Raw genomic sequence first — 40,442 nt, 5'->3', positions numbered from 1 at the left:
GTGATCGATTCCGACGAGCAATGCGAAGATGGTGATTTGGCAGGCCTCACCTGTGCATCGGCTGGCGATTACTGCAGCGGCGACCTGGCTTGTCTGGCCTGCTCGATAGATGCCAGCGATTGCATCATCGATGGACTCGACAGCGACGGCGATACCCTTTCGGATTGCGAAGAAACAGAGGATGGGCTCCCCTTCACAGACCCTTTTGCCTTCAATGGTTTAACCGCCATCATCGGCGAATCTCCTGGTGGATTTTTCACATCGGGCCAGTGCAACGTTTTCTTTGGCGGCAATTACGGGGCCATGTGGGAACTTTTTGATAACTCCAACCAAACCATGGATATCCATGCGGGCTGGGGATACGCCGCCGGAAGCACCAACGATTACGATAACCCTTCCCATTATGACTTTGAACCCAATTGGAGCCACTCTAACAACACTGGCATTTGGGGAAGCTTTCAAATTCTATTCACCGGACAATTCCATGCCGACGACACCGGGCTCCACTGCTTCAGTGTTGATACGGGTGCCGGAGGTATCGGGCCAGGCGATATTGCTGGTAGGCGCAACAGTTGCGGGCGAGTTTACATCAATGCCAATTCGACAAGTATCCCCCTAGCTGAAACCGGCTACGGCTCCAACGCCAGCCCCAATACGGGATGTGTTCATCTCGGCGAAGGCGCCCACGACATCGATATAGCTGCGCGCCATTACGAATCCTATTCTTATTCTCCCTTGCTGCGAATCAGGCACTGCTTTGGCGGCGGTTCAACGTGTTCTCCCAATCAACCTTTGCCGGCATCAAGCCTGCAAATCAATCCATAGGTTTCACCATGCATGATTTATTGTCTTTTGGCGTAGGTACAAATTCTCCTCAGGTACAAGAGCGAAAGGTGCTCACAATGGAATGGACAAACTGGCTGGTCGCCTTGACCATGGCTATGACGATTGGATGCAGCGGCGCGAATAGCCCATCGGGACATGAGGACACCGACAACAGCGGCCCCAACGGCCAGACGGTTTACGAGCAAACCACGCACGTGGGCAGCTTTGTGATTGAGGACCAAGAAGACGTTAACTACATCGACCATTATATCGTCATCACCGGCGACCTGACGGTGAAAACTGAAACGCTTGTTACGTTTCAACTGCCACTGCTCAAGAGAATTCATGGCCGCCTTCTGCTTACCGGTAACAACGAGGTTCTGGAACACTTCTTCATGCCGGCATTGACCACCGTGGGTATGGAGGTCAACATTTGGAACAACCGTTCGCTCAAGCACTTAGATGGCCTCTCTGCCCTGCAATCTGTAGGCGAAAACCTGAATATCTCGCACCACGAAAATCTCACAAGCATCGACGGGCTTGCCCTCTTGGAAACCATTGGCGGAGATTTCAATATCCTTCACAACGAATCTTTAAGCTTCATGGAAGACTTCAATCAACTTATCTCCATAGGAGGCAACTTCAATGTGATGGACAACGATTCGCTCACAATCATTCGCGGGTATGAAAACCTGCTCACCGTAGGCGAAGACTTCATCATTGTCACAGGGGATGAGCTACTCTCGGTGAGCGGCTTTACCTCGCTCTCGTCTATTGGCGGCTCGCTCCGCATCGCTCTGAACGCTGTGCTGAACAATATTGAAGGCATGAATGCCTTAGAAGCCGTGGGTGGGAGTTTTTTAATAGTAGACAACCCTGAGCTCTCTACCTGCATTGCATTGACCTTGCGCGATGCAGTTGGAGAAAACAGTGTAGTGGAAGAGATAGTTATTTCGGGGAATTTACCAGGATGCGACGGCGAAGAACCGGTCCCAGGTGATGGCCTGCTGGCAGGCTCGGCTTGTGAGGAAGATATTCAATGCGCCGCTCCCGGCACGCCACTGTGTCTGCGAGAATACAAGCCAGTGGCCGACCTGATTTTTCCCGATGCAGATCCAGCAAGCGCCGCACATTTTGCAGGTATCGGGCTTGAGTTTCCCGGGGGCTATTGTTCCACCGAAGGAGAATGCGTAACCGACAGCGATTGCGGGGCCGGCGGTTCGTGCTTTGTGCCCTTTGAAAACGTTACCGCCGAAACCCTGGATGAGTTGGCCCAGGGCGGGTTTCCATTCGATATTTACGGGTTTGCTGATCTCGGGCTTTGCTTGGATGCTTGCACCGAGAGCACCGAATGCCGAGACGGTTATACCTGCGATATTCCCATTGGCGATTTACTGGGGCTCGTACCCGGCGCCAGTGAGCAAACCTTTTGTATCGCTCCAGCTGCCACCGGGCCCTGCTTAGATAACCCCTGCGTCAATGGCGGCATTTGCGTCAACGACACCCCCGACACTTATACCTGCGATTGTCCTCCGGCGTTTACCGGTGAACTCTGCGAAACACCGGCAGGCGATGAACCTCAAAACCCTGACCCTGAAGAAGAGCTAAGTGCATGCGAAACAAACCCCTGCCAAAACGGAGCGACCTGCACCGAGGTTGATAACGACTATGAGTGCGCCTGCCTCCCTGGATTTATGGGCGCTACCTGCGATGCCCTCGTGGATTGCGGCGAGCCGCCGGTGGTTGGGGATGCCAGCGCGTTTCTAGCCAGCACCACCTACGCAAGCCAGGTGTATTATGAATGCGATGAAGGATTTCAAGCGTCCGATGAGCAAGCCAGTGTTCTTGTGTGCGCAGCCGATGGTCAATGGACCGGCACCGTACCCACGTGTGAGGCCATTCAATGTGATGCGCCGCAAGAGATTGCAGGCGGCAGTGTATCTTATTCTGAAACAGGCTATGAAAGCCTTGTGGTTTACCAGTGCGATGAAGGCATGCTGATGACGCCCATCGATGGCGCCATTCGTTATTGCGATGAGAATGGCAACTGGAGCAGCGTAACACCTACCTGCACCATCATCGATTGCGGAGAACCGGCCGCCCTCACCCACGGCTCTATCAACCAGGATACCACAACCTATGGCAGCGAAATCAGCTATGCATGCGACGAAGGTTATTTGATTCTGCCCGTCGGCGGCGCCACTCAGCTTTGCAGCGGTGATGGCAGCTGGCATGGACCCACTGCGGTTTGCACAGCCGTGGATTGCGGCGCGCCGCCTTCAGCTCCTAATGGCAATGTTACCTATAGCGAAACGGGTTACACAGCATCGGCGACCTACAGCTGTGATATCGGGTTTGCCATGGGCGTGAGTGATAGCGGTGAACGTATTTGCATGGCCAATGGGTATTGGAGCGGAGCAGCGCCTATCTGCGCCATTCTCGGCGACTGCAACCCCGGCTACATCCGAATCGACGGGGTTTGCACAGACATTGATGAATGCGCAACACAGACATCCAATTGCGATGCCCTGGTATCGTGCACCAATACAGATGGTGCTTTTATCTGCGGTGCGTGCCCCACAGGTTTTAACGACGCCTTCGCAGATGGCACACAGTGCCAGGACATCGATGAATGCGCTTTGGGAAGCGATGACTGTTCGGCCGAGGTTGAATGCATCAATACCGCTGGAAGCTTTACCTGCGGCGGTTGCCCGGCGGGTTATACCGATGTGAACGGCGATGGAACACAATGCGTCGACCAAAATGAGTGCTCACTTGGCAGCGACGATTGCGACGACCTGGTGAGCTGCACCAACACCGAAGGAAGCTTTACCTGCGGCGCATGCCCCGAGGGATACAGCGATGTTTATGCAGACGGCACCCTTTGCGAGGACATCGACGAATGCATCACGGGAATCAATCACTGCGACCTGGTGGCCAGCTGCTCCAATATTCCCGGCAGCTTTGAATGCGCTTGCCCTGAAGGTTGGGCCGATACCCTGGGAGATGGCTCTTATTGTGAAGAACCGTTTCTGGGTTGCTCCTTTCATATCCTGACCTATGAATTAACGGGCATGTTTCGTATTGCCGGCACCACCTTTGGAATGGGTGATGCAAGCTTTGTGATTCCCGATGGCAGCAACCCGGCTCAACGTGGTGTTTTAAAAATAAGAGTGTCCGATGACGGACAAGGCAACCCAGGCAATGGCGATGCCGGTGTGCTCTACTATTCAATGGACCAGGTGTTCTCCAGCACGGTTTCAGGGCTAACCACCAACACGAATACCAATGGCACTGCGGGAACCAATACGAACACTGTGAGCCTCAACGCGGGCAGCCTCTCTGGCACGGCATTAACCTGGCAAACGTGTAATACCAGTGGCTCAGGCAACAACTGGACACCCGACAATCCCGCCAGCGGCGCGGGCTGCGTTCCCAATTATCAATCCTCGGGCAATGTGGAGTGTATCGACAATTCGGCTCTTGCAAACTGCAGCACCGGCGGGCTCCAAGACGGCGATAATCCACAAACGGAATCGTGGACCCAGCTCTTTAAGAACTTTTCATTTGGCGACGGTTTCAACACAGTCACGATGAACGAAGCGCCCATTCCCAACCGGTCACCGAGCACCACCTATGTGGAATTCAACGGCACCCTTGCATTTCCAGCAGAATGCGTGCCTTGAGAAATGATTAAAGCAGGAATATGTGCACCCGACCTCTCTCGTGAAATCATAACCGAAAGAAGTTGGCGCCCTAAGTAAACACACGTTCCTGCTAAATTAAATTTAAATTAAATTTCAAATTAGATTTCCATGACGCAGTCAAATATAAGATAGCGTTTCCTAATAGATACGAATCTGTGCTTAATGAGCTGTCGCGCAACGCCTTTGATGGTGTCTGAGCGAATTGGGTCCAGATGAAACTTCAATTTGAAAGTAAATGATGCCACACTCTTACGAATCCTACGACGAAAAAGCCTCCACCTACACAGCTCTACGCCGCCCGTTGGCTGCCAAAAGAATTGCTCAATTTATCTCAGGCGGTGGAGATGGCATCGATGGAGCGCCCACACATGACCTTTCCAATATTCATCTTTTAGATTCTGGTTGTGGGACGGGAAATTACACCGTCGAATTTACGAAAAAGGGTGGAGAGAATGTTTATAACCTGAAAAAAGTTCATTGTTCCGACTTCAATATGAGTATGGTGAAAGAGGCTTGGAATAACGTTAAGCAATTAATCACGGGTGACGGTTTGAAAACCAGTACTGAAGACGGGGAACTATTGCCTAATCTGAAGACAGTTTCTGGGGCGGATATTTCATTCTCTGTAGATAATGTGTGTGACATGCCCGGGCTAAAAACGGGAGTGTATGATGCGGTGATTAACAACCAAGTTGTCCACCACCTGCGTCCGGACAACGATTTCTCTGATCTTAAAGCAGCTTGCAAGGAATGGTATAGAGTTCTTAAATCCGGCGGCCGGATTAGTATTAATTTCTCTCCTCCGGTTTGTGTTGAAATCGGCATGTGGTGGGCGGAGTGCATCCCTGATGCGTTCAGTGCCTGGGAGAAACGCGCGCCTACTGTAGAGACGATGAGAACTGCATTAGAAGAAGCAGGTTTTGATCCGAACAGTGTGCGATTTGAACATATTTACGACGAAATTTTGTACGACGCCGACCTTTACTTTGATTTGGACGGGTTTGTGGAGAAGAGTGAGTACTTCGCCAAGAATGATTCGACCTTTGCATTATGTAAAGAGGGGGAGCTGGCGGCAGCCGTAGAGAAGATAAAGAAGCTAAAGGCAGATGGAGAGTTGGAGGCTTGGTTTGAGCGAAAAAATATGCAGCGTAAACAGGTTGGGCAGACAGTCTGTGTCTTTGCGGTGAAGAAGTAATTCGGGATCGACTACGCGCGTATCAGCCTAGGTTGAATTTGGTTACTCGTGGGTACCGGGCCTGAATGCTTTCGGCCAGTCACCCTCGAAGGTCTACCAGGCTCTAGAGATGCCTGACGATTGTGCCAGGGTTAAAAGTTAAAGAGTTGTTGTGGCACGAGTTACTCTGAGAAACAGGGTGCAGTTCTTATCAAAGAGCCCTAAGAGCAGACTTTAATTGAGGCTTCTTACTCGCTTAGAGCGTTGCCGTGACAAAAATACATCAAGATATGTAAAACTGGAAATCTTGAATTCATTAGTAACGGGTTCGGGCGACCCTTCCCACAAACCTCTTTCTAATTCGTTGTCTTCGTTGACATGCCCTGAGATGTGAAAGACTCTCACTTATTCGATGCTCACCTGGTGCCTGTCACGTCTCGGAGGGGAAGATATGATCATGCGTTCGAGCCGTCCATTGGCCGCTATTTTACTTGCTATGGGTCTAACTCTGATGCTCACGAGCTGCATCTCACGAGATGATTTTCGAGACCTCAAAGGCAACCAGGAAAAAATCCTGGCTAAAGTTAGCGTTTTAGGGACCCAAACACTGCGACCAGGAGTAAAGCCACCACCCAAAGTGCAACCCGTTGCCAAACAAGCCGCAGCTCAAGATCCAGGGGCAGGTGCTGCTAAAGCTGATCCTTCGCAACGAAGGTACAATAGCCCAGATCCTGAAAAGGTTTACTCATTTCGCGTTGGGGACTCACCGACTCAAGGTCCCGACGACGCTTGGGTTACCCTAGTACATGTCTTTAATTTCCAAGAGATGTTCTCTGGCCAAATGGCTCCAATTCTCAAAGATCTGAAAACGCAATACGGTGAGAATCTACGATTGGTCTTCAAACACTATCCCCTTGAGCGTCGGACACGGTCTATGCCGGCGGCGAACGGATCTATGTGTGCACACGAGCAAGGTAAGTTCTGGGAGTTTCATGACACTCTTTTCGAGACCCAATTTGAACTCGAAGATACAGATCTACTCGGCTATGCTAAGACAGCCAAGGTTGACTTGATAAAGTGGCAAAACTGCTATCGAGAAAACAAATATAAGGAGCACATTCTAACGGACCAACGCACGGCCGCTATTCTAGGTTCTCTAGGAGCGCCGGCTTTCTTTATCAATGGACGATACTTAAAAGGTTTCCAGCCTACCGAAGTTCTCCAGGACTTGATTGAGACTGAACTCGACAAAGCCAAAAAGAGCGGGACCAATAAGGCCCAATACTATCAAAACGAGATTGTCATAAAGGGTCGTCAGAGTATCTAAACTAAATTATGCATAACTAAATTGCGAGCCGAATTCGAAGATGTACGTAACCGTGTGAATGACGGCTGGGATGTTCATGCCGCGTGTTATGCAGCTGCAGATGCCCTGGCCCGCGGTGATGTCAAAGGTTTACCCGCACAGTATTTATCCCCCAGTTCGATTCGGTGCGTCTACTATGCAGTGATGAACAAACGAAGGTAAACTAGAATCTCCGAACACAATATATATTGATGATACTGAAACGACTCCTACGAGGCTAGTTCACGATATCGATGTAGAAACGCTGCGGCATGCCAATCAAGGTCACTGGAGTAGAACTCTCATTCTCTTTCAGCATATTTACGATGTGGGAGATCGAACCTTGACTCACAAATACATGAGTATGGTCGGAGGAAATCAGTTGGAACAGACCCAGGTACATGAAGGCGCGACTCGTATTTCCGTTCAAGCGCTCTAACATCTTTTATGAACTGTACAAGAGTGGTAGCGTAATGCCATGAGTGGAGCAAATATCAAGATTGACGCTAGCAAAGCTATCATTGAGGAAGACTGGGTTAACCTCAAACGCTGTAAACACGGTTTAATCCTTTACAATAGGAACGATTATTCTGTTGGTCGTTGCATGGATTTATACGGTGAGTGGTGTGAGCATGAAGTGCAACTTCTGGTCTCGCTTCTCGAACCCGGCGACGTCGTTCTCGATGTTGGTGCTAACATCGGCACCCATACCGTTCCATTGGCCAAAGCGGTGGAAGGCTCAGGCGGTATTGTTTACGCATTTGAGCCCCAGCATCTCGCTTTCCAGTTTCTTTGCGCCAACCTTGCCCTTAACAGAATCCTCAATGTCCTCTTCTCTCAGCAAGCTGTCGGCGAGATATGCTGTGACATTAAAGTACCCGTGCTTCCGCCTTGGGAAACAATTAATTTCGCTGGCCTAAAGATTGAACAGGACGGCACTGGTGAACCAGTACCCCAAAAAACTATCGACAGCATGGCGCTAAAGCGTTGTGACATGATTAAAGTCGACGTCGAGGGGATGGAATCTCAGGTACTTAAAGGAGCATCGAACACGATAGCCAACCACAAACCACTGCTATTTGTTGAAAACAACTCAGAGCCAGGGTCCAGGGAACTGTTGGAGATCCTAGATAACCTTGGCTACACTTGCATGTGGCATCTCGAAAATTACTTCAATCCTGATAATTTCTACCAAAATTCAATCAATGTGTTTCAGCAGCACCGCCCAGAAGTCAACATGCTCTGCTTCCACCCAGACCGCCCCATACCATCAAGCATCCAAAACCAACTCATGCCTGTGAACGGTCTCGATGATAATTTTAAAACAGCAATTATCCGTTCCGGTCGATTCAACTTTTCGCCCTCTAGAGAAGATTAGAGAAGATTAAGCAGGAATGTGTTTAAGGAATAGAGAAAAACAAAGTCTTTTACTTCTGAAACAAGCATTTTAAGCTAAATTTCAAGCACTGATTCAATCTCTAACATCTACAAAAGGCTCTCACTTTAAGCAGCGAACGCACGCGTCCCTAGGTGGCATATCTATTTCAAAGTATCTACTGCTCTAAGCTCGATATAATAAGGATGTCCAACAGTTATCAGGAAATCCATCCGGACCTACCGATTTTTTCAGGCCTAAGGAGGCTTCACGATAAGCAAGTTGAAAGCACCAATAATTGCCCACATAAGCTCTGGTAGCTTCATCAAATCTCTTCGCCCATGCTGTTAACTGACGGCGGCGTACACGCCACCAAGGAGGCAATAACGGCTTTGTGCAGATGCTAATATCCATAGCCTTCACTGCTCGGCGACCAACAACCCTCTTCGACTCACGCTCCCTACGCTTGGTTTCTAGAGACACAATTTCTTCAACTAAACCAGTAACAATTCTTCTTCTCTCCGCTTCACTGAGATGTGACCAGCCCGGCAAAGCATCCACTCTTAACTTTAGCTGCTCTACAAAGTCAGATTTATTGAGCCGCTTCTTATATAATCGTTGTTTCTGATTCACCTTAGCGCGGTGATATTCTGTAGCATGAAACCACTGCGCTTTGATTTGAGAACCGGTCATTAAATGCTTTGCGCAATGTAAGCCCGGCCAATGCTCTGGCCGCTCGACCAAATCTTCCTTCACGCCTTGGCTCAAAACATACTTAAGGCATTTAACCTGGCTTTCTTCAGTTGGCAGAGCTGTAGCAACATATCTCTGATGCCAAAAGCTACCGGGCATTCTATAACGCTGACCAAGCCTTCGAGAGATTTCACGTTTTATAAAGCCAACAAAACCAGACACATCATCGCCGCGACCAGATACCATCAAATGAATATGGTTAGACATAAATGCAAAGCCATAAAGCTTAACTTCAGGCCAGTTTTGACGAGCCATTGCCACCACTCCACCACAAAGTGCAGAGACACCTTTCTTGGGGGCCAAAAGAAATTGCCCGCGAAGAGTTTTACTGATGATGTGGTAAATCATCCCTGACTGAATATATCGAGCATGCGTGATTTGGAGAGTTTGGCCGGTATCTTTCTGCATACATACAATACCGCAAGCTATGTGCCAGAAAAAACCGTAATAAATTCAGAAGGTCAATGTAGTGATGAGTCAAGATGAAACAGTTTAGCTACCAAAGTGAGACATATACACATTCCTGCTTAATCAATTTATAATCAATTTACAATTTCCATTCCTGCTTAATCAATTTTAATCAATTTCCTGCTTAATCAATTTACATTAATCAATTTCTAATCAATTTCTTATAAAAAAATGTCGAAAATCTAAACCGTGTTGCGAATCTACTAACGACAAAGTCGACAAGGACCACTGCATAGGCAAGGAGATTGCATCAACATGACTGACACAAAACAAGAAAACCAAACACCTCAAGCATCTCTTCTGGGCCCTATTCTACTCTCGGCCCTCACCCCTGCAATATTAGGTAAAAAACTCCGAAACCTTCTTTTACGACTTGAAGAACCCACAATCCCCTGCGAACAAACAATCAAACAAAATCATTTAAGCGCTACGGAACAATACAAGTACCGGATCGCGATTTTGGCAACTTCTCAAGAAGAGCTCATCTCCCATGTCCGAGAAGCTCTTTGCCAAATAAGACTCCAACCCCAAAAACAAATATCAAAGCAATCTGGGATTTATTACAACGCCGGGGCCAGCACATCTCCAGTGGCATTCGTATTTCCAGGTCAAGGAAGTCAATATCTGGGCATGACCGAAATGCTATCGAGAACTTGGCAACCCGCGCTTGCCGCATGGAAGCAAGCAGCTAAGTTACGATTCACTGGCGAGAAAAAATCCATCAATGAGATAGTCTTTCCCGATTCTCATGGATCCAAACAAACCCCCGAAAAACACCTCAAACAGCTCACCGATACGCAATGGGCACAACCAGCCATTGGAACCGCATCTTTGGCCTACCTAAACCTCCTACAATGTCTGGGTATTCAAGCCGATGCTGTTGGCGGCCATAGCTATGGCGAATTGACCGCACTCTACGCAGCTAAAGCAATAGACAGCGATACACTTCTTAAGCTGGCACGCCGTCGAGGCGAACTCATGCGAGATGCCGCCAATATTCCGGGCGCAATGACGGCTGTGCGTTCACCAGCAAAAAAAGTCGAGGAAATCCTTCTTGCGCATCATGTAAAAGTTCGATTGGCCAATGACAATGCACCCAACCAGGTGGTCCTTTCAGGAACGGTCGATACCATCGAGCAAGCAGAAGCTGTGCTTGAATCTCAGGGGCTGCGTGTCCAGAGATTGCCTGTGGCAACAGCCTTTCACTCATCTGTAGTTGAATCGGCAGAAAAACCCTTCCTGGATACTCTCACCCGCGAGGATATCTGCACTCCAAATATTCCAGTCTATGCAAATACCACAGGACTACCTTATCCAGATGGACCTCGATCTATTAGAAAAACATTGTCCTCCCAAATAACCAATACCGTTCGATTCGTGGAACAAATCAATAACATGCATCAAGCAGGCATAAGAACATTTGTAGAAGTTGGGCCGGGAACAGTACTCAGTGGACTTATTCGTCGAATCCTAAAGGGAAAAGAGCATACATGCATCAGTCTCAACAGTAAAAAAACTTCTGATGTCACCGCATTCATCCATGCCATCGGCCGTATGTGGACTCTTGGAATTCCGATGAATATTCAGAACCTTTGGGCCGAGCAATTCAGCGTCGAGGCTCCTCGCACCGAGCTTACCGTACACCGTACGGAGCCATCATTCGCCAAGGTAGCTTAAACCTACCCAGCACCTTTACGGTCTTCCCCGAAGCCAGCCGATCTCGTTCGCCACAAATCCTATGCAACTTTAAGTCCAGACCTAACGGGTTTTGTGGGCAAAACCCATTCATCATGTTCCAGAGATGCACGACTAGATTGATCAATCAGTTAAGAAAAGACGATTCAATGAGTCAGAAGTTACATCCATGTACCGAATATCAACACAACAAGACTGACGCGGCCTAATGTCGCGTTCAATAACGATACATGAGGAAAAAAAATGAGTGTAGAAGTAGTTAAAGAAATTCTAGTAGATGTACTCGGCGTTGACGATTCCGATATCAAAGAAGATGCCAACCTAATTGATGATCTCGCCGTCGAGTCCATCGACTTCATCGACATTGCATACGGAATTGAGCAAGAAGTTGATGGCAAAGTAAATCCTGGTGACATCTTCCCTGCCTTCTTAAGAGAAGCCGATCTCTTCGACACAACCGGAGCACTTAACAAGGAAGTTACGGACAAGCTGGAAAAAGACTACAGCCATATCCGTTCCAACGTCATCGCCGACTTCAGCAAAAGCCAAGACCCAAACGTTTTCTTTTCGGTTCAAGTCCTCAGCGATTTTATCAGCCATAGAGCCAGCGCATAAAAAGAGCCTCAACAAAACAGAGAGCATAAGGAGATTGGCATGATGAGTACTCAGCGCGATGTTGTAATTACCGGCATAGGGATGGTTACGTCCCTGGGTAGCAGTGTAGATACTGTATGGAATAGCGTACTCGAAGGAGAGCACGGATTCGATAAACTTTCTTCCATTGCCCCTGAGCTTGAAGGACATGGTGTCAATGTGGCCGCTGCGGCGGCCGACTTCGACCTAAGCCAATTCAACCTAAACCCCAAACTGCTTCGCAACACCAATAAAGTAACCAACATGCTTGTTTACTCTGGTCTGTCCGCTCTCAAAGAAGCCTCTCTTAATGCACCCGATGACTGCGAGCGATACAACATTGGAGCCATCATTGGTACTGGAACAGGAATGGCCGAGCGCTACAGCAGCCAGCCTCTAGAAGGACGCCGTCCACGCTGGTTCCTCGATACCTATCCAAACCTATGGCTCTCCTATCTATCTATTGCCGCTGGTCTCAAAGGCTACGGGTCCACGGTCGTCAATGCTTGTGCCAGTGGCACTGTCGCAATTGGTAATGCTTTTAGTATGATTCAAACTGGCCAAGCTGATGTCATGCTTGCCGGTGCAACATCCAGTAAGCTAGCTGCGCCTTACCTAAGTGGTTATTCCCGACTGGGAATGATCTCTCCATCCGACTCTCCCGACAATGCGATGAGACCTTTCGACAAAGACCGAACTGGTTTTGTTCTGGGTGAAGGTGCCTGTGTATTGGTACTCGAGGAAGCAAAGCATGCAGAAAAACGCCAGGCAGAACCAATTTCAAGAATTGTTGGAACCGGCATGACAATGGATGCATTTCGAGTAACCGACCCCAGTGAAGAAGGAAAGATTCGAGCCATGCAACAAGCTATGGCCAATGCCGGAATTGACGAAAAAGCAATCGACTACGTTAATGCGCATGCCACTTCCACCAAAGCCAATGATGCAGTCGAAACACAAGCCATCAAAAGTTTATTTGGAAAAAGAGCACCAGGCGTCCCAATCAACAGCACGAAATCGATGCTCGGTCACACACTTGCTGCCAGTGGAGCTATTGAAGCAGCCATTTGCGCAAAAAGCCTTCAGGAAAAGACCATTCACCGAACCCGCAATTTCAAACAAGGATGCAGAGACTGTGACTTGGATTACGTAGCTGAGGGAAACCGTAATACCGACCTGCAATATTGCATTTCTAACTCCAGCGGAATCGGCGGCTACAATGCATCGCTGGTTATGGCCGCCGCCTAATCAACATCACGAAAATATGAACCCGAGGAATCTACCATGAGTAAAACAAACCATATATCCATTACAGGCGTGGGAGTCGTCACCCCAATGGGACTAGAATTAGACACCCATATCGACGGACTCAAAAACGGCAAGTCAGCACTACAAACAACGTCCACCACCGATGAGGACTTTCCAATCTACACTGCGTTGGTTCCAGACTTTGATCCCAAGCAATACATCGAAGACCGCCGGTCCATTCGTTTTATGACCAGGCCCGTATTGTTCGGAAGCGTTTCGTCACGCCTTGCACTCAAGCATGCTGGGCTTACAAAACAAGAAATCTCAGCCGACGAAGACGGGAATGGAGTCATCTATGGTGCGGGCGTTAACAACAGCGTTGCCAGCACCCGGGCGGCTTTTGTACCCTGTGTAAAGTCTGATGAAACCATAGACTACGAGCTACTCGGTTCTATGGGTTATCGTAAATTACCTCCCCTGTGGATTCTTCCCAGACTCCCCAACACAACCGCTGGACAAATTTCGATTCAAAATGGCATCAAGGGCATCAATTACAGCTGCGTAAACGGCGTTGCCAGCGGCATGGTAAGCATCGGTAATGCAATGTACGCCATCGCTGATCAGCGCGCCAAGCGCATCGTTTGTGGAAGCTCCGAATGGGAGCCTGCAGTGGACCAAATTCACCGTCTTAATGAGCGGGGTATTGCTTCAGTTGAAAAATCAGGTGGAAGGCCATTCGCCAAGGATTCAGATGGACTTTGGGTAGCCGAAGGCGCAGCCACTCTCGTTGTCGAGCGCGCAGATGTAGCGCAAGAACGTGGCGCCAAACGTTATGCAGACATCACAGGCTACACCCAGTCATACCTGCCTGATCTTGAAGAGTTAGATATTCAAGACATAGCGCAGGCATACGAAGACAATATGTTAAATTGCATCATCGATTCCGGTCTCAAGCCCGAAGATATCGAAGTTGTCCAAGCCAATGCTTGCGGCATCCCAAAACTGGACCAAGCCGAAGCCATCGCCATCAAAAACGTTTTTGGTAAAGGTGCGGCCATCACTGCAACCGCCGGAACAATTGGCCATGGGCTTGGCGCTTCTAGTTCAATCAATGTAGCCTACGCCGCTATCCAACTCGATGAAGGTTTCATCGCCCCCATCCTAGGCGATGGAGAGTTCTTTGAGAACCAGAGCATTGACTATGTCCGCCACGACGCGCGGATAACGAATCATAAAAACGTATTATCAAATTGCTTTGATTACTTTGGTTCAGTCTGCAGCATCATCCTTCAAACACCAGAAAACAAGTCGAGCTAGCCAAAGCGCAAGCCTTCGTTAGTCCACTGCCAGAAATGGAATGTAAAATGAAAAGAGTCGTAGTAACAGGAATGGGTGCCGTAAGCCCTTTTGGAATTGGTAAAGAAACACTGTGGCACAAAGTGCTAAAGCAAGAGAACGCAATTCGTTCTATTCCGGAATACCAATTAAAAGGAGATCTTGTTAAAATTGGTGCGCCATTACCAAAAGTTGATTTCAACCAATACGCCGAACTAGATAACGAATTGTTTTCAAGGTTACCGGAAGACGATGATATCCAGTCATTCTTTCTTGCTGCTTATGAAGCAGTTCAGCAGTCTGGACTCGACCCAAGGAAACTTTCGAACACATCTCGTATTGGTAGCTATATAGCGGATAGAGATATCTCGACCGACGTTTACATGAGCCAGATAGCTCCCATTATGGCGAAATGCACAGACGGGAAGAGTTTTAATCGAAAGAAGTTCTACGACCTCTTAGCGCAAAACAATGTAGGCAAGAAAATGCCCTATCATGACTCAGACAGCATCAACCACTTCGTGAGTCGTGCCTACAAGATTCGAGGTCCTCAACTTGCAATAGGCACTGCCTGTGCCTCTGGTAATAATGCGATTGGAGAGGCCTTTGTCCATATTCGCCAAGGACGCCTTGACGCTATTCTTGCCGGTGGTGCGTACAATTTCTCGATTACGGGCATGATTGGATTCACCCGAATTGGAGCCCTCACCACCAACCCTGATCCGGAAACAGCTTGTTCACCTTTTGACAACAGACGTTCGGGTTTTGTGATGGGATCAGGTTGTGGTGTGTTGATGCTCGAAGAACTTGAGCACGCCAAAGCGCGAGGTGCCAATATCCTTTGCGAAATCAAAGGCTATGGAGCCTACAGTGATGCCTACCGAGCAACGGACCCGGACCCGGAAGCCAGCGGTGCTACACGAACCATTCAGGCAGCGTTGGATACTGCCGAACTGAATCCAGAGGACATTGGCTATGTGAATGCCCATGGAACAAGCACCAAAATGAATGATTTAAGCGAAACACGAGCACTTAAGAATGTGTTTGGTGAACATGCTCTCAAGATACCCGTGTCCTCAACCAAATCCATGATTGGACATGGCATCATGGCAGCGGGAGCCCTCGAGGCAATCGTTTGTATCGAGAGCTTACGAAATAACGTTGTTCATGGCACCCGTAACTGGGGTGAGCGAGACCCAGATCTTGATCTCGATTACGTACCGGAAGTGGCGCGAGACCACCGAGTAGATCACATCTTAAGCAACAACTTTGGATTCGGTGGGCAGAATGCTTCGGTCATCTTTTCACGTTTCAACCGATAGAATTCAGGAAGACAGACATGAATAAATACTTTTTTGAACACTGGAACGTATTAAACGCCCAGACACACGATAGCTTGGAACTCGACATCACACTCTGCTCGGAATTCATGCCCTTTATGCGCGACCATTTCTTTGCAGGAAAATGCCTCATACCTGGAGCTGTCTTAGCGGACATGATGCTTGAAGGTTGCTCCATGCTTGATCCGGAAGAAGACATCTTCCCTTTGAATCTAAAGAATCTCGATATCAGACGCGCGGTTCATGTATTTGAAAAGGAACGCTACACCATCCGCGTAAATGTTCGAAAAATAGAAAACAACGATTCAGGTCGTCACTATGCTTGTGAAATCCGAGGGGCGCTACGAAACAGCAAAGGTGAAGTTAAACGCAAGAATGTAGTGATTTGCAGTGCCGAGTTTGCACTTGGCCTCGACTCCAAGCAAGGCAAAGAAATTGTTCCTCCCAAGGAACAACATCGCTACGACATGACAAAAGCCAAGCTCTATGAGTATTTCATCAACACCCATGGGCCACTCTTCCAAACATTGAATGGTAAACTTCTCCTATCGCCAGCCAAAGACCAGGTCGAAAGCCAGTTTCAAATTGGTGACCGAGAGCAATCGTTTTCAGAAATTAAGAATCTGCCATTTATCTTATCGCCACTTGGCTTCGACAGCATTCTCCAAACGGCTGTGACCTTCAGCATGCTCAATGTCCCAGGACAGCAGGACTATTTCTATACAAAGTTGCCTGTTCAAGTGCGCAACTTCCGTATGGATAAACCTTTTGAAGGGGATGCATCGTACCGCTGCCGTGCGAAAGTCGTGGAGCACAACGATGACACCATGACCCTAGAGGCAAACCTGCATTTGAACAACGGTGATTTTGTTGGGTCCATCGGCGAACTGATTCTCAAGAAGGCACCTTTTGAGCGATACAGCCGTTCAGGAACTGAGTCTATCATTGAAAAATATAGAGAAAAGTCAGGACCAGCGGCCGCTGCATAACCCACCAGGAACAAACAATGAATCAGCTAATGAACACAAAAATGGTAGAGAACTTATCTCTGCCCCATCTCCACGGGTGTACTGAAGTCATAACCGAAGGTTCTGCACTAAAAGGCCTCAGGGTACATATTGATACTCAACACCATAAGTATCTACATGACCACACTTTTGGTGGCGATTGCTTCGTGCCCGCCACCCAAATCATTGAACTTTTTTGCGAAACAGCCAAGTGGTTAAGCACATCATTAGAAAGCCCCCATTTGGAGATTTCACACGTTAGAAACCTCAACATTGAAAGAGCCATCGCAATTGAGCCAGGAAAAGCACTCACCATCGAAATTGGGCTCACACGACAAGTAAAATCCGATACCGAAACTATCTACGAGCTCGCCATTACTTCCGACCGCGTCAATAAAGTTGGGAAAATATTAGGAAAAAGAGTCAACGCCTCGGCACGCGTGATTGTAACATCAAGAATTCAGAAACCCGAATCCTTGCTCTTACCGGAAATGAACTTCACTCAATTTAGTTTCCCCAGTAACGAATTCTATCGGTTTTATTCTCCATCACATGGTGTTCAATTTCAGAGTATTACCGGTAACTTTTCCGTAAGCGACAATAAAGAATACATTTACGGCGAATACGACTGCGGTGCGAAGGAGCAAGACTATATAGAAGGCCAGCAATCGATTTTCATGACGTCTCCCTTAGGCTACGATTCCTGCCTCCAGTACATGGTTTTTCTCTCTAGGCTACAACGCGTATTTGGGAGCCTTCCAGTAGGCGCTAAAGACATCACCATTTTATCTAAACACCCCACAGAAGGCCCCTGCAGGGTCCTGGTGAGACGTGTCACGATGGACGACACCTATATGGAAGCCGATATCATTGCTGCTGACAGTACAGGCCAAGTGGTCATGAAGGCTGAACGCTTTCGAGTTAAGAAAGCTAAATTCCATACCACCCATCGAGAAGAATTCTTTCAGTTTTTGGAAAAACACCGTGTTGATAAATGTGCATAACAAGGTGCAAAAACAAGTGGCATCATCGTCTTCATCCCCAATGGCTATCCGTTGTTATCAAGCCGGCAATAAAGAGGCCGAGGATTCAATCGTCTTTCTAAATGGTCTTTTCCACAACCATAAGGCTTGGATTCGCCAGGAACGTTATCCCGATTTTAAGAAGCAATATCGTTTAATATACCTAGATTACCCTGGCTGCGGTGAAACACCGCAAAGTAATAACGAAATCAGTTTCTTAGAGATAGTTGACAACATTGCCAAGCTCATCAAACAACTGACCTCCAAACCGGTAAATCTAATCGGTTATTCCGTAGGTGGAATGTTTGCCATGGCACTGACATCCAGACACCCCGGGCTCGTTAAACGACTTGTGTTACTCAACACGAGTGCCACAGTCGCCGGTCATGCTTCAAAAATAGTCGAAGGTGTTGCGAGATCTATTCGCTCGGGAGATGATCTGAAATCGATATTTTCTCTGGTTTATCCCTGGTTCTATTCGGCGAAATATCTTCCCAGGATAGCATCCATGGAATCGCTCTTGCTCGATCAATATGCATCCTACAATCGTAACCGTGAAGGTGTGTTAAAGCTTCTTCAAGCAATCGGAAGCAAACCCGATCTCCAAGAGATGGCCGCAGAAATTGATTGCCCTACTCTCATCGTAAGTGGCAGTGATGACACAGTATTTCCCGTATCACACCAAGAGGCACTGCAGACTCAAATACGCGAGTCACAACACCTTACCCTTCAAGATACCGGTCACTGTTCCTATATTGAAAACCACCGTCCACTAAACCAAGCAATCGGTAAGTTTTTTTGTCAGAACTGACGCGCAGCCAGCGTATTGCTAGCTATGAAAACCAAGAAATTACTAATTCAGTTTGTGGGCACACCAAATCGTTTAAGCTTATTTAATAAGCTCCATGACGAATTTGATGTAACAGTTCTTACGAATTCCCAGACAACCAGTCACATAGCTGATCCGACAAAGGTCTACCAAAAAGTGGACTACGGGACCAACTCGCATACCGAACTGGTGAAAACCCTAGGACCATTTGATACTGTACTGATTGTACCCAGCATCTCATTAGAGAAATCCGATACACGCTGCAACCGGAATATTCGGGGACTGCTTAATCAAACATTCCTCGCACTTAAAGGACTCTACCGTCCTTTGATGCGCGCTCGATCCGGTTCCGTCTGGATCCTCAACAGTGAGATTGGCCATAGCATCTTAGCGCCGTCCAACCCACTGGTCATCGAGTCCACTCTTAACGCAGGCCTTGAAGCACTGGCCAAGGTGGCGGGCATGGAACTGGCAAGAAAGAAAGTTGCAGTAAACTATCTAGGCATCTGCAATACCATCGATCCAACCGACCTAAGCGGACTTCTTTCTTGGTCCCACATCAATAACAATTTTTTCGTGACCGCACAGGGCATTGAAACCGGCCTAAGAAAGGCGAGCTAAAGATGACACAAAAACGAGCACTCATAACAGGCGGTTCGAGAGGAATCGGGGCAGCTATTGCCGAGCGCCTGGCCCGAGAAGGGTTTCATGTACTGATTGCAGCACGCCGATTCACAGAGGAAGTACAAAACCTCATCAATCTAATTTCAGATAACGAAGGTACTGCTGAATTCGTTGAATTGGATGTGCTGGACGAGAAGTCAGTGCAAAACATTGCACACAAAATTGGAACCGATCGACTCGACATATTGGTCAACAACGCTGGTGTACTTAAAGATGACCTACTCGTCAGCCTTGATTCCCAAGATTGGGAACGCGTTTTAGAAACCAACGTATGGGGCAGCCTACGGGTTTATGACCATGTGCGTCCGGCACTCAACAAAGCAAAAAAACCAGTTGTTGTGACCCTGGGAAGTGTCTCCGGTGTGAGACCAAGACCAGGCCAAGGTGCATACGCCGTTTCCAAGGCAATGCTTATCGCCTGGACTCAGGCAAGCGCCCAATGCAGTGACAACAACACAAACTACTTCTGTATCTCACCGGGACCTGTCGCAACCGATATGATCAAAGCAGCTCCTTGGTACACGGACCCACGCGCGTTTTCTAGAATTCCAATGGGTCGTTTTGCAGAACCAACAGAAATCGCCGACGTCGTAGCCTTCATGGCCCTACACCCGGCTGCACTCAGTAATGGAAGCAACCTCGTCATTGACGGTGGCTTCGTACAAACGACCAAGGGAGATTAAATACAATGAACAATCCAGAATTAACCACCTACGAAAAGTATGTAAACCCACTCCAAGCCAAATTATTGAAAGCCAACGGAGTAGAGAAAACGTTTATCAAAGCAGAAGGACACACGCTCACTTATAAGAATGCCAAAGGAGAAACAGGTAGTATTATTGATTGTCTCTGCGGGTATGGTTCCCTTATGTTTGGGCACAATCACCCAAGAATCCACGACACGGTTAAGGATTTCCTCAACAACAAAACTCCCATCCACACGCAATTCGCGCCCCGCCCTATCACCGCAAGGCTTGCCGAACGACTATCAGGTTTGGCCGAAAAATATCTAGACGAAGACTACGTGGTGCGATTTGCGAACAGCGGCGCTGAAGCAGTTGACCTTGCTATTAAGCATGCGGAATTTCAGAGAGTCCTAAAAGTTCAGGAACTTACGAAAAAATTGGACCAGAAGTTCAACGATCTGGAAGCGAGATGGAACGACGGCGAAGTGGAAATCCCCGGTGAACTATTCGCTGAAACAGAGCTGCGTGAGCAAATTTTTGCAGACACGCTTACTCCAGGGGAATTACGCGGGTATATATCACGACTCAACAGTGTGGCCCTGAGCTCTCGCCCCATCATATTTGCGCTCAAAAAGGCATTTCACGGAAAAAGCGTAGCTGCGGCACAGATGACCCACAATGAAACCTTCCGCCGAGCATTCTTGTATTTCGGGATGCAAACAGTTTTCATTGATCACGAAGACCTTTCGGAAATCGAATTCATCATGGATGAGGTTAGCCAAACTTTTTACGATTTCGTGATTAATAAAAAGACAAATCAAATCAGCCTCGTCGAAAAAGATTACCCGGCCTACACTGCGGCGATTATTGAACCGATTCAAGGAGAAGGCGGCATACACGCAATTCCGGGTAGCACCCTTCGGGACTTTAGGAACATATGCGACCACAAAAACTTCCCTCTTATTTTTGATGAAATTCAATGTGGGATGGGACGCAGCGGCACACTTTTCGCTTGCCAACCGCATGATGTAGCCCCCGACATGGTTCTCTTCGCGAAATCTATTGGCGGAGGTGTTGCCAAAAACGCCGCGGTATTGATTAAGCGAGCCAACTACGAGGATGCCTTTGGGATCATTCACTCCAGCACCTTTGCTGAAGATGAGTTGAGTGCTTCCGTTGCACTCACAGTATTCGACATGCTCGAAGAAGACGAAGGTGCTGCTTACGAGAGAGCCACTGAGCTTGGGAACCGCTTAATGGAGGGTTTCCGCGAGCTTTCCAGAAAATACCCAGGTACCATTAAAGAAGTTCGCGGAATCGGCTTAATGATTGGAGTTGAATTCTTTCAGGACGTTGATGCGGACAGCGCAGTCGTACGACTTGTGTCACACCACAACAGACTGGGCTACAGTCTCTTTTCTTACCTCCAAGAAGTTCAGGGAATAAGAGCTGTCCCCACCGCAAGCGCACCGTCAACCCTGCGGCTTGAGCCAGGCGTAACACTCACCGATGATGAAGTAGATACCATTATTCAGGGCTTCGAAGGATTATGCAAAACCCTCTACTACCAAGACAGCTATCAACTACTCCAGCACGTAGGTAATCAAGACCGGTCCTCTAGAGATCACAAAATCCGAGATTATAGACGTGATGAAGTGAAACAAAAGCGGGCTCACTATAAAGAGAAATCGAGAGTTGGTGTTCCCAAAATCGGCTTCATCGCCCATGTCATGGACCCCGTTAACATTTCCGACAACGACCCCGCGTTGGAACGGCTCACCAATGAAGAACGTGCCGGTATCTATAATGCGAACAACGTGACCATCATGTGCAACGCGCCGTCGGTTCCAAAGAGAATAACGGCTTCCTTTGGCAAAGAAGTAGATGTTCAATTCTACATTTTAAGCCGAACCGCCAGCCAAGTCCTGGGGGATCTCAATGGCCCTGGACTAGATGATCTACGTGAAGCGATTTACGACACTGCATTACAAGCTAAAAAAGACGGCTGTACTGCATTTGGTTTGGGGATGTTCACCTCGGTTGTGACCAACAATGGTAAAGCCTTACCGCGAGTACCGGGAATGCCATATACCTCGGGCAATGCACTCACGACAGGCATGGGTTTTAAGGCCATGCAAGAGGCCACCGAAAAAACAGGTAAGCAACTAGACGGCTGCACAGCTGCAGTCGTTGGAGGTGCTGGAAATATCGGTCAGGTCTACTCAGCACTACTCGCTGAGCGTGTAGCTCACTTGATGCTTGTGGGCAGCGGTAGAGCTGGATCAGTTAAGCGACTTTCAAGAGCCTATCACCGCGTCTATGAAACCCTAATCGAAACCATTCGTAAGGAAGGCAAAGAGTCTTTGAGCGGACTGGCACTTGATGTTGCGAATTTAACATCTGTGCAAGATTTTATCGCAGAGCTTGGTGACAAGGACATGCCGAAGAATACAGGTAAGGATGTTGCAACCTTAATTCAGCAGGAATTTGGAACAGATCCATTCGTCACGGTCACGGATTCACTGGCTACCATTGCCTCCGCCGACATCGTCGTATGTGCAGCCAGTGCAAGCGAGCCATTCGTCGGCTCCGACATCGTCAAGCATGAAGCAGTCGTGGTTGATATTGGTGTTCCACTCAATGCCAAGCAAGATGTTAAAGACCGCCATGACGTAACCTACATGCAAGGCGGCTTGGCCAAGCTTCCGTTTCAACAAGAAATGACCGAAACGGTAAAAAATCTACCACACGGCACTGTATACGGCTGTGTGGCCGAAACCATGCTTATGGGACTCTCCGGAAGTGGACGTAACTTTTCTTTCGGAGACATCACCCGCAAACAAGTTAAAGAAGTGACGGCCTTGGCTGAAAGCTATGGATTTGCTGCCACGGTTCCCCAAACCAGGGGCCTCTAGGTCCCGCCCTCGCGGCTTAAGCTGCCGTTATTGCGACACTTTCACATATTTCAAAAAACTCGTCAGAAACACGACCCTCGTCGCGAAACCCTAGTGTGAAACCCGGACATTTTACTGGCTTAGAAAGTAACGGAAGCATCGATGAACCCCAAGACTCAGACAGTGGCCACTCTTAACGGCGTGAGTAAGACCTATGGAGAGTCATACGGCAATCCGATACAGGCCCTTAAACCAACCAATCTGACCTTAGAACGAGGCAAAATCTATTGCCTGGTAGGTCCATCTGGGAGCGGCAAGACTACCCTCTTAAATCTCCTAGGACTCTTAGAAACGCCATCAAGTGGTTCTATCCATTTCTCAGAGCAAGAGGTTTCGAAGGCAGACGAATCGATCAGAACCGATTTTCGAGCCTCAAAGATTTCATTCATTTTTCAAGAAAACTACCTCGTTCCTTTTTACAGCGCCCTCGATAATGTTTTGCTGCCAATCATTCATACTAGAAAACTACTGGATGAAGACTATGAATTGGCAAAAGAACTTTTGCGAGGCGTTGGACTTGGTCGCGAGATCAACAAAAGGATAAGCCAACTAAGTGGTGGTCAGAGACAACGGGTCTGCATTGCACGCGCACTTCTAAAATCACCCGATTTGATCATTGCGGACGAACCATCATCCGCTCTCGACAGTGTTACCACCAAATCAATACTTAAGATCTTTGACCGGCTTAGTTCACAAAACCATGCCGCTATTATCGTATCCACCCATGACCAAACCGTCATTGAAGCATTCAATGAAAATATCATCACCCTGAGGGACGGAGAAATTTACCCATGTTAATCGCCCAATCGAAATCTGTTCTATCTATGACTCTGGCCGCTACATTTTTAGTACTCGCGTGCTCCAACTCCGGAGCGCAGGCAGAAAAGAGTCGACTGCGTAACAAATATGAACAGACCAAGTCTCAAAAACAGGCATTGGTATACGCACGGTACTTATTGAACAATTCCGCCGATAGTGTTGATGGCATCGAAAAAGAGTGGGCCGAAATCAAATCACTCGAAACTCATTTCAAGCACCCAGAGCTCACGGGAATCAATGGCGCTTACCGAGCAAAAATGGGTGACGTATACCAAGACGTCGATCTTATTAAAGCTGTAGAATGTGTCGATGAAGGTCTGGACATCCTACAAAAGGCACTCAAGAAAAGCCCAAAACAAAAAATGGTTCGTTTATATTACGGCGTAACCCTCGCCAGCCTTCCAGCCCTGTTTAAGAAGCAAGCTGAAGCAAAAAGTGTATTGGACGAACTCGCAAGCACATACACCCTGACCCAAACCGAGCGCAGCACTGTTGAAATGGCGCTGAAACAAATTCCCTAAAAGGAAAACAAGCCAATGATGTTCAACCCAATCATGACCGGCAGCCTTCACCTGCTTATGTTTATTGCGCTCGTGTATTTTACCTACTCAATCGTGAGTACCCCAGGTCTTTTGAGATTCTCATTAAAGGCCATCCTGGGGCGTAGACACATCAGCATCATTCTAGGTGCGACCATACTTGTTTGTATGATGGCGTTAACTGTTATGGGCGGCTATTTCCAACATTCATTTTGGGGCCTTTCAGAAAGCACCATTCGCAGCGAGACCGGGCATTTCCAAATATATCAGGCTGGCTATGCAGAACACGGGAAACAAGAACCGTGGAAGTACAAACTTACGCAATACAAAAGCCTCGTCGAAAGCTTGAAGAAAGATCCGTTCCTCGCGACAAAAATTGACGTTATTGCACCAGAACTCAATTTCAGCGGCCTGATTTCAAACGGCGATACGTCTGCCACATTCGTTGCGCGAGCTGTTGAGCCAGCTGCGGATCGAAAGTTATCGGCATTTGGAGAAACCATCACACAAGGTCAGCGCTTTTCCAGCGGTGATGAGGGAGTTGGTCTTATTGGTAAGGGAGTTGCAACCCAGCTGGCAGCCTCGCCAGGTACTATCCTCACCTTACTATCCAACAGTCCCAACGATGGGATGGCCGCGACAGACTTAGAAGTAAAGGGAGTCACGGAGAGTTTCTCGGAAGATTACGATGACGTGGCGGTCAAGCTAACACTTTCTAATGCATGGGACATGTTGGGGACCGAATCTGTTGATAGAGTAATTATCCTCCTCAAATCCAGCGAAGACCTTCTCGAGGTCATGAACTACACCCAAGACCTTCTCAGTCAAAAAGGGTTTATCCTCGAATACCGAGATTGGAAATCACTGGCTACATTTTATGGATCGGTAGAGAGGCTCTATAAAAACATCTTCACCTTCTTTTCAACGGTGATTATGCTCTTCGCCCTGCTCTTTATTGGCAGTGTCCTAATGATTATGACAACCGAACGAACAGATGAGATTGCGCTGCTACGTGCATTTGGCGCCCAGCCCAACTCAATCTTAAAAGGATTCGTGAACGAGACGATACTACTGGGATTCGTCATGGGAGCAATTGCTCTTGCCCTCTGTCTCGGTGCGGTCGCTGTATTCAATCAATTTGGCATTGAAGCCCCTCCTCCACCTGGAGCAAGCAAAGGGTATCTGATCAAGCTAAGAGTATTTGAAACACCTTGGTTTGTCCTTCACGTGTTTGAGTTCATTGTATGTGCAGTGTTCCTCTCGTGCCTCTTCCCTGCTTACCAGGGTTGCAAAGCAAATATCATCCAAGCCCTTCGAAACGGATAAACCACCTCACGCGGAGACTATGAAAATGAATCGTTTCACCATGACATTGCTATTAACAATTTCTTGCTCAGGCATCGCATCTGCAAGCCAAACCATCGAACCGTCAGAGATCCTAAAAGTGGTCGATGCCCATCGTGGTCTCAATGGCGACTACAGCAATCGGATGAAAATTGAAGTCTACGAAGACAAAAAACTTTCATCTACAACCAATTACCAAATGTGGGTTGGCAGAGAAGACCAAGAACGAAAAGTACTGTTACGCTATTTGTCACCGGCACAAGAACGCAACAATTTGGTATTGTTTCGAGACAACAAGATGTGGGTGTACAATCAGAAGACATCCCGGCCTATCCCTGTATCAGCTTCTCAAAGACTTTCAGGAAGTGCTTCCATTGGGGACACCGTAAACATTGAATTGCAAAAGTACTACGATGCGACCATTGAGCCCGAAGAGAAAAAAGGCCAAATAAAGCTTAGCCTCAAAGCATCGAATTCCCGCGCGCTCTACAAGCAAGTAGAGTTAACGGTTCATGCAAAGACCTACGCACCAATACACGCACGTTTCTTCACCAAAAGCGGCAAGTTACTGAAGACTGCTCACTACAGATCTTACAGAAAAATCGGTCGACAAGAAGTTTGCAGTGAAATCATTATTGAAGACGCGCTGCGCCCCAAATCCTTAACCCGAACGTTATTTTCTAGCTTTGACTCTTCGGAACTACCAACGGCTTATTTCGATAAGAACTATCTGCCTAAGGTCAACTTCGAGAACTAAGATGTACAACCGGCTTTCGTCACACCAAGGCGCTTGGTTCATTGCGCTCATACTTATAGGCAACCTGCTTTTGGCTCTACCGGCAATGGCACAAGAGATTAATGACCAATGCGTTCTCACCAAGCCAATTCGCGCCAGTAAGAAACAAAGTGGCAAAGGGCCACAGGTGTGGATGGGCAAAGGAACCACCATATCAGTCTTGGCAACATTCCCTCGGCGTATAAACGTCCAGTGGAAAGGTAAATCTCTATTTCCAAAACGACAACAACTGGAAAAAAACTGCCCACAAGTTACCGCAGCAGCGTTAATACACGAACCAAAAGAAAAAGCGCTTGGTTCCCTGCTCGTCGAGCAGTCTACTGAAGTACCCATCATCCCTACTGCTGCACAAGAATCTTTGCCTCTTATCGAAAAGAACAATGAGGAAACCATCGCCTCGCCAACTCAGGATCTATTACTGATTACCGAGAAAGAGAATGAGACTTCAAACTCTGAGGTGAGCCAGCCTCTAGCAAGCACCGATACATCCAATGACCCTTGGGATTTTCTTTCCCCCATCGAAGAAACGGTCATACAAGAACCAAAGCCCAAAGCGTGGAGCACCGATCTACAACTCGTCACCTCTTTAAGTGCACAAAACTCCAACGTAAAAAGCTTCATTCACCAAGATCTTGATGTTCAGTCCAAGAACCTGGCGGCATTGGTCATCGCCAATACACAATTGGGATGGACACGGTCATTTGAAGTCAACGATACCTGGCACACCCGCTTAAGCATTCATGTGGATATTCTACTGGGAATGGCACTGGAGAAAGACCGGGACCTGGAAGTTATCAAGACAAACAAAAGTAGGCTTCAGCTTGCAACCCTAAGCCTCGAGAACCGATTCGGAGAGATTGTATCTCTTAGCAACGCAGGCCTTATCCGAGTTGATACAGGCCCCGGACTCTCATTTCACCCTGCATACAGTCTTCCAATCAATGGTTGGAGCTGGGACAGCCGTCGTCCTCCTTGGGAACAAGTTAACCCGGTTGGAGTAGAGCAAGTGTTCTTTTTGCCACACGCTATTCAACTTTACGGGCGCTACTTTCCGTTCTTAGAGTCAAAGTACAGTGATGCGCTTCTCGGCTATGACCAGACAGCAGCTTATCAGGCTGGTCTCGCAACCAACTTCAACGACAAGTTGTTTATTGACGCCACAATCAATCGAAATTCTAACACTTGGTTCTCCATGAGCTTGGAATGGATCGGGGAGACCACAAACTGGTTCACCGAAATTGGCGTGAAACACGGGGCGCGGACTGTAATTTGGAAAACGACTCCCCAAGGAATCCAACCCGATGACCGCTCCAATAAAACATGGCTGCGCCTTAGCGCGGGACCAGAATTTGACTTTGACGGCGGCAAATTGGGACAACTGCGGCTCTCACTTGAATATATCTACGATCAGGACGGCCTTACGGCCAAAAAAAATGAAGCCTATGCTCAAGTCATCGAATCCTTAACGGGACAGGGTACGGCGCAGGCCGCCCAAAACCTGGGAGCTATCGCATCAGAAAACTGGAATCCACTAGAACTCTACCGGCATCGCGCCCTTGTGCGGCTCGCGAGCCTAACAGGTGCCGAGATACAGTGGGATTTGAACTTCATGGCGCTCTATCCTTTAGATGGCCTGCTGATCACCGCGAGCCTATCAACAAACATCGGAGAAAAATCCAATCTTGGCGTCAGATGCGAGACCGGTCTCGCGAAATCCATGACGTTGTTCGCGCAACTTCCCCTTGGGGTCCAGTGCGCAATCGACTTCACGATGAATATTTAGACGGAGCCAAGCATGTACGAACCACCAACCCGGACCCAGAATACCCGTAATCATGGTCAACACAGTTGGGGGCCTGCAGTTATCTGTATCGGTTTTGGTGCAGCCGCTATAACGTCCACCATCCCGCCCCTCTTAGGACTTGGAGCAATCGCGCTCATCCTCTCGATTATTTGCATTCAATATCTTCACGCCTTCAGTTTCCATGATGGCTACACCGCGTGCTCTATCGCCGCTACTGGCCAATTTTTGACCGCGCTGATGGGTAATCCTGATGAGATATTACCGTACACGGGTGCTTTCTATTATGCCGCCTTTGCATTCGTTAAAACATTAGAAGCATTGTCCTTGTGGGTATCTAATGTAGAAACAAAAAGCCTGATTATCAAAATCACCGAGCCTCTCGCTTTTGGTGTCGCTGGATATCTGGCGGTTTCGCTTGTCCCAAACACGAGTGCATACTGGCTACCTCCCCTAATCTGCATTCCCATTAGCTCTCTGGTTGATTCAACCCTTAAGACATCCCAAAACAAACGTAACTGGGTGCATCACTGGTCGGCCCAAACAACAGTTCGAGCTCTTGTAATTGCATCCCTAACGATTACCTGTGTTCATGTATTGGTTCCTCAAGAGCACGAAACCGATACCGTTCTGAGCGCCCTTGAAAAAGCTCAATTAGAGCAAGCAGCCCAACAAGCGACGGATTCACAATCCATAGATTCCATGCTGGAAGTTGCTCGACTCAGCTTTCAATTCAACCAAATCCCAAGTGCACGGCATTGGTTTGAAAAAGTGCTCGAAAAAGAGCCGGGACAACCAATCGCCAAAGGCTACCGCGCCGTTATTGATGGCATGCGAGCACGCAACAAAAAACTTGGGCCGACGACCAGACTCAATATTGTTTCTGCATCATCTAAAGAGTTAGATGCAGTTATTCAAAAGAACCCAACCCTGGATGAGCTTCGCTTTGCCCGCGCCAGTTACTACTTTGCACTCCCAAGTTTTTTTAAGAAACGAGAAGTCGCTATCTCAGATCTCCAATTGCTTCTTGTGAACAAAGACACACCCGCCCATTTCTTTTGTCGAGCGGCCGATAAATTAACTGAGGTTGAGCCAGATCTATTAGCCAGCCTCGACCCATCACAGACCTCGAAGGTCAACCATTGTCCTTGACCTACCATCGATGTGTGAGGAGCTATCATGAAGTACGACGTGATTGTTGTTGGAAGCGGCATGGGCGGCATGACTGCAGCTGCCCTTTGTGGCCTAATTGGAATGAAAGTTCTTATTGTTGAGAAGCACAAAGTCTTCGGCGGCATGACAGTCCCCTTTAAGATTAAGGGACGACGTTTTAATGCAGGACTCCACTGGTTTAATTGGCCTGCCCGTGGACAAGATAACTACGAAAAAATCTGGACGCTCTTGAGTGGGGGCGGAGCCCCGTGGGTTAAGCTACCAGATGATGTTGAACGGTTCCTGCATAATGGTAAAGAATTTATTCGACCTAACGGACACAAAGAATATCAAGATCAGCTCGTAGACTTATTCCCCAATGAAAAGAAGAAAATCATTCGGTATCTCAAAGATATCAGAAACATCTCAGAGGACTTTGACCATTATTGTGGCTATCAGTGTCTACGAGAGACCAAGGTCGGAAAAAGAGCGAAATCAATTCTTGGGAACTTGGTTCGTAAATTCGATAAGGTCACCGTCCGTGAGTACTTCGACACAAATGGGTTCTCAACCGAATTGCAAAATCATCTCGCGTACACATGGGACAACTATGGCCTTCCCCCAAACCTTGCCAGTTTCACGATGCATGCTTTCTTTGCCTGGGACTCGCTCAATGGCTCATATATACAGAAAAACAGTGCTATGGATATTTCGAAGTCATTTCGAAACACCATCAAAAAAAATAACGGCGAAGTTATCACTGGACATGGTGTAGAAGATTTCTTGGTAAAAGACGGAACCATTCAAGGAGTGTTACTAGACGATGGTCGCTGCTATGAATCGGAAGCGGTCATTTCTACAATCGGATTTTTCGAAACTTTTGAGAAGCTTGAGCATAAGTACCAACCGCGCTCTTTAAATCTAATAAAGTCCCTTCGGGAGTTCTACTCATTTGTTGTGCTAAACTATTGCTTGGACGAACAATCTTCGAGTTCGAAAAGTGTACCTAAGGGTAACTACTTTGTTTTTGACGGTGTCGATTCCGTTGATGTCACAGACTGGGAAGAGCTTGAAAAAAATCAGCCCCAACATTTCAATTATGTGAATATACACGAAAACCAACATTCCGCACAGGTGATTGCTACCGTTAACACAAAACACTTTTATAAATGGAAGGAAACACAATTAGGAAATCGCGGCGATGATTATGTTGAATACAAAGAGCTTCTAGCCAATCAAGTCGAAGATTTAGTCGAATCTGTGTTTCCAGGTTTCTCAAACCACGTGATACATCGAAATGTAAGCACACCTTTATCGATTGAACATTACACATCCCACATGAAGGGCCTATGCTACGGCGTTGGGGCATATACGGGCCGCTACAACTTAGAGGATCTTAAACCTGTGACACCCATCAAAGGCCTTTTACTGGGCGGGCAAGATGTATGCAGTCCGGGAGTGGTAGGCGCATTCCTCGGTGGCCTTATGGCAGTATCAACATTAACTAGAAAGAATGTGGTGAAGGAAGCACTCAAGTTGTGTGAGGGGCGCTAGACCCCAAAGCAAAGGTTTTCGAACACTCGGCTAAAACAGGGTAAATCGAAACGCGATATCGGAATCAGGCTTGTCATTCTAATAAACGGCACATACGCGTGGAGACTCACCTCTGAAGAGAGATCATCGACTCTGGAATATTAGAAGTTTTAGAGCAAACCAGCCTGCCGCTATCACTGCCATCGCGCAAACAATGTGACCTCTTGGTCGGGCAACAACCCTGACCCCCTTAGTATATTCCCCGATCTCTTAATGAGTCTATCCATACAAAAATAATCCGGCGTTAAATCAGGCAATCGACCGAACGGTAGTGCCCTACTTGATGCTAGGTGTCTCGGGTCTCAAAATATGACCCCCCTGAATAAGAAGGATATTGAAAATGGATACATCACTCTTAAATGCAGGAGACACAAGCTGGATGCTTATGTCCACTGCACTCGTAATGCTAATGACACCTGGACTCGCTTTTTTCTATGCGGGCCTCGTTAAAAAAAGAAACGTCGTGAATACCCTCATGATGAGCATGATCGCTCTTGGCGTGATCAGTCTGGTTTGGATGGGGGTCGGTTATTCCCTGGCCTTTGCACCCGGTAATCCCTGGGTAGGAGGTTTCGATTTTATTGCTCTAAGCGGTGTAGATATGCAGCCTCAAGAAGGAAGTACGATCCCTCATAATCTCTTTATGGGATTTCAAATGATGTTTGCCATCATCACACCTGCTTTAATTTCCGGAGCCCTTGTTGGGCGAATGAAATTCACAAGCTACATACTCTTCATCATCCTGTGGAGCATCGGTATTTACAGCCCACTCTGCCATTGGGTTTGGGGTGGAGGATGGCTTGCAGAACATGGTGCACTTGATTTCGCCGGTGGAACCGTCGTGCATATTTCCGCAGGTGTTTCGGCCCTGGTTGCCGCCATGGTTCTTGGACCACGTGATCCCAAAGAGCGCGTTGCCGCACACGCTCACGATGTGCCCATGACTGTTCTAGGCGCAGCGCTGCTATGGATGGGATGGTTTGGATTCAATGCCGGATCAGCCTTAGCCGCTGATGGCATTGCAGCCCACGCATTGGTCACCACCCACCTGGCAGCTGGAGCTGGCCTTGCAACGTGGGTCCTGCTCGATCTTGTTCTAAAGAAACGCGCCGGCGCGGTTGGCGCATCCATAGGAGCCGTGGTGGGACTGGTCACGATTACACCCGCCGCTGGGTTTGTGACCGTTACTGGAGCGGTTGTTATGGGAATTTTAGGGGCGAGTGCAAGCTACGCAACGCTTCGGTTTCTTAGCCGAAGAAACTTCGATGATACCCTTGATGTCTTCGCCTGCCATGGTGTTGGAGGCATTGTTGGCTCCATTCTAACCGGCGTTTTCGCAAGCGCAAAAGTCAACCCAGGCAGTGACAACGGCCTAATCTATGGAAATATTGATTTAATGCTTCCACAAACAGAGGCTACCCTTGCGACGATTCTATTCGCTGGCGCAGGCACCGCTCTTCTGCTCAAATTACTGGAGATGACGGTTGGTATCCGTGTGCAAAGCCCCGAAGAAGACAATTTGGATCGCGCACAGCACAGTGAATCAGCCTATGCGACCCATTCCAACTTACCACTCGGCCAATTGGTCATCCAACACGGGCTGGCCAGTCAAAAGGATATCGAGAGTTGCCTCTCGCTTCAGAAAAAAGAAGAAAATCCAGAGCCGCTTGGCTCAATGCTGATTCAAAGAGGTTTACTCACGGAGTCATTGCTTCAACAGCTCTTGTTAACCCAGGCGTTGAGTCATTAATCTCTAGCCAAACTATTTAGATGGCACTTACAAAGTCATGCATCTGAGCACTCGATTCAATTTTCCTTCGGTGCATGACTTTTTACCACCAACACCACCACACAACTTCTTTTATACAGTGTATCAAAACGAACATACCGCAATGCGTTAAAAATAGACTATACGCGGCTTCAAGTAATCGAGGGGTTCAATTCATTGATCCAGGCAAATGCTGAACGCATCAATTCTGCATGATTCGATAATCCAAGTTTGCGCTTGATATGTGCTTGATGAGTTTCAACGGTTTTCACACTGATAAAAAGTTTCTCCGCGACAATACGAGTACTTTTACCATGACCCACCAATTCAAAAACTTCCAACTCACGGTCGCTTAATGACTGCAATGGTGAATCACCATTATGAGACCCGCGGCCGAGAATGCGTTTCAGCATCAAATCAGACTGACGCTTACTAAGCGCAACTTCTTTACGTGCGATTTGACGAATGGCATGAAGTATATCCACAGGGGCCGTATTCTTCATCAAATAGCCATCTGCACCCAGTTTGAGCGCTCTCTCGGCGAAAACATCTTCGTCATGCATTGATAAAACAAGTATTGAAAAATCGTCTTTTTTTTCTCTGCGTAACTCGCGAATTAAGTCCAGTCCACTCATATCTTGAAGGGAAAGATCTAAAACAACAATATCAATCTTCTTCGATGGAATTTCTTCTAATGCCTGGCGACCCGAATCCGTTTCGCCCTCTAATTGCATTTTTGGTTCTGCACGTAACAAGCCAGCTAACCCCAACCTGAATACTGGATGATCATCCACCAGGTAAATACGGATCAAGCCCTCGAGTTTCATCGAAACGCCTCCTTCAAACAAATATTGTTATTTGAGCGGCTAGTAACAAACTTCAAGCGTCGTGTCTGCGATAAATCAAACGAATTATCAATCAAACGTTCGTCAGGTAATCCCCGATAAACATTCACTGCTTTGTCGGACGAATAATTCCATCGATTCCTGATACCTTCCAAATACAATCGGGCGTAGGGCAGCGGTTCGTAGAAACAGATTCCCCCCATCTGTTTTCTGGACCTAGCACCACGGTCACTGGCTGTTTCAGTGAACCTTACCAAACCATGAGGAACCAATGACTCAGACAATCAAAGCGGAATACCTATGGCTCGATGGAGCCCACCCCACCCAAGAACTTCGTTCTAAAACCCGAATCTTACGTGTAGAAAATACCCAAGAACTTTGCGTTAAAGACATACCCGATTGGGGCTACGATGGTTCATCGACGTACCAGGCAACAGGCGGTGACTCAGATCTCACCCTTAAGCCTGTTTTTACAACCAATGACCCTATCCGCAGTGGAAACTCGATCGTGGTCTTGTGCGAAGTCATGTATGCAGATGGTCGTCCTCACGAAACGAACCACAGAGCGCAACTTCGCGATGTGCTCGACAAAGGCGCAGCCGGCGAGCAAGCATGGTTTGGTTTTGAACAAGAGTACACATTCTTTATGGAGCAAAATCCTCTTGGTTGGCCAAACGGTGGCTACCCAGCACCTCAAGGGCCATTTTACTGCTCCGTTGGCGCCAATGTCGCGTACGGCCGTAAGGTTGTTGAGCGTCACACCGATGCTTGCCTCGACGCCGGCCTGCTGCTTTTCGGAACGAACGCTGAAGTCATGCCTGGTCAGTGGGAATTCCAAATAGGTTTTCGTGGTGATACCAATGAGAACATCGATCCGCTGATCTGCGCCGACCATCTATGGGTTGCGCGCTGGATGCTGCACCGCATCGCAGAAGACGAAGGCATTCAAGTATCCTTTGAAAACAAGCCAATCAAAGGCGACTGGAATGGCGCGGGAATGCACACCAACTTTTCTACCGCAAATATGCGAAGCAAATTTACCGGAATGGGAACCATTGAAAACGCAATTGCTGCCCTTGGTAATAAGCATCAAGAGCACATCGCTATTTATGGAGCCGGTCTTGCAGAGCGGCTCACGGGCGAGCACGAAACCTGCAGCATCACTCAGTTTCGCCACGGCGTCGCTGACCGAGGTGCATCCATCCGGATCCCTCGACATGTTTCTCAAGACGGCTACGGTTATATTGAAGACCGTCGCCCCGGTGCCAATGCAAACCCATACCAGGTTTGCAGTCGCATCCTTATGAGCGTCTGTGGAATCGACTGATTCTGCCGTTCCGACTTCTTAGTCCCTGATGTTTACATGGGGTAAAGAATTTTCTTTACCTTATCTATTCTCGCGTCATTTTTTTTGTCGATGTCTCACAACCTCAACCATGGAAAACGATATGCAAGTTCGCAGCACCACAACTGCCAAAAAGAAAACCAAATCCAAGGCTTCGGCCACCAAACCACAGCAAACTCCTGATTTACATCTTGAACGTGAAGCAGCCATTTTTAGAGCCTTAGATAGCCATCAACTCGGTTATTTAAAACGTGAACAGATTTTAATAGCGCTGGAAAAAGCAGGACTTCACCTTGATGATCCTCGGCTCGTAGAGACACAAAAAAGACTGCAAGAGCTGGACCCGCCGAACAAAATCGAATTGGAAAAGTTTTCAGGCGCGATTGCTCCGTCGGTTGCATTGGTTGAGCAAGCATTGCAAGGCCGACTCGTGATTCCCGATTTCGAAAATTTCTGTACCGAGATGCAGGAAATCTACGACGTCACCAAAACCAACACCGACGGCACTGTTGCGGACTACATTCCGCAGCTTGGACGCGTGAACCCTGACCAATACGGTGTCTCGCTTTGCACAATCGATGGCCAACGATTCTCCATCGGTGAATCAGATGTTCGTTTCTGCGTACAATCCTCAACAAAGCCAATTAATTACTGCCTGGCACTTGAAACCAATGACACGGAAAAAGTTCATAACCATGTGGGCCGTGAACCAAGCGGGCGCGGGTTCAATGAGCTGGCTTTGAACCACAATGGTAGACCCCACAACCCCATGATCAATGCCGGTGCAATCATGACCTGCTCTCTGATTAAACCAGAGCTCAATGTGGCCGACCGCTTTGACTATGTCATGGAACAATGGGCTGAGCTTGCGGGTGGACAAAAGCCTTCCTTTAGCAATTCGGTTTATTTGTCAGAACGTCAATCTGCCGACCGTAATTTCGCGCTGGGTTACTTTATGCGTGAAAACAAAGCATTCCCTGAGAATACAGAACTCGTCGATATTCTCGAGTTCTATTTTCAATCCTGCTCCATCGAGATGACTGCAGACATGATGTCTATGGTTGCAGCCACACTTGCCAATGGCGGCATTTGTCCATCCACCGGCAAACGCGTATTTGGTCCAGAAACAGTTCAAAATTGCCTCTCACTTATGTACTCGTGCGGCATGTATGACTTCAGTGGTGAATTTGCTTTCTCCATCGGTCTGCCTGCTAAGAGCGGTGTCTCTGGGGTCATGATGATTGTTGTGCCGAATGTGATGGGGCTATGCACTTGGTCTCCAAGACTTGACCGTTTGGGCAACTCCGTAAGAGGCATCGCCTTCTGTAAAGAACTTGTTAGCCGCTATAATTTCCACAACTACGATAACCTGACTGGTATTTCGGACAAGAAAGATCCCCGAATTCAAACCATGGCCAATGAGAGTGATCTCACCACCATGATGATTTGGGCCGCAAGTAAAGGTGATCTAACCGCCATTCAGCGATTGATTGCTCGCGGCGCCTCCATCGATACATCGGATTACGATGGGCGTACGCCGCTGCATCTCGCTGCCGCTGAAGGGCAATGCCACGTTGTAGAGCTCTTCATCGAGCACGGAGCTATTCTCAATCCTGTAGACAGATGGGGCGGGACACCACTGCAGGATGCCCAAAAAGGAAATCACAAAGATATTGCTAAAATTTTGAAGAGTGCGTCATCGAACTAAGAGGACTGGCAACACATTAGAAAATATTTTTCACAAGTGTTGCCTTCATGACGATGACAGTTTCGTACCGTGTATCACGTCATTGCACTATTGAACTGAATACAAAAAAAAGCAGGAGAGGGACCAAGCCCTCCCCTGCTTTTGGCACATACTGATTTAAGTGCCGCCAGCGCTCGGGACACCTTTTATTCAAAGGTCGTTGGTTAAAACACCACCATCAGCAAAGTGCACACCTTCGATATTTTTTAAGAATTTGCTCTTCATGGTCTAATCGCCGGTCTCCCTGTTTTCGTTCTTCTCAGAGCGCATAAGGTGTATCCATAAATCTTCATGCAGAGTCTGAAGTTTGTCACCATCAAAGGGTCGTGCATGAATACTTGGTTCGTTTTCACACAATTCAAGGGTGATGGTGTTCTCATGGGTTTGCTGGAGTTCGACGTGGGAGAAGCGATGGCGTATAAGTCTGTATGGACACATTAGACCTGGAAACCCTGCTCGCCAACCTCATGGCTCTGACCATTGGCTGCGGCGTTCTTTATATCTACACCGCTCGGTGGCGACGTGAGCGCGCCATGAGAAAGCTCGCTTACGAACTGGACTGCAACTACAAGCAGAAAGACCCTTCCCTGCTCGACCAGTACGCCAAGTTCTTTACGCTCCAAGTCGGCCACGGCCCCAAGGTCAACAACTTACTCACTCGCCAGGAGGGTGAAGGCACAATCTGTATTTTTGACCTCACCTACATAGCCCACGAACGCATTCAAAATATGCGAAAAGGCCATGTTCGTTTGAAAACCGTCATCGTCCTAAGCCACCCTCGCATGACCATGCCCCACTTCTACATTCGGCCCGAAACCGCCATAGACAAGGTACGAGAAAATTTCGGTGGAGCCTTCCATGCCTTTCAGCAATTCAAAGAAGGTATTAATGCGCTAACCGGACAGCGTCTTAAAGAACTAAACGACCATGTCAACCGGGATCCAAGTATTCAGCAATGGCTTAATAGCGATGAAATCGAGCTCCTCCACGACCGCCCATTCAGTGATGCACACTGGATTAAGGGCCATGACAGAGATGCAATAATCAATTTTCTCAGAGCCCCAATCACGAGATGCATCGCTGCTGAAGAAGACCTCATCTGGGAAGGCCTGCAAACAACATTCTTAGTCAGTGGGACAAAAAACCAGATCAGCCATAAAGACATCCCCCACTACGTGAAGGTCGCCCGTGAATTCATGAACCAGGTATTGGCTGATTCAAAACCAGACCAGGGGTCATTGTAAAACAGATTAAGTAGAAATGTCTGCGGTCTACCTGTTTCACAAAATCATTACGAAGAGCATTTGGCCTACGAAAAAAACAAAAGTTCCCGTTAAATAATTTTTACCATATTGAGATTACTCACAATCCTTCATCCATAGCCACGAGAAGAACGCAAGGCCAGTCGCGTAATTTTTTTCATATTTCATTATGAGAAATAAGACTTACCATGTTTTACAAGAGTCTAATTTCACCATGAATAAAAAGCATACTAAGGTTGGTCACTCCCAAGGGGGATTTCTAAAAACATATTGGGTGAACAAGTCATCTGTGGGTCAACCAGCCCTGAGAGTAGACAAACTTCACACGCGAGGAGCAAGCCTAATGACTACCTATGTTTCGAAAGCGTCAAATGATACCCTCAGTGCCCCTCCCATGATTGGTGGACGTCTCCCAATGGTGGGCCATACACTGGAATTTCTCAAGGACCCTACAGGCGTCATGCGTCGAGGCTATAAAGAGAAGGGCCCCATTTTTTCGATTGACCTCGGTATGAAAAAGGCCGTTGCCTTGATTGGACCGGATTATCATAAGTTCTTCTTTAAAGAGACCGATGGTATCTTCTCCATGCGCCAAGGCTACGAAACGCTCATGAAGATGTTTGATAAGCGACTTTTCTTTTTTGCCCACCTAACCGAATACCAAGAACAGATGAAGGTGATCTTACCTCTTCTGCAACACAACAATCGTTTCGTGGACATGATGGTCTCAGAGGTGGACTACTTCATGGAGCATATCCTCGGGGACTCGGGCGAGATCGACGTGACCGATGCCTTTGGCCCTCTGGTCATGCATGTGGGAGCGAGCGCCTTTTTTGGTGAAGAGTTTCGACGAAAACTCGGCTCAGAATACTTCGAAGTCTTCAGGAAATTCTCTCAGGGGGCCGATGTGGTGCTTCCATCGTGGCTCCCTTTGCCTAAGTTCAAGCGCAGTAAAGAAGCCAAGGCTAAGATTGAGACCATGATCCACGAGCTCATGGACGAGCGCCGTAAGAATCCGCTTGAGCCCAAGGACCTATTTCAGGAACTCATTGAGTCTACCTACTATGACGGCAAACCTGTACCCGATGGGCTCTTGGTAAGTATGCTTCTCTTCATTCCCTGGGCAGCGCACGAAACTACCGTGGGACAGACCAGCTGGACGCTGATTGAGCTGCTTCAAAACGAAGACTATCTAGAGCGCGTGAAAGGGGAACTTGCCGAAGTCATCGGTGACACCCAGAACTATCGTCCCGACCAGCTCAAAGGGCTCAAGACCATTGACTGGGCCATCAAAGAGTCCGAGCGCATGCACCCTGTTGCGTACATGTACATGCGAGGGGTTCGAGATGACTTTTATCTCGATGGGTATGAGATCAAACAAGGCACCATGGTCTTTGCCGTTCCCGATACGGCGCACCGAATCCCAGAAGTCTTCAAAGACCCTGATAGGTATGACCCACTACGATTCGCACCGGATAGGGCCGAAGATAAGAAACCCTACAGCCTGATTGGGTTTGGAGGCGGAATTCATCGCTGCTCGGGTGTAAATTTTGCCAAGCTTGAGATGAAAATTATCATGGCCAAGCTCTTACAGAACTACAACATCACGCTTTTGGACAAAAACCCGAGAGCCAAACCCGGCCAAGAGACCAAGTGGCCCAAGAGCCCCTGCCGGATCAAATACTCTCGTCGCTAGATGAAACGAACCCAGGTCGGGACTTACTATGGAATAGATTAAACTCTGCCGTTTTACCCGCGTCCGTTGTCAAAATGAAATTCCACTCCGGTCGCTAAAGGTCCCATACAACGGTGTCATCTCTTTAGACCAGATCCCTTGTTCTCCAGGCTTAGCATCTTCGCAGTCCATACCGCTCATACACACCTTACCGGCAAAACCGCAGCTTTCTTTGTGATAGGAATTTGAGTCCACGCACTTTCCAACATGATACAAAGAACACTGTGGTCCGATGGTAACGTCGCGGCGAGAATACCCTGATGGGCACCAGTAACTGCATACAACCTGAGGTCGATTCGATGGGCGCTCTAGCATGCCTCCTATTTCACGAAATCATTACGAAAATAATTTGGTCTGATAAGCAAACACAAGTTACCGCTTCCCTGCTGCGGGCGCCCACTTCTTTTGTGCTCACCTAGGCGCAATACTTTGAATTCAATTTGGCAGTTTGAACTATCCCTGCATGCGCCAACGTTGCGCGAAAAGAAGCGGTGCGTCCTCGGGCGGGGTGCTGGTGGGCTCACTCCTGTTTTGTATGTGTAAGCATCGGCGGTTGCCTTGCTTGGAGTGGGATTTGATTGGGCTCGAGCGTGCGCAGCCTAGGGCTGCTGATGAG

Annotated in this window: 31 protein-coding genes; 29 read left to right on the top strand and 2 right to left on the bottom strand. The window is 47.9% G+C overall.

The window, feature by feature from the left end; genetic code table 11:
- The 6 genes from HOK28_02085 to HOK28_02060 form a co-directional block, all read left to right on the top strand.
- Positions 1-825, top strand: an 825-nt coding sequence (locus tag HOK28_02085) for a hypothetical protein (protein MBT6431850.1), incomplete at its 5' end; no start/stop codon positions are given.
- Between the two features lie 77 nt (positions 826-902).
- Positions 903-4,511: a hypothetical protein gene (locus HOK28_02080; GenBank protein MBT6431849.1), complete on the top strand. Its 3,609-nt coding sequence runs from the start codon at positions 903-905 to the stop codon at positions 4,509-4,511.
- Between the two features lie 256 nt (positions 4,512-4,767).
- Positions 4,768-5,727, top strand: a complete 960-nt coding sequence (locus HOK28_02075; GenBank protein MBT6431848.1) for a class I SAM-dependent methyltransferase — start codon at positions 4,768-4,770, stop codon at positions 5,725-5,727.
- Between the two features lie 430 nt (positions 5,728-6,157).
- Positions 6,158-7,033, top strand: coding sequence for a DsbA family protein (locus HOK28_02070; GenBank protein ID MBT6431847.1), 876 nt, complete (start codon positions 6,158-6,160; stop codon positions 7,031-7,033).
- A gap of 21 nt (positions 7,034-7,054) precedes the next feature.
- A complete protein-coding gene (locus HOK28_02065; protein MBT6431846.1) occupies positions 7,055-7,234 on the top strand; it encodes a hypothetical protein in 180 nt (59 codons plus the stop codon).
- 295 nt (positions 7,235-7,529) lie between these two features.
- Positions 7,530-8,429: an FkbM family methyltransferase gene (locus HOK28_02060; GenBank protein MBT6431845.1), complete on the top strand. Its 900-nt coding sequence runs from the start codon at positions 7,530-7,532 to the stop codon at positions 8,427-8,429.
- Between the two features lie 183 nt (positions 8,430-8,612).
- Here the strand turns inward: HOK28_02060 and HOK28_02055 are convergent, their stop codons facing one another.
- The gene (locus tag HOK28_02055; GenBank protein ID MBT6431844.1) at positions 8,613-9,587 is read right to left on the bottom strand and encodes a hypothetical protein; all 975 of its coding nucleotides are present in this window, start codon (positions 9,585-9,587) and stop codon (positions 8,613-8,615) included.
- Positions 9,588-9,902: 315 nt separating this feature from the next.
- Here HOK28_02055 and HOK28_02050 point away from each other — a divergent pair, with 315 nt between their 5' ends.
- From HOK28_02050 to HOK28_01960, 19 genes are all read left to right on the top strand, one after another.
- A complete protein-coding gene (locus HOK28_02050; protein MBT6431843.1) occupies positions 9,903-11,324 on the top strand; it encodes an ACP S-malonyltransferase in 1,422 nt (473 codons plus the stop codon).
- Between the two features lie 261 nt (positions 11,325-11,585).
- Entirely contained in the window at positions 11,586-11,957 is a 372-nt protein-coding gene (locus tag HOK28_02045) for a hypothetical protein (protein MBT6431842.1), read from the top strand.
- A gap of 39 nt (positions 11,958-11,996) precedes the next feature.
- Positions 11,997-13,223 carry a beta-ketoacyl-[acyl-carrier-protein] synthase family protein gene (locus tag HOK28_02040; protein MBT6431841.1) on the top strand — a complete coding sequence of 409 codons (1,227 nt, stop codon included), beginning with the start codon at positions 11,997-11,999 and terminating at the stop codon, positions 13,221-13,223.
- 36 nt (positions 13,224-13,259) lie between these two features.
- A complete protein-coding gene (locus tag HOK28_02035) occupies positions 13,260-14,540 on the top strand; it encodes a hypothetical protein (protein MBT6431840.1) in 1,281 nt (426 codons plus the stop codon).
- Between the two features lie 47 nt (positions 14,541-14,587).
- Positions 14,588-15,880 carry a beta-ketoacyl-[acyl-carrier-protein] synthase family protein gene (locus HOK28_02030; protein ID MBT6431839.1) on the top strand — a complete coding sequence of 431 codons (1,293 nt, stop codon included), beginning with the start codon at positions 14,588-14,590 and terminating at the stop codon, positions 15,878-15,880.
- 17 nt (positions 15,881-15,897) lie between these two features.
- Entirely contained in the window at positions 15,898-16,887 is a 990-nt protein-coding gene (locus HOK28_02025) for a hypothetical protein (protein MBT6431838.1), read from the top strand.
- A gap of 17 nt (positions 16,888-16,904) precedes the next feature.
- A complete protein-coding gene (locus HOK28_02020; GenBank protein MBT6431837.1) occupies positions 16,905-17,909 on the top strand; it encodes a hypothetical protein in 1,005 nt (334 codons plus the stop codon).
- A gap of 16 nt (positions 17,910-17,925) precedes the next feature.
- Complete coding sequence (locus HOK28_02015) at positions 17,926-18,738, top strand: alpha/beta hydrolase (GenBank protein ID MBT6431836.1); 813 nt, start codon at positions 17,926-17,928, stop codon at positions 18,736-18,738.
- Positions 18,739-18,762: 24 nt separating this feature from the next.
- Positions 18,763-19,377, top strand: coding sequence for a hypothetical protein (locus HOK28_02010; protein ID MBT6431835.1), 615 nt, complete (start codon positions 18,763-18,765; stop codon positions 19,375-19,377).
- 2 nt (positions 19,378-19,379) lie between these two features.
- Positions 19,380-20,123, top strand: coding sequence for an SDR family oxidoreductase (locus HOK28_02005; protein MBT6431834.1), 744 nt, complete (start codon positions 19,380-19,382; stop codon positions 20,121-20,123).
- A gap of 5 nt (positions 20,124-20,128) precedes the next feature.
- Positions 20,129-23,041 carry an aminotransferase class III-fold pyridoxal phosphate-dependent enzyme gene (locus HOK28_02000; protein ID MBT6431833.1) on the top strand — a complete coding sequence of 971 codons (2,913 nt, stop codon included), beginning with the start codon at positions 20,129-20,131 and terminating at the stop codon, positions 23,039-23,041.
- A gap of 141 nt (positions 23,042-23,182) precedes the next feature.
- Positions 23,183-23,878, top strand: coding sequence for an ABC transporter ATP-binding protein (locus HOK28_01995; protein MBT6431832.1), 696 nt, complete (start codon positions 23,183-23,185; stop codon positions 23,876-23,878).
- The gene (locus HOK28_01990; GenBank protein MBT6431831.1) at positions 23,872-24,420 is read left to right on the top strand and encodes a hypothetical protein; all 549 of its coding nucleotides are present in this window, start codon (positions 23,872-23,874) and stop codon (positions 24,418-24,420) included. The genes HOK28_01995 and HOK28_01990 overlap by 7 nt, the downstream gene beginning before the upstream one ends.
- A gap of 15 nt (positions 24,421-24,435) precedes the next feature.
- On the top strand, positions 24,436-25,764 hold the full coding sequence (locus tag HOK28_01985; protein MBT6431830.1) for an ABC transporter permease: 1,329 nt from the start codon (positions 24,436-24,438) through the stop codon (positions 25,762-25,764).
- A gap of 25 nt (positions 25,765-25,789) precedes the next feature.
- Positions 25,790-26,539, top strand: a complete 750-nt coding sequence (locus HOK28_01980) for an outer membrane lipoprotein-sorting protein (GenBank protein ID MBT6431829.1) — start codon at positions 25,790-25,792, stop codon at positions 26,537-26,539.
- Position 26,540: 1 nt separating this feature from the next.
- Positions 26,541-28,361 carry a hypothetical protein gene (locus HOK28_01975; GenBank protein ID MBT6431828.1) on the top strand — a complete coding sequence of 607 codons (1,821 nt, stop codon included), beginning with the start codon at positions 26,541-26,543 and terminating at the stop codon, positions 28,359-28,361.
- Between the two features lie 12 nt (positions 28,362-28,373).
- Entirely contained in the window at positions 28,374-29,531 is a 1,158-nt protein-coding gene (locus HOK28_01970) for a hypothetical protein (protein MBT6431827.1), read from the top strand.
- Positions 29,532-29,558: 27 nt separating this feature from the next.
- On the top strand, positions 29,559-31,085 hold the full coding sequence (locus HOK28_01965) for an NAD(P)/FAD-dependent oxidoreductase (GenBank protein ID MBT6431826.1): 1,527 nt from the start codon (positions 29,559-29,561) through the stop codon (positions 31,083-31,085).
- A gap of 379 nt (positions 31,086-31,464) precedes the next feature.
- Positions 31,465-32,874, top strand: a complete 1,410-nt coding sequence (locus HOK28_01960; protein ID MBT6431825.1) for an ammonium transporter — start codon at positions 31,465-31,467, stop codon at positions 32,872-32,874.
- A gap of 170 nt (positions 32,875-33,044) precedes the next feature.
- Here the strand turns inward: HOK28_01960 and HOK28_01955 are convergent, their stop codons facing one another.
- Positions 33,045-33,719 carry a response regulator transcription factor gene (locus HOK28_01955; protein ID MBT6431824.1) on the bottom strand — a complete coding sequence of 225 codons (675 nt, stop codon included), beginning with the start codon at positions 33,717-33,719 and terminating at the stop codon, positions 33,045-33,047.
- 289 nt (positions 33,720-34,008) lie between these two features.
- Here HOK28_01955 and HOK28_01950 point away from each other — a divergent pair, with 289 nt between their 5' ends.
- The 4 genes from HOK28_01950 (at position 34,009) to HOK28_01935 (ending at position 39,787) form a co-directional block, all read left to right on the top strand.
- Complete coding sequence (locus HOK28_01950) at positions 34,009-35,064, top strand: glutamine synthetase (protein ID MBT6431823.1); 1,056 nt, start codon at positions 34,009-34,011, stop codon at positions 35,062-35,064.
- A 121-nt stretch (positions 35,065-35,185) separates the two neighbouring features.
- On the top strand, positions 35,186-36,790 hold the full coding sequence (gene glsA / locus HOK28_01945; GenBank protein ID MBT6431822.1) for a glutaminase A: 1,605 nt from the start codon (positions 35,186-35,188) through the stop codon (positions 36,788-36,790).
- Positions 36,791-37,257: 467 nt separating this feature from the next.
- Positions 37,258-38,073 carry a hypothetical protein gene (locus HOK28_01940; protein ID MBT6431821.1) on the top strand — a complete coding sequence of 272 codons (816 nt, stop codon included), beginning with the start codon at positions 37,258-37,260 and terminating at the stop codon, positions 38,071-38,073.
- Between the two features lie 361 nt (positions 38,074-38,434).
- Positions 38,435-39,787, top strand: a complete 1,353-nt coding sequence (locus HOK28_01935; GenBank protein MBT6431820.1) for a cytochrome P450 — start codon at positions 38,435-38,437, stop codon at positions 39,785-39,787.
- Positions 39,788-40,442 lie beyond the last annotated feature (655 nt).

It is taken from the genome of Deltaproteobacteria bacterium (genome assembly GCA_018668695.1).
Taxonomy (GTDB): domain Bacteria; phylum Myxococcota; class XYA12-FULL-58-9; order XYA12-FULL-58-9; family JABJBS01; genus JABJBS01.
This window is presented reverse-complemented; position numbering and strand designations above follow the sequence as displayed.

Coding starts and splice junctions, on each gene's coding strand:
- HOK28_02080 (MBT6431849.1), top strand. CDS start 903: ATGGAATGGACAAACTGGCTGGTCGCCTTGACCATGGCTATGACGATT.
- HOK28_02075 (MBT6431848.1), top strand. CDS start 4,768: ATGATGCCACACTCTTACGAATCCTACGACGAAAAAGCCTCCACCTAC.
- HOK28_02070 (MBT6431847.1), top strand. CDS start 6,158: ATGATCATGCGTTCGAGCCGTCCATTGGCCGCTATTTTACTTGCTATG.
- HOK28_02060 (MBT6431845.1), top strand. CDS start 7,530: ATGAGTGGAGCAAATATCAAGATTGACGCTAGCAAAGCTATCATTGAG.
- HOK28_02055 (MBT6431844.1), bottom strand. CDS start 9,587: ATGCAGAAAGATACCGGCCAAACTCTCCAAATCACGCATGCTCGATAT.
- HOK28_02050 (MBT6431843.1), top strand. CDS start 9,903: ATGACTGACACAAAACAAGAAAACCAAACACCTCAAGCATCTCTTCTG.
- HOK28_02045 (MBT6431842.1), top strand. CDS start 11,586: ATGAGTGTAGAAGTAGTTAAAGAAATTCTAGTAGATGTACTCGGCGTT.
- HOK28_02040 (MBT6431841.1), top strand. CDS start 11,997: ATGATGAGTACTCAGCGCGATGTTGTAATTACCGGCATAGGGATGGTT.
- HOK28_02035 (MBT6431840.1), top strand. CDS start 13,260: ATGAGTAAAACAAACCATATATCCATTACAGGCGTGGGAGTCGTCACC.
- HOK28_02030 (MBT6431839.1), top strand. CDS start 14,588: ATGAAAAGAGTCGTAGTAACAGGAATGGGTGCCGTAAGCCCTTTTGGA.
- HOK28_02025 (MBT6431838.1), top strand. CDS start 15,898: ATGAATAAATACTTTTTTGAACACTGGAACGTATTAAACGCCCAGACA.
- HOK28_02020 (MBT6431837.1), top strand. CDS start 16,905: ATGAATCAGCTAATGAACACAAAAATGGTAGAGAACTTATCTCTGCCC.
- HOK28_02010 (MBT6431835.1), top strand. CDS start 18,763: ATGAAAACCAAGAAATTACTAATTCAGTTTGTGGGCACACCAAATCGT.
- HOK28_02005 (MBT6431834.1), top strand. CDS start 19,380: ATGACACAAAAACGAGCACTCATAACAGGCGGTTCGAGAGGAATCGGG.
- HOK28_02000 (MBT6431833.1), top strand. CDS start 20,129: ATGAACAATCCAGAATTAACCACCTACGAAAAGTATGTAAACCCACTC.
- HOK28_01995 (MBT6431832.1), top strand. CDS start 23,183: ATGAACCCCAAGACTCAGACAGTGGCCACTCTTAACGGCGTGAGTAAG.
- HOK28_01990 (MBT6431831.1), top strand. CDS start 23,872: ATGTTAATCGCCCAATCGAAATCTGTTCTATCTATGACTCTGGCCGCT.
- HOK28_01985 (MBT6431830.1), top strand. CDS start 24,436: ATGATGTTCAACCCAATCATGACCGGCAGCCTTCACCTGCTTATGTTT.
- HOK28_01980 (MBT6431829.1), top strand. CDS start 25,790: ATGAATCGTTTCACCATGACATTGCTATTAACAATTTCTTGCTCAGGC.
- HOK28_01975 (MBT6431828.1), top strand. CDS start 26,541: ATGTACAACCGGCTTTCGTCACACCAAGGCGCTTGGTTCATTGCGCTC.
- HOK28_01970 (MBT6431827.1), top strand. CDS start 28,374: ATGTACGAACCACCAACCCGGACCCAGAATACCCGTAATCATGGTCAA.
- HOK28_01965 (MBT6431826.1), top strand. CDS start 29,559: ATGAAGTACGACGTGATTGTTGTTGGAAGCGGCATGGGCGGCATGACT.
- HOK28_01960 (MBT6431825.1), top strand. CDS start 31,465: ATGGATACATCACTCTTAAATGCAGGAGACACAAGCTGGATGCTTATG.
- HOK28_01955 (MBT6431824.1), bottom strand. CDS start 33,719: ATGAAACTCGAGGGCTTGATCCGTATTTACCTGGTGGATGATCATCCA.
- HOK28_01950 (MBT6431823.1), top strand. CDS start 34,009: ATGACTCAGACAATCAAAGCGGAATACCTATGGCTCGATGGAGCCCAC.
- glsA (MBT6431822.1), top strand. CDS start 35,186: ATGCAAGTTCGCAGCACCACAACTGCCAAAAAGAAAACCAAATCCAAG.
- HOK28_01940 (MBT6431821.1), top strand. CDS start 37,258: ATGGACACATTAGACCTGGAAACCCTGCTCGCCAACCTCATGGCTCTG.
- HOK28_01935 (MBT6431820.1), top strand. CDS start 38,435: ATGACTACCTATGTTTCGAAAGCGTCAAATGATACCCTCAGTGCCCCT.